This is a genomic window from Sulfitobacter sp. M39 (assembly GCF_021735935.1).
Classification (GTDB): Bacteria; Pseudomonadota; Alphaproteobacteria; order Rhodobacterales; family Rhodobacteraceae; genus Sulfitobacter.
Map to the genome: position 1 here is coordinate 852,670 of NZ_WMDZ01000001.1, position 56,161 is coordinate 908,830.

The following is a 56,161-nucleotide window of genomic DNA, read 5'->3' on the forward strand; positions in this document are numbered from 1 at the left end:
ATTGCCTATACCGCCCTGATGCCAATTGTGCGCCACTATGGCGGGATCGCGATGCCGCGCCCCGCGGGGCTGTGGCGCGATCTGATGCCCGTGTTGTCTATCGCGGTGCCCGCCATTCTGACGCAGGTCGCCACGCCGGTGGGGCAGGCCTACGTGACCCGTGCAATGGCGGCCTATGGAGAGGATGCTGTCGCAGGCATGGCGATTGTCAGCCGCATGATGCCCGTCGCCTTTGCCGTGATCTTTGCCCTGTCGGGGGCGGTGGGGCCGATCATCGGGCAAAACTTTGGCGCGGGCGATCTGGGGCGGGTCAAGCGGACCTATGCCGCGGGGGTCAGCTTTGCCGCTTTGGTGATCGTTGTCATCTCGGCCGCGCTGTTTGCGTTCCGCGCGCCGCTGGCTGCGATGTTTGATGCGCAGGGGATCACCTTGACGTTGATCTATCTGTTCTGCGGGCCGCTGTCCTTGGCGTTCTTTTTCAACGGTGTGTTGTTCGTGTCGAATGCGGCGTTCAACAATATGGGACACCCCTATTATTCGACCGTGACCAACTGGGGCCGCAACACGCTGGGGATGATCCCGCTGGTCTGGGTTGGCAGCCTGCTGTTCGGGGCCCCCGGTGTACTGATCGGGCAGGCGGCTGCGGGGGTGCTGTTCGGGGCGCTGGCCTGGGTGCTCGCGCGGCGGATGATCGCGCAAGGCGGGCAGCGCAAACGCGCCAAGCCCGAGGTTTTCGCCCGCGACGGGCGGTTGATGTCGCTACTGCACCTGCGCCGATAGGCGGGTCAGATGCTGGTCGACCAGCGCGGTTTCCTGCGCGGTAAGCTCTTGCGCGCGCGGGTATTTCGGCGCGGCGCGGTCGTTCAGGATCGGCGTATCCCAGCCCCGCGTCGTGTCAAAGAAGCGCTGCACCCCGTCGATGCCATATTCGCGCAGGAACCCCTGCACCACCACATCAAGATAGCTGAGCAAGATGGTATGGTCGCCCGATGTCACATGGGTGTCTGTGGGCACGGAATAATGCGCCATATCGGGGGCCGGGATGATGTCATGCACCACTGCCCCGTTCGACCCGATCCGATCATAGTTGGTTTCGCGCGTATCCAGCGCCACCCAATCGGCACCGGGGACCGCCGCGATCAACCCGTCGATCACGGTGCCCTCTTCGGGCAGGACGCTCAGGAACACATGCGATGCCCCTTCAATACGCACCCAAAGCCGGTGCCAGCCGCGAAGCTGCGCCGGACGGGCGTCTGGATAGGCGTGGGTATTGCGGTTTACGAGGCTGCCGTAGCCGAAAAAATATGGTGTCATGCGGGTGTTTTGGCGCCGCTTCGCGATGATGTCCACATCTTGCACGCGCAGCACCCGAGGCACTGCCCAATATCGCGGCACCGGAGGAAAGTTTTCGCGCCGTCCTGTCAACTTGGCTTGACGCAGCGCCGCGTTCCGGCATAGCACTTGCCCACACCGTTACGGGAGAACCGGCGCAAGCCGGTGCCGAAGGAGCAACCGCCCCGGAAACTCTCAGGCCAAAGGACCGCAACGGGACCTAACAACTCTGGAGAGTGACGCGACAGCGTCCGCCGAAGGGATAACGATCTCAGGCGAAAGGACAGAGGGGGCATTTGACAGGCTGCATTCCTGCGGTCTGCTGGGTGCCAGTATGGTCGATGGCCTTCTGGATAGGGAAAGGCCGCGTGACCATGAGCGATTTGCAACAGACACCGCTATACGATCTTCATCTGGAACTGGGTGGCAAGATGGTGCCCTTTGCGGGTTATTCCATGCCCGTGCAATATCCGATGGGCGTGATGAAAGAGCACCTGCATACCCGCGCTGCAGCGGGCGTCTTTGACGTCAGCCACATGGGGCAGGTGATGGTGACCGGCCCGTCGTGGGACGCCGTGGCGCTGGCGTTCGAGACATTGGTGCCGATGAATGTGTTGGGGTTGGAAGACGGGCGTCAGCGCTATGGGTTTTTCACCAATGACGCCGGCGGGATCGAGGATGACCTGATGTTCGCGCGCCGTGGCGATGACCTTTTCGTCGTGGTCAATGCCGCCTGCAAGGATGCAGATATCGCACGCATGAAGGCGGCGTTGGAGCCCGAGATCACCGTGACCCCGATCACCGACCGCGCGCTGGTCGCTGTGCAGGGCCCTGCGGCGGGGGCGGCTGTGGCGTCGCTTGATGCCGCTGCGGACGGAATGCGGTTCATGGATTTCGGCACGTTGACGTTGGACGGGGTAGAGGTCTGGGCCTCGCGGTCTGGCTATACCGGCGAGGATGGCTTCGAGATTTCGGTGCCAGAGTCGCAGGCCGAAGCGCTGGTCCGCCGGTTGCTGGAGATCGAGGGTGTGGAGCCCATTGGTCTGGGCGCGCGGGATTCGCTGCGGCTTGAGGCGGGCTTGTGTCTTTATGGCAATGACATCGACTCGGGCACCAATCCGGTAGAGGCCAGCCTGACCTGGGCGATCCAGAAAGCGCGCCGCGCCGGTGGTGAACGCGCGGGCGGCTACCCCGGAGCCGATGTCGTTCAGGCGGCGTTCGACGATGGTGTCGGCCGCAAGCGTGTCGGTCTGGCCCCCGAAGGCCGTGCGCCGATGCGCGACGGGACACCGCTGTTTGACGCGGCGACAGGGGGCGCGCAGGTGGGCGAGGTCACCTCGGGCAGTTTCGGGCCGACGGTAGGCGGGCCTGTCGCAATGGGCTATGTCAGTGAGGCGCAGGCGGGTATTGATACGATGCTGTGGGGCGAAGTCCGTGGCAAGCGTCTGCCGGTGACCGTGGCCAAGCTGCCCTTTGTTGCGGCGAATTTTAAAAGATAATCTAGCGAAGGATGAAAGAATGAAGTTTACCGAAGAGCACGAATGGCTGCGGGTTGAAGGCGACGAGATCGTCGTTGGCATCACCATTCACGCCGCCGAACAACTGGGTGACGTGGTGTTTGTCGAGCTGCCCGACGAAGGCACGACCGTCAGCAAGGATGACGAGGTCGTCGTGATCGAATCCGTAAAGGCGGCGTCTGATATTCTGGCACCGATCGATGGCGAGATCATCGAGGTCAACAGCACCCTGACCGACAACCCCGCGATGGTGAACGATGATCCGCAGGGCGATGCATGGTTCTTCAAGATGAAGGCGTCCGATCCAAGCCAGATGGACGAGTTCATGGATGAAGCCGCCTATCAGAAGTTCATCGGGTAAATCCCGCTGCCCCCGCCGGAGCCTCCGGCGGGGATTTTTATACCATTTGGAAGAGGGGCCCCGCGCCATGGTTTTCAAACCGACCGAATATTTGCCGTATGATTTTGCCAACCGCAGACATATCGGGCCGTCCCCGGCAGAGATGTCGGACATGTTGAAAACCGTCGGCGCGCAGAGCCTTGGCGCGTTGATTGATGACACGATGCCCGCGCAGATCCGCCAGAAAGAGCCACTGGATTTCGGCAAGCCCATGTCAGAGCGCGAAGTGCTGGAATACATGCGCGTGGTGGCGGGCAAGAACAAGGTGCTCACCTCGTTGATCGGGCAGGGCTATCACGGGACGGTGACGCCGCCTGCGATCCAGCGCAATATCTTTGAAAACCCCGCATGGTACACAGCCTACACCCCCTATCAGCCCGAGATCAGCCAGGGGCGTCTTGAGGCGTTGTTGAACTTCCAGACGATGATCAGCGATCTGACCGGGCTTGAGGTCGCCAATGCGTCGTTGCTGGACGAGGCGACCGCTTGTGCCGAGGCGATGACCATGGCGTTGCGTCTGTCGAAATCGAAGGCCAAGGCATTCTTTGTCGACCGCGATTGCCACCCCCAGAACATCGCCGTGATCCAGACCCGCGCAGCCCCGCTGGATATCGAGGTGATCATCGGCGACCCTGACAAGATGGACGCGAGCGCTGTCTTCGGGGCGCTGTTCCAGTACCCCGGCACCTACGGCCATGTGCGCGACTTTACCGACCATATGGCCGCGCTGCATGAGGCCGGTGCCTTGGGTGTTGTCTCGGCCGATCCTATGGCGCTGACGCTGTTGAAAGAGCCCGGTGCCATGGGGGCCGACATCGCTGTTGGCTCCACCCAGCGGTTTGGCGTGCCCGAGGGCTATGGCGGTCCGCATGCGGCCTATATGGCATGCAAGGACGCTTATAAACGCGCGATGCCGGGGCGGATTGTGGGTGTGTCGATCGATGCGCACGGTAACCGCGCCTACCGTCTGTCCCTGCAGACCCGCGAGCAGCATATCCGCCGCGAAAAGGCGACCTCTAACGTTTGCACGGCGCAGGCTTTGCTGGCGGTGATGGCGTCGATGTATGCGGTGTTCCACGGGCCCGAGGGGCTGAAGGCCATCGCGCAGCGCATCCATCGCAAGGCGGTGCGTCTGGCGAACGGGCTGGAGGAGGCCGGCTTTAAGGTCGATCCCAAATCCTTCTTCGACACGGTGACGGTTGATGTCGGCCCCTTGCAGGCCGCGGTCATGAAATCCGCAGTGGATGAAGGCATCAACCTGCGCCGCGTCGGTGAAACACGTGTCGGTATCACGCTGGACGAACGTACAGTGCCCGAGACGATCGAAGCTGTCTGGCGCGCCTTCGGCATCCGCCGCAGCGACGAGAAATTCGAGGCGCAGTATCGGTTCCCCGATGATATGCTACGTGAAAGCGCCTATCTCACTCATCCGATCTTCCACATGAACCGCGCCGAGACCGAGATGATGCGCTACATGCGCCGTCTGGCCGACCGTGATCTGGCGCTGGACCGCGCGATGATCCCGCTGGGGTCTTGCACGATGAAGCTGAACTCGGCTGCGGAGATGATGCCCGTTAGCTGGCGCGAGTTCTCGATGATCCACCCGTTTGTGCCGCAGGATCAGGCGCTTGGCTATAAGCATATGATCGACGACCTGTCGGCCAAGCTGTGTGATATCACCGGGTATGACGCGATTTCCATGCAGCCGAATTCCGGCGCGCAGGGGGAATATGCGGGTCTGCTGGCGATTGCGTCCTATCACCGTGCCAACGGCCAGGGGCATCGCAACATCTGCCTGATCCCCATGTCGGCTCATGGCACCAACCCCGCCAGCGCCAATATGGTCGGCTGGAAGGTAGTCGTGATCAAGACGGCGGCCAATGGTGACATCGATCTGGATGACTTCCGCGCCAAGGCGGAAAAGCACAGCGAGAACCTTGCCGGTTGCATGATCACCTATCCCTCGACTCACGGCGTGTTCGAGGAAACCGTGACCGAAGTGACCAAGATCACCCATGACCACGGCGGTCAGGTCTATATCGACGGGGCGAATATGAACGCGATGGTCGGTCTGGCGCGTCCGGGCGATGTGGGCGGTGATGTAAGCCACCTGAACCTGCACAAGACCTTCTGCATCCCGCATGGGGGCGGTGGCCCCGGCATGGGTCCGATTGGCGTGAAATCACACCTCATCGCGCATGTGCCCGGCCATCCCAACGGCGGTGAAGGCGCTGTTTCGGCGGCACCCTACGGGTCGCCATCGTTGCTGCCGATCTCGTGGTCGTATTGCTTGATGATGGGCGGTGACGGGCTGACGCAGGCGACGCGGGTGGCGATCCTGAACGCCAACTACATTGCCAAGCGGCTCGAAGGGGCGTTCGAGGTTCTGTACAAGGGGCCGACGGGACGTGTCGCGCATGAATGTATCTTCGATGTGCGCCCGTTCGAGGACAGCGCAGGCGTCACTGTCGATGACATCGCCAAACGTCTGATCGATGCGGGCTTCCACGCGCCCACGATGAGCTTCCCTGTCGCGGGCACCTTGATGGTGGAACCGACCGAGTCGGAAACCAAGGCAGAGCTGGACCGTTTCTGCGACGCGATGCTGGCGATCCGTGACGAGATCCGCGCAATCGAGAACGGCGATATGCCGCGCGAGAACAACGCGCTGAAAAACGCGCCGCACACGGTCGAGGATCTGGTCGGTGACTGGGATCGTCCCTACACGCGCGAACAGGGCTGCTTCCCCCCCGGTGCGTTCCGCGTCGACAAATACTGGCCTCCGGTCAACCGTGTCGACAACGTGCATGGTGACCGTAACCTGATCTGCACCTGCCCCCCGATGGAGGAATACGCAGAGGCGGCTGAGTAAGCTGACCCTATGTGAGTGATCGAACGGGTGCGGGGGAAACCTCGCGCCCGTTTTGCATTGGGGGCTCAATCGTCGGCGAGGAAGGCAAAGACCTTGCGCAGGCGGTTCCATGTCGTTTTGTCCGGTGCCACCAGAATATGCCCTGTGCGCAGCGTCGCGTCATAGGGGCCGCCCGACAGCATCTCGACATGGGCACCGGCTTGGGCGCAGATCAACGCGCCGGCTGCGTGGTCCCAAGGGTGCAGCGTCCCGCTGAGCACGAAATCGGCGTGCCCTTGGGCGACAGTACGGTATTCATGCGCCGAGCAACGAAGCGAGTTCACCTTGGCAAAGCTGGGCAGGGTGGCCGCGACTTTGACCCGCAGCTCTTTGCTGAAGTTCCCCAGCGGGACGAAGCCGCTCAGATCCTCGATCTGTTTGCCCATGTTGACCCGCAGCGGGCGCGACTGCCCAAGGGCGCGTTCAAAGCGCGGGGTGCTGGTGTCGTCGCTGATCACCCAGTCGTCATTGACCGGGTCATAGATGACGCCGAAGGCCGGTTTGCCAAAGCGCGTGACCGCCAGGATCATGCCGAAGGTGGACAGCCCGTGGGTGAAGTTCGACGTGCCGTCGATGGGATCAAGGATAAAGGCCAGCGGGGCTTCGGCGATCTTGTCGAGTAATCCGGGGTCTGCCGATACCGCCTCTTCGCCGATGATCAGCGCATCTGGATATGCCGTGGCGAGGGCGCGGGTGATCATTGCTTCGGCCGCCAGATCGGCAGCGGTGACCAGATCATGGGGGCCGGATTTGGTGTCGATGTCAGCGGGGGCGAGGTTGCGGAAACGCGGCAGCACCTCGGCCCGTGCGGCACGGCGGAGGACATTCACCACATGCGTTTGCTGGGCTGCCGTCAGAACGGGTGGCAGGGGGGCGGGCAGTGTCTGGGTGGTCTGCGTCATTGTTGTATCCCTCTTTCGGTCTATCGGTTCCATCTATTCGCGGGCGCGCAGCACTTGTGCGGGTCTGGCGTTCAATGCTTTGATCGCAAAGCCAAGCGAGGCAAGGATCGACGCCAGCGCTCCGCCGGTGATGATCAACAGTGCCGAGGGCCAAACCACGGTAAAGTTGGTGTCCATCACAAAGCGGCTGACGGCCCATCCGCCCAAAATACCTGCCAGCAGCGCGACGGTCCCTGCGAACAGCCCCAACATGGCGGCGCGCATCAGAAAGCTGGTGGCGATGCTGCGGCGCGAGGCCCCCAGGGTTTTCAGCAAGGCGGCTTCATAGCGGCGGGCGTCCGCCCCTGCGGCGGCTGCCCCGATCAATACCAGAAAGCCGGTCAGAAGAGTAGCCGCCGCGCCGTAGGATGTCGCCGCAGCCAACCCGCTAAGCACCGCCGCCACGCGGTCGATCGCATCGCGCACGCGGATCGCGGTGATGTTGGGATAAGCGGTGGCCAGATCGCGCAGGATCGGTGCCTCGGCCTCTGCATCGGCGTAGACGGTCGAGATATAGGTGTGCGGCGCGCCGGTCAGGGCGGCGGGGTTCATGGTCAGGATAAACCCGATCCCCGCGGTCGAGAAGTCGACCTCTTGGAAGCTGGCAATGGTGCCGGTGATGTCGCGCCCCAGCACGTTGATGGTCAGCGTATCGCCAAGCTCTAACCCGATCTCCTCGGCCTCTTCGGCGGCAAAGCTAATGAGCGGCGGGCCGTCATAGTCAGGTGCCCACCATTCGCCCGCGGTGATCACCGTGTCGTCATCGGGGGCCTCGGCATAGGTTAGCCCGCGGTCGCCGCGCACCACCCAGTGATCGCCCGCGACCTCTTTGGCGGGCCTGCCGTTGATCTGGGTCACGACGCCGCGCAGCATCGGCGCGCTGTCGATGCGCCGCACAGCTGGGTCATCGGTTAGCCGTTTGGTATAGCCCTCGATCTGGTCTTTCTGGATGTCGACAAAGAAATACGATGGGGCCACATCGGGCAGGTTGCCCGAGATCGCCTGCCGCAGGTTGCCGTCGATCTGCCCCACGGCGGCCAGCACCGACAGGCCGAGCCCCAGCGAGAGCACCACGGCCCCGGCACCTTCGCCACTGCCGCCAATCGCGGCGAGGGCCCAACGCAGCCGCGGTCGCCCGCGTGCCAGAACCGCAGCGCGCTGTGCGAGGAACCGCACCAGCAGCGCCGCCAGCGTGAGTATCCCGAGCGCGCCTGCGATGCCGCCCAATGTCCAGAGCGTCAGCCACCAGCTGCCGTTGAACCACCCCGCCAGCGCGACCAGCAGCGCCACGGTCATCACGATAATCGCCACATAGCGCGGTGCCGGAAAACGCGCGGCCCCGTCCCATGCATCGCGAAACAGGGTCGCTGCGCGGATATTCTCGCTGCGGGCCAGCGGCCAGAGGGTGAAGGCAAAGGCAGTCAGCAGCCCGTAAATCGCCGCCTCGGCCAGTGGTGCGGGATAGATGGCAAAGGCCGCAGGGATCGGCAGTCGCGCGGAAATAAGCGGCGCGAAGACCAGCGGGGCCACAGCCCCAAGCACCACGCCGATGGCGACGCCCAGAAGCGACAGGGCACCGATCTGCATGAAATATGTCTGGAAGATCGTCGCGCGGTCTGCCCCTAACGCGCGGAGCACGGCGATGACTTCGGTCTTGCCGGTGAGGTAAGATCGCACCGCAGCCGATACGCCCACACCGCCCACAGCCAGACCGGATAGGCCCACAAGGATCAGAAACGCCGTCAACCGTTCGACAAAGCGCGACACCCCCGGTGCCCCGTTGCGCGCATCGGTCCAGCGCATCCCGCTGTTTTCAAACCGCGCACGGGCGGCAGAGCGCAGTTGATCAAGGTCGGTATCGGCAGGCAGCAGCATCCGGTATTTGGAGTTGAATAGCGTCCCTTCCGCCAGCAGGCCGGCACCCTCCAACGCATCGGTTCGCAGCAGGGTACGGGGGCCAAGGGCAAAGCCGCTGGCGGCGCTGTCGGGTTCGCGGACGATCAGGGCGGAGAGGCGGAATTCCTTGACGCCAAGTTTGAAGGTATCGCCGGGGGATAGGCCCAGACGGTCGGACAAGGCGCGCTCCATCACGGCACCCGACAGGCCGTTTTCCAGCCCAAGCGCCTGTTCCAGCGGCATCGCCGGTTCCAGCAGCATCTCGCCCACCAGCGGATAAAGATCATCAACCGCCTTCACCTGCGTCAGCGCACGGTCAGCGGCGGCCCCGTCACCAGCGACAGCCATGGACCGGAACTCGACAACCTCTGAGACGGCGCTGGCTTGGCTCTCGATCCAGTCGCGTTCGTCATTGGTGGCGAAACGATAGGTGAAATCAATCTCTGCCGCGCCACCAAGCAGGGCCGCACCTTCGCGCTGCAAACCGCCCTCGATCGCAGAGCGGACAGAGCCGACGGCAGCGATTGCCGCGACGCCAAGGGCGAGGCAGGCCAGAAACAGACGGAAACCCCGAAGCCCCCCGCGCATCTCGCGGCGGGCAAAGCGGCCGGCCAGACGCAGGCTCATGCGCCCGTCCCGCTGACGATCCGCCCGTCGGTCAGGGTGACGACCCGATCACAGCGCGCGGCCAATTCATCAGCGTGGGTCACCAACACCAAGGTCGCCCCATGCTTTTCGCGCAGATCGAACAACAGCTCCATGATTGCGGCACCATTGGTACTGTCGAGGTTCCCTGTCGGCTCATCCGCCAAAAGGATCGCCGGACGCGGGGCAGAGGCGCGGGCCAGTGCAACCCGCTGCTGTTCGCCACCCGACATCTGCGCGGGATAGTGGTTCAGGCGGTGCCCCAGACCCACCGCGTGCAATTCCGCCTCGGCCCGGTCAAAGGCGTCCGCGACGCCGTTCAGTTCCAGCGGGGTGGCGACGTTTTCCAGCGCGGTCATGGTGGGGATGAGGTGGAAGGACTGAAACACGATGCCCATCCGCCCGCGGCGAAACTTGGCCAGCCCGTCTTCGGACAGCGTGCTCAGGTCTTCGCCCAAGGCGCGCACCGATCCGCCGGTCGCACGCTCCAGCCCGCCCATGACCATCAGCAACGAAGACTTGCCCGACCCCGACGGGCCGGTAAAGGCGACCGTCTCTCCTTGTGCGACGTCCAAGGTGATCCCATGTAGGATATCGACCTTTCCGGCGTTGCCATTCAGTTTCAGGGATGCATCTTGAAGCTGGAACACCGGGTCGGTCATAGGGCTGCCTTTTGAAATACGGTCCCTGTTGGATATGGAGGTTCGACCATGATGCGCAAGGTTACGACGGCACTTGTTCTGGTATTATCAGGCCCCGCACTGGCGGAACCGCTTGTTATTGCGGCATTGGGCGACAGTCTGACGCAGGGTTACGGCCTGCCCGCCGAGGACGGGTTCGTGCCGCAGTTGCAAAACTGGCTGGATCAGAACGGTGCAGATGTGACGGTGATCAACGCAGGCGTGTCGGGTGATACGACCGCTGGCGGCTTGGCGCGGGTCGCCTGGACCATGACGCCCGAGGTCGATGGCATGATCGTGACCCTGGGCGGGAATGACCTGTTGCGCGGGATCGACCCCGCGGTCAGCCGCGCCAATCTGGACGGTATCATGAAGGCCGCCCAAGACGCCGAGGTCGAGGTGCTGCTGGTCGGCATGACCGCGCCGGGCAACTTTGGCCCCGACTATAAAACCGCCTTTGACAGCATCTATCCCGATCTTGCCGCGCAATATGACGCGAGCCTGATGGGCAGCTTCTTCGACGGCCTGTCCGACAATGGCGAGACACCAGATCTGGTGCAGGCACGCGGGTTTTTCCAGGCCGACGGGGTGCATCCGAACGCGCAAGGCGTCACGAGAATCGTCGACGCTTTGGGCCCGAAAGTGCTGACGCTGATCGATCAGATCAACAACAGCAAGTAGTTTTGCACAAAAAACGGGCACCGAAGCGCCCGTCGTCAAAAAATATCATGATCCGGCTTCGGCCCGGTCAGGCCAGTGCAATATTCGCGGCGCTTTCGCGGCCATCACGGCCCGCTTCTACGTCGAATGTCACCTTCTGATTGTCGGCAAGCCCGGTCAGGCCAGCGCGTTCAACCGCCGAGATGTGAACAAAGATATCTTTGCCGCCACCATCCGGCGCGATAAAGCCGTATCCCTTTGTGGTATTGAACCATTTTACGGTGCCAGTCGCCATGCCCCGTTTCTCCTCGTGTTTGTCCTGCCCACATTATGCGGCAGCGTGGCTCGGTCAGAACTTGATCGCACCAGCGCCAAAGGGCTGAGGGGTCGAAAGTCTTTCGCGTCGCACCTCTGACTTTGGCGCCAAAAAGGACAAAATCAAGAGTTTTTGCCCCAAAACGCGCAACCGGCGGGCATTTGCGCATGAAATTTCACAACTTTGAAATAATTTTACCAGTTGATAAAAAAATCATTCCGTGGGAGCGTTTCAGCATAAATAGTGACAGCAGGGATAAAAAAATGTCGCAGAAAATCTTTGAACCGGGGGTGGCTGCCGGACGGCTGGACGCCGACGCCTATGCCGCGCAGTTTTCCGATTTGCACCCGCCACTGGATGTGCACGAGGCGCTTGTCGCGGCGGACCGATGCTACTTCTGTCACGACGCGCCGTGCATCACGGCCTGCCCGACGGATATCGATATTCCGCTGTTCATCCGGCAGATCGCCACGGGCACACCGGATGCCGCCGCCAAAACGATCCTGAGCCAGAATATCATGGGCGGTATGTGCGCCCGCGTTTGTCCGACCGAACAGCTGTGTGAACAGGCCTGTGTGCGCGAAGTGGCCGAGGGCAAGCCGGTCAAAATCGGCGAGCTTCAGCGCTATGCCACCGACCATCTGCAAGCACAGGGCGCACATCCGTTTGAACGCGCGGCCTCGACGGGCAAGCGCGTGGCCGTGGTTGGCGCAGGTCCGGCGGGGCTGTCCTGTGCGCACCGTGCGGCGATGATGGGGCATGATGTCACCGTCTTTGACGCGCGGCCCAAGCCCGGCGGTCTGAATGAATACGGGATCGCCACCTACAAGACGCCCGACGGCTTCGCGCAGGCAGAGGTGGACTGGCTGCTCAAGATCGGCGGCATCACCGTGCAGAACAATGCAGCCCTTGGGGCGGCAATGACGCTGGACAGCTTGCGGGCTGAATACGACGCCGTTTTCCTTGGTATGGGCCTTGGCGGTGTGAACGCCTTGGGGGCCGAGGGCGAGGATAAGACCGGCGTGCTGGATGCCGTCGATTTCATCTCTAACCTGCGTCAAGCGAGCGATGTGGCTGCGGTCCCGATCGGCCGTGACGTGGTGGTGATCGGCGGCGGGATGACCGCGATCGATGCCGCCATTCAGGCGAAACTGCTGGGCGCGCTCAATGTGACGCTGGTATATCGTCGCGGGCGCGACCGGATGAATGCCAGCGTGTTCGAACAGGATCTCGCGGCCTCCAAGGGCGTGCGGATCGTGACCCATGCCACGCCGGTCGCCGTGATCGGCAACGGTGCGGTGCGCGAGATCGAATTCGAATATGTCGACGACCAGATGAACGGCACGGGCCAAACCCTGCGTCTGCCCGCCGATCAGGTGTTCAAGGCCATCGGCCAGACCCTTCAAGGCGACGCGCTGCCCACGCTAGAGGCGCGCAAGATCAAGGTGGATGGCACCGGACGCACCAGCGTCGACGGGGTCTGGGCCGGTGGCGATTGTGCCAGCGGCGGCGATGACCTGACCGTGACCGCTGTCGCCGAAGGGCGCGACGCGGCGATGGACATTCACATGGTATTGATGGGCTAAGCCCCTACAGGAGAACGCAAATGGCTGATCTAAGAAGCGACTTCGTGGGCATCAAAAGCCCCAACCCGTTCTGGCTGGCATCCGCGCCACCCACGGATAAGGAATACAACGTCCGCCGCGCCTACGAGGCAGGCTGGGGCGGTGTCGTGTGGAAGACCCTCGGGATGGAGGGCCCGCCCGTCGTCAACGTCAACGGCCCGCGCTATGGCGCGATCTACGGCGCGGACCGGCGGCTGCTGGGGCTCAATAACATCGAGCTGATCACCGACCGCCCGCTTGAGGTGAACCTGCGCGAGATGAAGGCGGTGAAACGTGATTACCCTGACCGCGCTCTGATCGCGTCGATCATGGTCCCGTGCGAGGAGGAAGCGTGGAAAGCGATCCTGCCGCATGTGGAGGAAACCGGTGCCGACGGGATCGAGCTCAACTTCGGCTGCCCGCACGGCATGGCGGAACGCGGCATGGGATCGGCCGTGGGGCAGGTGCCGGAATACATTGAAATGGTCACCCGCTGGTGCAAGCAATACACGCGCATGCCGGTGATCGTGAAGCTGACGCCGAACATCACGAATGTGCTCTACCCCGCCGAGGCCGCGAAACGTGGCGGCGCCGATGCGGTGAGCCTGATCAACACGATCAACTCCATCACCTCGGTCGATCTGGACCTCTTTTCGCCCGAACCGATGATCGACGGCAAGGGCACGCATGGCGGCTATTGCGGGCCGGCGGTAAAGCCGATTGCGTTGAACATGGTGGCGGAAATCGCGCGCAACCCTGAGACGGCGGATATGCCCATCAGCGGCATCGGCGGCGTGACCACATGGCGCGACGCGGCAGAGTTTCTGGCCCTTGGCGCAGGCAATGTGCAGGTGTGCACGGCGGCGATGACCTATGGCTTCAAGGTTGTGCAAGAGATGATCTCGGGCCTGTCGGAATATATGGACGACAAGGGGATGACCTCGGTCGATCAACTGGTGCGCCGCGCGGTGCCGAATGTGACCGACTGGAACCAGCTGAACCTGAACTATGTCGCCAAGGCCAAGATCGATCAGGATCTGTGTATCTCGTGCGGGCGCTGCTTTGCCGCCTGCGAAGACACGTCGCATCAGGCGATTGCCATGTCCGAAGACCGCACCTTCAGCGTGATCGACGACGAATGTGTCGCCTGTAATCTCTGCGTCAATGTCTGCCCGGTCGAGGATTGTATCTCGATGGTGGAGCTGGCCCCCGGCACCACGGACCCGCGCACGGGCAAGCCCGTCGATCCGAATTACGCCAACTGGACGACGCACCCCAACAACCCCTCCGCCACTGCGGCCGAGTGACCCTTGCCCCCGCCGCTACTTTTGAGGCGCGGCGGGGGTCAACAACGTCGAGAACATCAGTCGCAGATGGTCCGACGCCTGCTGGTGCTGATCGGCATCGCCGTCCAGCAGCAGCGCGACTTGCGGCGCGAAATCGGCATAGTGTTGCGTGGTCGACCAGATCGAGAAAATCAGATGGCGCGGGTCCATCCGCGCGATCTTTCCCGCCGCCATCCAATCGGAAATAACGGCGCATTTCTCGTCGACCAGCGGTTTCAGATCGCTTTGCAAACGCGGCTCCATATGGGGCGCACCGCGTAAAATTTCACCAGCAAACAAGCGGCTTTCACGGGGCAGATCCCGCGCCATATCCAGTTTGCGCTGCACATAATCCAACAGCTCTGTGTGCGGGTCACCATCGGCGTCCAGCTCGACCAGCGGGTCGAGCCATGTCTCCATCAGCTGGCTCAGCAAGGTCGTGTGGATTTCTTCCTTCCCGCTGAAATAATACAATATATTCGGTTTGCTCAGCCCCGCCTCGCTGGCGATCTGATCCAGCGTGGCCCCGCGAAACCCGTAGGTCGAAAACACATCAAGCGCCGCATCCAGGATCACACGGCGGTTGCGCCTTTGGATTCGGCTGGGCTTTTTCTTGGCGGTTGTCTCGGGCATGGCGCGGTCCCTTTCGGTCTAATTGCCTGAAAATGCGGCACCCCACTTCGGACGGGTGGTCCTATGGGAAAGCATTTCTTGACAGACTTAACCCTAGCCGCAATCGTGGATTTACCAAATGGTAAAAATTTACGCCTTGCACAAGGTAGAAAACGCAAAGGAAACCGCTATGGCCGCGCCCGGTGAAAACCTGAAGATCAACCCGGATCGTTTGTGGGACAGTCTGATGGACATGGCCAAGATCGGCCCCGGTGTGGCAGGCGGCAACAATCGCCAGACGCTGACCGACGAAGACGCCGAAGGTCGCGCCCTGTTCCAGAAATGGTGCGAGGAGGCGGGCTGCACCATGGGCCTTGATACGATGGGTAACATGTTCGCGCAGCGCGATGGCACCGACCCCGATGCGCTGCCGGTCTATGTCGGGTCGCATCTGGATACGCAGCCTACGGGCGGGAAATATGACGGCGTATTAGGCGTGCTTGGCGGGTTGGAATTGCTGCGCACGATGAACGATCTGGGGATCAAGACAAAGCACCCCGTGGTCGTGACCAATTGGACCAACGAAGAAGGCACCCGCTATGCCCCCGCCATGCTGTCGTCCGGTGTCTTTGCCGGCATCCACACGCAAGAATGGGCCTATGCCAAGACCGACGCCGAAGGCCTGAGCTTTGGTGATGAGCTCAAGCGGATCGGCTGGCAAGGCGACGAAGAGGTCGGCGCCCGCAAGATGCACGCCTTTTTCGAGCTGCACATTGAACAGGGCCCGATCCTTGAGACCGAAGGTAAGGATATCGGTGTCGTCACCCACGGGCAGGGGCTGTCGTGGACCCAAGTCACCGTCACCGGCAAGGATGCACACACCGGATCAACCCCGATGCCCATGCGCAAGAACGCAGGGCTTGGCATGGCGCGCATTCTTGAAGCGGTGGACCAGATCGCATGGTCCCACGCGCCCCACGCGGTTGGTGCCGCAGGACATTTCGAGGTCTACCCGAATTCGCGCAATGTCATTCCGGGCCAAGTGATCTTTACCGTCGATTTCCGGTCGCCTGATTTGAGCGTGATCGAAGATATGGAAAAGCGTCTGCGCGTCGAAGGCCAGAAGATCGCCGATGACATGGGGCTTGAGGTTGCCTTTGAAAAGGTCGGTGGCTTTGATCCCGTGACCTTTGACGCGGGCTGCGTCTCTGCGATCCGGTCTGCAGCAGAGCGGTTGGGGTATAGTCATATGGATGTCATCTCGGGGGCCGGTCACGATGCCTGCTGGATCAACGGGGTGGCCCCGACCGCGATGGTCATGTGCCCCTGCGTCGATGGGCTAAGCCATAACGAGGCCGAAGAGATCACCAAAGACTGGGCCAAAGCGGGTGCCGATGTTTTGCTGCATGCGGTGCTGGAAACGGCAGAGATTGTGGGCTGAACCGCAAGGGGGGCGCAGCGATTGCGCAGTGGGGGCCAGCCCCCACACCCCCGGGATTTGGGCCAATTGGAAGACAGATAGGGGAGAGGACAGATGAGCAAGGTTATCAAGGGCGGCATGGTCTGCACGGCGGATCGGACCTGGAAAGCGGATGTGCTGATCGAGGGCGAGATCATCAAGCAGATCGGCGAGGATCTGGTGGGCGACGAATATATCGACGCCGAAGGGGCCTATGTCATTCCCGGCGGTATTGATCCGCACACCCACCTCGAGATGCCTTTTATGGGCACCACAGCGGCCGAAACCTTCGAGACGGGGACTTGGGCCGCGGCTGTGGGCGGGACCACGATGATCGTTGATTTCTGTCTGCCCGGTGCGGATGGGTCGATCAAGAACGCGATCAATGAATGGCACCGCAAATCCGCGCCGCAGATCTGTTCGGATGTCGGCTATCACATGGCGATCACCGGTTGGAACGAGAATGTCTTTGACGAGATGAAAGACGCCGTCGACATGGGGGTGAATTCGTTCAAACACTTCATGGCCTATAAAGGGGCCTTGATGGTCGAGGATGACGAGATGTTCGCGTCCTTCCAGCGCTGTGCCGAACTGGGGGCGCTGCCGATGGTCCATGCCGAGAACGGCGATCTGGTCGCGGCCTTGCAGGAAAAGTACTTCAATCAGGGGATCACGGGGCCAGAGGGTCACGCCTATTCCCGCCCGCCCGAGCTGGAAGGCGAGGCCGCCAACCGCGCGATCACCATTGCCGATGCCGCCGGCGTGCCGCTTTATATCGTGCATGTCTCTTGTGAGCAGACCCACGAGGCGATCCGCCGTGCGCGGCAAAAGGGGATGCGGGTCTACGGCGAGCCGCTGATCCAGTTCCTGACCCTGGACGAGAGTGAGTATTTCAACAAAGATTGGGACCACGCCGCACGCCGTGTCATGTCGCCGCCTTTCCGGTCCAAGGACCATCAGGACAGCCTTTGGGCGGGCTTGCAGTCGGGGTCGTTGCAGGTGGTTGCCACGGACCACGCGGCGTTTTCAACCGAACAGAAACGTGCGGGAAAGGATGACTTCCGCATCATCCCCAACGGGTCTAACGGGTTGGAGGAACGTCTGGCGGTGCTCTGGACCGAAGGGGTGGAGACGGGCCGTCTGACGCCGAATGAATTCGTCGCTGCCAGCTCGACCAATGTGGCGAAGATCCTGAATATCTATCCGCGCAAGGGCGCGATTGTCGAAGGGGCCGATGCGGATATCGTGGTGTGGGACCCCAAGATCAGCAAGACGATCTCGACGGCGAACCACCACTCCATTCTGGATTACAACGTCTTTGAAGGCTTCGAGGTCAAGGCACAGGCGCGCTATACCTTAAGCCGTGGCGAGGTCATCTGGGCCTGGGGGCAGAACTCGCAGCCCAACCCCGGACGCGGGCGCTTTGTGCCGCGGCCTGCTTTCCCGTCGGCCAACCTTGCGCTGAGCAAGTGGAAAGAGTTGACTGCGCCGAAACTGATCAAACGCGATCCGCTGAACATCCCTGCGGGGATCTGAACGCGGCACAATCAACGCAGCGCGGCGGTTGCGCCGCGCTGCCCTGAAGAAGAAAGAGGCCAGCATAGATGCGAGCACGTTGTACGGCAGAAGAGGGACGCAGCTTATGAGCAGCGCGCCCGTGATCTCGGCCCAGAACCTATCCCTGACATTTGAAACCAACGATGGCCCTGTGCACGCGCTGAAAGACGTCTCGCTTGATATCGAGAAAGGCGATTTCGTCAGCTTTATCGGGCCGTCGGGCTGCGGCAAGACGACGTTCCTGCGCTGTATGGCGGACCTTGAGCAGCCCACGGGGGGCGAGATCACCGTGAATGGCGTGAGTGCTGCCGAGGCACGACGGGCGCGGGCCTATGGCTATGTGTTTCAGGCGGCGGGGCTGTATCCCTGGCGGACGATCGGCGGCAATATCCGGCTGCCGCTTGAAATCATGGGGTATTCCAAGGCGGATCAGGCAGCGCGGGTTAGCCAAGTGTTGGAGCTGGTCGAGCTGGCAGGGTTCGAGCGCAAGTTCCCTTGGCAGCTGTCGGGCGGGATGCAGCAACGGGCATCTATCGCGCGGGCGCTGGCGTTTGATGCGGATATCTTGCTGATGGATGAACCCTTTGGCGCGCTGGACGAGATCGTGCGCGACCATTTGAATGAACAGCTGTTACGCCTGTGGGCGCGCACACAAAAGACGATTGCCTTTGTCACCCACTCGATCCCGGAGGCGGTGTATCTGAGCACCAAGATCGTGGTGATGAGCCCGCGTCCCGGACGGATTGCAGATGTCATCGACAGCCCTTTGCCGAAAGAGCGCCCCCTGGACATTCGCGAAACGCCCGAGTTTTTGGAGATCGCGCATCGGGTGCGTGATGGATTGCGGGCAGGGCATGCGGATGATTGATCGCGCGCCTGCTGCAGCCCGGCCCTTCGGGGAGGATTTTCGGACCATCTGGAAGCAGGGGGGCGCGCGATGAAGTCGAGCTTCTTGCCTGTCCTGACTGTAGTCGGGGTCTTGTTTGCGCTGTGGTATGCGGCGGCGGTCTGGCTGAATGCGGACTGGACCTATGACAAGGCCACACGGTCGGGAGAGACGGTGACCGCCACGTCACTGGTCGCGGATACCTGGGCGCAGAAAAAGCCCAAACTGCCCGCGCCGCATCAGGTCGCGTCAGAGATCTGGGACACGACGGTGATGAAGAAAGTCACGTCGAAGCGGTCCTTGGTCTATCATTCCTGGATCACGCTCAGCGCGACCCTGCTGGGCTTTGGCATGGGGACTTTGCTGGGGGTGTTGTTGGCGGTGGGGATCGTGTTCAACCGTGTGATGGATATGTCGGTGATGCCTTGGGTGATCGCCAGCCAGACCATTCCCATTCTGGCGATTGCGCCGATGATCATTGTGGTGCTGAACGCCGTGGGCGTGTCGGGGCTGCTGCCGAAAGCGATGATCAGCATGTATCTGTCCTTCTTCCCCGTCGTTGTCGGCATGGTCAAAGGGCTGCGCAGCCCTGACCAGATGCAGCTGGACCAGATGCGCACCTGGCATGCGAGCGCGGGTCAGACCTTCTGGAAACTGCGGTTGCCTGCGTCGATGCCGTATTTCTTTACCTCGCTTAAGATCGCGATGGCGGCGTCGCTGGTGGGGGCCATCATTGGTGAGCTGCCAACGGGTGCCGTTGCGGGTCTGGGGGCGCGGTTGTTGGCTGGCAGTTACTATGGCCAGACGATCCAGATCTGGAGCGCGTTGATCATGGCGGCAGCTCTGGCAGCGTTGCTGGTGGGGATCATTGGCTTGATCCAGCGTGTGACGTTGAAACGGATGGGGATGGCGCGATGATCTGGCTGGTTTTTGCCGCAGTGGCCTGGGCCTTTGGCATGTGGGTCAACATCCGGTTGGCGCGGTTGCGGCCGGCCCGCTGGGTGTCCCTTGCAGCGCCCTTGGTTTTTGGCGCGACGCTGATCGCTGTCTGGGAGGGCATTGTTCGCGGGCTCGAGATTTCGCAGGTCTTGCTGCCTGCACCGTCGCTGATTGCCCTGCGGCTGGTGTCATCGCTTGATATCCTTTGGGTGGATTTCGTGCAGACCGTGCTGAAGGGCGCGTTGTCGGGCTATGTGCTGGGCTGTGGTGCGGCCTTTTTGATCGCCGTTGCGATTGACCGTTTCCCCTTCTTGCAACGGGGGCTTTTGCCGGTAGGGAACTTTGTGGCCGCGTTGCCCGTGATCGGGATGGCCCCGATTCTGGTGATGTGGTTCGGCTTTGACTGGCAGTCCAAGGCCGCCGTGGTCGTGGTGATGGTGTTCTTTCCGATGCTGGTGAACACGGTGCAGGGCTTGCAAGCTACCGACGCCATGCAGCGCGATCTGATGCGGACCTATGCGGCCAGCTATTGGGCGACGCTGTTCAAGCTGCGCTTGCCTGCCGCGATGCCTTTCGTATTCAATGGGCTTAAGATCGGCACGACCCTTGCCCTGATCGGGGCGATTGTTGCTGAATTTTTCGGCTCTCCTGTGCGGGGGATGGGGTTTCGCATCTCTACCTCGGTCGGTCAGCTTGCGCTTGATCTGGTCTGGGCCGAGATTGTTGTCGCGGCGATTGCCGGGTCCGCATTCTACGGCGCGATGTCATTGTTTGAACGGCGGGTGACCTTTTGGCACCCGAGCCAGCGGAACTAACGCGGAACTAACCAAGACGACCAACCAACCAAGAGGGAGATATAAAAATGAAAAAACTATCAACATATGTCGCCGGGGCCGCTGTGGGCCTGATGGGGACCATGGCCCAAGCGGCGGATGATGTGACGCTTCAGCTGAAGTGGGTCACGCAGGCGCAGTTCGCGGGCTATTATGTGGCGCAGGATAAAGGGTTCTATGACGCAGAAGATCTGAACGTCACGATCAAGCCGGGCGGTCCGGATATTGCGCCGACACAGGTGCTGGCCGGTGGTGGTGCCGATGTCGCCGTTGAATGGATGCCTGCCGCTTTGGCCGCGCGCGAGAAGGGCCTGCCGATGGTGAACATCGCGCAGCCGTTCAAATCCTCGGGCATGATGCTGACCTGCCGCAAGGATGCCGGGATCGAGACCACGGATGACTTCAAGGGCAAGACGTTGGGCGTCTGGTTCTTTGGCAATGAATTCCCCTTTCTCAGCTGGATGAGCAAACTTGAGCTGCCCACCGAAGGCGGTGAGGATGGTGTGACCGTGCTGAAACAGGGCTTTAACGTGGATCCGCTGCTGCAAAATCAGGCCGCCTGCGTGTCGACCATGACCTATAATGAATACTGGCAGGTGATCGACGCAGGTCTGACGCCGGATGATCTGAACGTGTTCAAATACGAAGAGCAGGGTGTTGCCACATTGGAAGACGGGCTTTACGCGCTGGAAGAGAACCTTGCCGATTCGGCGTTCGAGGACAAGATGGTGCGCTTTGTGCGGGCCTCTATGAAGGGCTGGAAATACGCCGAGGAAAACCCCGATGAAGCGGCGGAAATCGTGTTGGACAACGATGCCTCCGGTGCGCAAACCGAAGAGCATCAGAAACGCATGATGGGCGAAGTGGCCAAGCTGACCGCAGGCAGCAACGGCGCGCTGGACGAGGCGGATTACGAGCGGACCGTGCAATCGCTGCTGTCCGGTGGGTCGGACCCCGTCATCACGGTAGAGCCGTCGGGCGCATGGACCCATGCAATCACCGACAAAGCCTTGAACTAAGGCGCGCTGAACTAAGGGGACACGTCCCCGACACAGCGCAGAAATGCGAAGGGGCTGGCAGCGATGCCAGCCCCTTTTGCGTGGTGGATAACCTCAGCGGCGCTAAAGCACTGTGACCTTGGTGCCGATGGGCACACGTTGATACAGGTCTTTGACGTGTGCGTTCAGCATGCGGATACACCCGTTCGAGACAGAGCGCCCGATGCTGCTGGGTTGGGTGGTGCCGTGGATGCGGAAGAATGTATCCCGGCCGTTCTGGAACAGATAGAGCGCGCGCGCCCCCAGCGGATTGGACGGGCCACCGGGTTGCGCATCGGTATTGCCGATGAACCGCGCATAGGTCTTGGGCTCCCGTTCGATCATCTCGTCCGTGGGGCGCCAGGTGGGCCATTCCTTTTTGACGTCGATTGTCGCGGTGCCGGTGAATTCCAGACCCGCTTTGCCGACGCCCACGCCGTATCGCATGGCCTGACCGGGGGCGGTCACCAGATACAGGTAATGGCTGCGGGGCAGGATCAGCAATTCGCCTACGGCATATTGCGGTTTGATCGACACCATTTGCGGCGTGGGATCATAGGCGGCACCAGCGGCGAACAGCGCGTGCGGAAAGGCGAGGGCGGCCAAAGAACCTGCGATAAACTGACGGCGGCGCATGGGGGGCTCCTTTAGGATGTGATGGCGGTATTTTGCCCCTTGGGTTGTGTTTGGCAACCCTGAGGACATAAAAAAACCGGCTGTCCCCAAAGGGTCAGCCGGCAAATTCATGGTGCGGGCCTAAGGCCCTGCATGGCTTATGCCAGTGCGATGTTCGACGCGGATTCGCGGCCGTCACGGCCAGCTTCGATGTCGAATGTCACTTTCTGGTTGTCGGCCAGACCGGTCAGGCCTGCGCGCTCAACAGCGGAGATGTGTACGAATACATCTTTGCTGCCGCCATCGGGTGCGATAAAGCCGAAGCCTTTTGTTGTGTTGAACCATTTTACGGTGCCAGTGGCCATATCCGTAGTCTCCTCTAGTATGCCATCCGCGTCGTGCGATGGCTTGGCGTTGTCGGTCTGGATCGAAGTCTGAACGCCGTATGAGGGAGACAGTTGGTCGAAAAAGAATAACGTTAGCCATTTGGATATGGCAGGTCGTGGGGATTCGCGCAAGGGGCTGTCAATGGGCCTTAAAAAACAGGCCGATCCTTGCTGATTCCGACACATTTGCGCCTTATTCTTCGGAGGGGCAAGACGAAACCCTAACGCGCATTGGCAGAGACCGCGGGGCAAAGCGTTAGCGGATTGGCCGAATTTGCCCAACTGCTGCCAGATTCATCTGCGATTTTGCTCCGAGCCTTAAGAGAATTTAACCAGTCCCCCTTCTGCCGACACGACAACGAGTGAGCCACCGTATGAAAATCCTAGCCGTAGATGACGATCCCACCATTCTTGACCTGTTGCGCGACTGTCTAACGTCGTCGCTGGGGTTCGATCTGGTCTGTGCAGACTCGGCCGAGGATGGGTTGGCCAAGATCGACGAACACGGGGCAAGCTTTGACTGCTTCTTGCTGGATATCATGCTGCCCGGCGTTGACGGGATCACCCTATGTGACGACATCCGCAATATGCAGGCCTATAAAAGTGCGCCGATCATCATGATTACCGGCAGCCGGAAACATGACCTGATGGACACCGCCTTCCGCGCCGGGGCGACGGATTTCATCTTCAAGCCCTTGAACGGGATCGAGTTGGGCGCGCGTATCAACATGGCGGGCATGCTTAGCGACAGCCTGCGGCGTGAACGCGAGGCCGCGCATACGCTGGCAGAGCTGTCGGGCCTAATGAAGGTACGGGTCGAGGAAAGCTTTGATCTGAACGTTGTCGGCGTCGACGATCTGCACGGGTTCGAAAACCACATGCTGCGTCTGCCCGAAGGCTGCTATGCCATGAGCCTTTTTGCGGTCAAACTGCCACAGATCCGCAATATCTTCGAGGCCGCAAGCCCGGCTGAATTCTGTCGCCAGATGGGCTTGGTCGCGCAGGCCACGGTCGCGGCGTTGGCCCATGAGAAATGCTTTATGGGCTATGCGGGCGAGGGGATCATCGTGGGCACCGTGATGGGCCGCCACCGGATCAAGCCCGAAGAGATACAGAAAGACATCGAAGACATCCTGTCCCATGATGGCACCGCCGCACGTATCGGCGGGGATTTCAGCGCCGATGTCACGGTCAAGCTGGTGTCGAACCAGCGGCTGTGGTCGGGGCTGTCTGCCTGCAACACGTTGCGCGATTTTCTGGGCCGTGAAACCGTGCCCGACAGTACCAGCACCGACCGCACTGATGGCTATGCCGAGCTAGCCGACGGGCTGTAACGGCAAACCCGTGCCGCGTCGCTGCGGCGCGTGACCACCACATAAAAAGGCCCCCGCAGTTTCCTGCGGGGGCCTTTTTAATAGAGCTTTCGCCTAGATCAGCGCGAGAATTTCTTGTGCTTCATGCGCTTGGGCTCCATGGCATCTTCGCCCAGACGACGCTTCTTGTCCTCTTCGTAGTCAGAGAAGCCGCCCTCGAACCATTCAACATGCGCGTCGCCTTCAAAGGCGAGGATGTGCGTACAAATCCGGTCAAGGAAGAAACGGTCGTGCGAGATGACCACGGCGCAGCCCGCGAAATCGACCAGCGCGTCTTCGAGTGCGCGCAGTGTTTCAACGTCCAGATCGTTGGTAGGTTCATCGAGCAGCAGCACGTTGCCACCCTCTTTCAGCAGACGTGCCATATGCACACGGTTGCGTTCACCGCCCGACAGCAGGCCGACTTTCTTCTGCTGGTCACCGCCCTTGAAGTTGAAGGCACCGCAATAGGCGCGGGAGTTCACTTCGGCGTCGCCAAGCTTGATGATCTCGGCCCCGCCCGAAATGGCCTGCCAGACGTTGTCGTCAGGGTTCAGGTCATCGCGCGACTGGTCAACATAGGACAGATCAACGGTATTCCCGAGTTCGATCGTGCCGGTATCGGGTTGTTCGTGGCCGGTGATCATCTTGAACAGCGTGGATTTACCCGCGCCGTTGGGGCCGATCACGCCGACGATCCCGCCTGGTGGCAGAGAGAAGCCCAGCTTTTCGATCAACAGCTTGTCGCCCATGGCTTTGGACAGACCCTCGACCTCAAGCACCTTGTTGCCCAGACGGGGACCGTTGGGGATAACGATCTGGGCGCGGGTCAGACGCTCGCGCTCTGAGCTGTCGGCCATTTCGTTATAGGCGTTAATACGTGCTTTGGATTTTGCCTGACGGGCCTTGGCCCCCTGACGCATCCATTCCAATTCGCGCGACAGTGTCTTTTGCTTGGATTTATCTTCGCGGGCTTCCTGCTCAAGCCGTTTGGCTTTCTGGTCGATCCAGTTGGAATAGTTCCCCTCGTAGGGGATGCCATTGCCGCGGTCGAGCTCGAGGATCCAGCTGGTGATGTTATCAAGGAAGTACCGGTCGTGGGTAACGATCAGGATCGTGCCCTTATAGTCGATCAGGTGCTGTTGCAGCCATGCGATGGTTTCCGCGTCCAGGTGGTTGGTCGGTTCGTCAAGCAGCAGCATTTCAGGCGCTTCAAGCAGCAGCTTGCACAGCGCCACGCGGCGGGCTTCACCACCGGACAGTTTGGTCACATCGGCATCGTCTGGCGGGCAGCGCAGAGCTTCCATCGAGACGTCGATCTGGCTGTCGAGATCCCAAAGGTTTTCCGCGTCGATCTGATCCTGCAAGGCGGCCATTTCGTCGGCTGTCTCGTCGGAATAGTTCATCGCCAGTTCGTTATAGCGGTCCAGAATGTCTTTCTTGGCTTTTACGCCCAGCATGACATTTTCGCGCACGGTCAGGGCAGGGTCCAGATAGGGTTCCTGTTCCAGGTAGCCGACCTTGGCCCCTTCAGCGACCCATGCTTCGCCCGAGTAATCCTTGTCCTTACCGGCCATGATCTTCATCAGCGTGGATTTACCCGCGCCGTTGACACCGACCACACCGATTTTCACACCGGGCAGGAAGTTCAGGTTAATGTTGTCGAAACACTTTTTGCCGCCCGGGTAGGTCTTTGAGACACCGGACATGTGATAGACATATTGATAGGCGGCCATTGAGAATCCTCGGATAAGCTGAATACGGTTTGGAACGTGCAATATCGCCACAGGCGGGCAAGAGCAAACATTCAATATATAAGGCCTGTGCCGCGGTTTTGAAGCCCGTGTGTTACCGGGCGATTCACAGGGCGCAAGGGCGCGACGCACAAGGCGCCTATCGCGCGGGCGGCAAAGGCTGTTTCCCCGATAACTATCCCTTTTTACCGTTTTAGAGCGGTGAACTGGGGACGAATGACCGAATTTTACGTGAAATTCAGTCGAAAAAAAATTTGGACCTCGTTTATATTCACCTAATCCGGGTGCGTTCAGCGCCCCGGTACAACGCGGCCGCAAAAAGACCGCGTCTTACACAAAGGGACAAATACATGACAGCATCCACTATTGTTGTTGGACTGGACGGGGGGGAAGCCGGGGCGCGCGCTTTGGATTTCGCAACGAAACAGGCCAAATTGATTGGCGATTGCGAGCTCAAGCTCGTTTACGTGATTGAATGGTCTCCGTTCAGCTTTCAGACCTCGGAAGAGAATGACCAGCGCCACAAGCGGCGCGAAGAGGAACTGGCGCTGGCCCGCGAACGTATCGTCGATCCGGCGGTCAAGAAGGTCAGCGAAGAGGGGGTCACCGTTCAGGGCATCGTGAAACACGGCGATGTGGCCGATATTCTGGACGATCTGGCCAAAAAGCACGGCGCACAGCAGATCGTGGTGGGCCGTGTCGGTCTGCGCGGCCTGAAAGAGCGTATGTTCGGCGGCGTAACGGGCCGCTTGGCTGTGGCGTCCCGCGTGCCTCTGACGATCATTCCTTGAAAGGTCATATCATGAAAAAATTTCTGACAACGGGTGCGGGGGCTGCTGCTGTCTCTGCCTCGCCCATGATTGCCGCGGCACAAGAAACCGTCGGCATGGATCAACGCATCAATGATATCTTCGCAGGTTCGACGGGCTGGTTCGTCAATCTGATCTTCATGTCGCTGCCCGGGACCAACTTCCCGTGGATCGTGCTGTGGCTGGTGGTCGCGGCGTCGGTGTTTACGCTGTATTTCGGCTTCATTCAGGTCAAGGCGTTCTGGCATGCGATCTCGCTGGTCAAAGGCGATTATTCCGATCCCGATGACGCGGGCGAGGTGAGCCACTTTCAGGCGCTGGCAACGGCGCTGTCGGGGACTGTCGGTCTGGGCAACATCGCGGGCGTCGCGGTGGCCGTCGGCATCGGCGGGCCGGGGGCGACCTTCTGGATGATCCTGGCCGGTTTGCTGGGCATGGCGTCCAAGTTCACCGAATGTACCCTGGGTGTGAAATACCGCAATGAATACGCCGATGGCACCGTTTCCGGTGGTCCGATGTACTATATGACAAAGGGCTTCAAGGAACGCGGCCTGCCTTTGGGCGGGGTGCTGGCGGTGATCTTTTCGATCTTTACCATCGGTGGTGCCTTGGGCGGCGGGAACATGTTCCAGGCCAACCAAGCACATGCGCAGCTGTCCGGTATCATCGGGGAGTATCCGGGCTGGATCACGGGCATCGTCTTTGCCGCAGTGGTCTTTGCGGTCATCGTTGGCGGGATTAAATCCATCGCCAATGTCACCGAGAAAATCGTGCCGCTGATGGGCGTGATCTATGTTGGTGCCGCACTGATCATCCTGATCGTTGAATACGACAAGATCGGTTGGGCCTTTGGTCAGATCTTTGAAGGCGCGTTCAGCGGTCTGGGTGTTGCGGGCGGTCTGGTTGGTGCGCTGATCCAGGGCTTTAAACGGGCGGCGTTCTCGAACGAGGCGGGTGTCGGCTCGGCGGCGATCGCACACTCTGCCGTGCGCACCAAAGAGCCGGTGACCGAAGGCGTCGTTTCCCTGTTGGAGCCCTTCATCGATACCGTTGTCATCTGCACGATGACCGCGCTGGTGATCACCATCTCTGGCGTGCTGGTGATGGACCCCGAAACGGGCCGCTTCATCCTGAATGACGCTGGCACCGCGATCCAGACCATCGACGGGTCAAGCGGCGTTCAGCTGACATCGGCTGCCTTTGCGACCGGGTTCAGCTGGTTCCCCTATGTGCTGGCGCTGGCGGTGATCTTGTTCGCCTTCTCCACCATGATCAGCTGGTCCTACTACGGGCTGAAGGCGTGGACCTATCTGTTCGGTGAAGGCAAAACCAAAGAGATCGTGTTCAAGCTGATCTTCTGCCTGTTCATCATCGTGGGGGCGGCGGCCAATCTGGGCGCGGTTATCGACTTCTCTGATGCGATGATCTTTGCGATGGCGGTTGTGAACATCACGGCGCTGTACTTCCTGATGCCGATCGTGAAGCGCGAGATGAAGAGCTATTTCGCGCGGTTGAAATCCGGCGAGATCAAGAAGTTCGTCGATTAACGCACGGATAACGCGATTGACAAAGGGGCGTTGCTGCCCTTCTTTCGGCCCCTGATGTATATCGGGGGCCGTTTTCGTTGGGTTATCCATTTCCATATGCGCCCCCGGGGCAGGTGATCGGGCTGCTTGGCGGGTCGTTTGATCCGGCGCACGAGGGGCACGCCCATATCACCCGCGAGGCGATCAAGCGTTTCGGGCTGGATCGGGTGTGGTGGATGGTCAGCCCGGGCAATCCGCTCAAGGCGCATGGGCCGGCCCCGATGGCATCCCGTCTGGCCCGCGCGCGCGAGGTGATGCAGCACCCGCGGGTCGAGGTCACCGATATCGAGGCCCATCTTGGCACCCGCTACACCGCGCAAACTCTTGCCGCGCTGCGGGCCCGCTATCCCGGTGTGCGCTTCGTCTGGCTGATGGGGGCGGATAATCTGGCGCAGTTCCACCTGTGGCAGGACTGGCGGCAGATCATGGAGACAGTGCCCCTAGGGGTGCTTGCACGGCCCGGCCAGCGCATATCAGCACGGATGAGCCACGCCGCGACGCTTTATGCACCCTACCGGATTTCGGGGCGGCAAAGCCAGCTCTTGGGGCAGACACCGGCCCCCGCGTGGTGTTTCGTGAACGTCCCGATGGTCGATGTCAGCTCAAGCGCGATCCGGGCCGCGGGCAAATGGTCAGCGCAATCTGGCAGAGGCGATACCCGCCCCTAGGATTATCGCCATGCCGGCCCATGTCAGTGCGTCGGGCCATGCGCCAAACACCAGCCAACCCAGCCCCACGGCGGATAGCAGTTGCAGATAGACCAGCGGCGCGACCTTGGTCGCAGGGGCCATGCGATAGGCGTATAACATCAGCAGGTTGCCCAGCATCGAACAAAGCGCGCTTGCGAGGCTCAGCCCCAGAACAGGGCCGGTCAGCGGCGGGAAATAGGCCAGCCCCAGCGGCAAAAGCAGTAGCCCGCTGATCACCAGCTGGCTGAAGGTCAGCGCAAGGGGCGGGGCCAAATGCGATAGCCAGCGCGACATCGTGAGGAACACGCCATAAAGCGTCCCCGCGGTCAGCGCCCAAAGCAGCCCCGCACTGGGTTCAAGCCCCGGTCGGACCACGACCAGCACCCCCAGAAACCCCGCCACGATCAACGCGCTGCGTTGAAGCGATATCGTCTCGCGCAGGAAGAGCGCGGCCAGCACATAGCTGAGCAGCGGACCGATAAAGAAGGCGGCAAAGACATTGGCCACGTCCTCGGTCACCAGTGCTGTCTGGATGCAGGTGATGCTGCCGCACAAGATGGCGGCACGGACCCAGATGCGCCAGTTGCCGAACAGGGCGCGCGTTTGCGGCGGGGCGAAGGGCACCAGCAGCAGCGCCCCTATGGCAAACCGCGACCACGCCACAAAAACGGGGGCCACGCCAAGCTGTGAGGTCAGGATCTTGCCCGCGCTGTCGCCTGCGGGAATCAGTGACATGGCGACAAACATGATCAAAATAACGCGTTGCATGTCTTGTCAGTTAGCATGGGCCCCCGCCCATGAAAATGTGATTTGCAAGCGCTTGTGTCGCTCTGTCCTGTCAGGTTTAAGTCGCCCCATGAAAACTGTTTTATCCCGTCGTTTGTTTCTGAGTACCGCTGCGGCGGCTGTTGTGGCTCCGGCGGCCTTTGCGGCCCCGCCAACTGAATCGCTGCGCCCCGTCTTGCGCGGGGATGATCTGTTCCGGCAGGCGATCCCCTCGGCGCAAGAACTGATCGACAAGGCGCGGTTGAACGGTGCCGTGACCTTTAGTCTGGCGGATGCGGAAACCGGTGCGGTGCTGGAACAGAACGGCCCGCTTGACGGGATGCCCCCGGCGAGCGTGACCAAGGCGATTACCGCGCTTTACGCGCTGGATACCTTGGGCGCGGCGCATCAATTCCAGACGCGCATCATGGCGACCGGCGGCATTGTGGACGGCGAAGTGCAGGGCGATCTGATCCTTGTGGGCGGGGGCGATCCGACGCTGGATACTGACGGGCTGGCCAAAATGGCCGATGACCTCAAGGCGGCGGGCATTGTCGGCGTCAAAGGCGGGTTGAAGATTTACGAGCGCAGCCTGCCGGTCTTCCCGTTGATTGATGCGGATCAGCCGGATCATGTGGGCTATAACCCCGCTGTGTCGGGGCTGGCGCTGAACTTTAACCGCGTCCACTTTGAATGGAAGCGCGAGAACGGCAGCTATTCGGTGCTGATGGACGGGCGGTCGGGGTCTTATCGCCCTGATGTAGCGATGGCCGCGATGGAGATCAGCGACCGCAGTGCGCCGGTGTTTGCCTATCGTGACGCAGGCACCCGCGATGACTGGAGCGTCGCGAAAAGTGCCTTGGGCAATGGTGGGTCGCGCTGGCTGCCGGTGCGCAAGCCGGGGCTATATGCGGGCGACATCTTTAAGACATTGGCGGGGGCACAGGGCATCCGTCTGCGAGACATGGCGTTGATCACCAGCCTGCCCGAGGGCGAGGTGCTGGTGACCCGTTCCAGCGCGCCGCTGCGCGATATCCTGCGCGATATGTTGAAGTATTCCAACAACTTGATCGCAGAGATGGCGGGGCTGTCCGCCACGGTTTACCGCACGGGCACGCCCGCGTCACTGCGCGCGTCTGCGGCAGAGATGAACGTTTGGGCCAAGGCCAATCTGGGCATGGATGCACCCGCGCTGGTGGACCATTCTGGGCTGGGCGAAGACAGCCGCGTGACCGCGCAGGATATGGTGACGGCGCTGGTGCGGGTCTATGGATCGGGTACGTTGAAACCGTTGCTCAAGTCGATTTCCCTGCGCGATTCCAAGGGGCGGCCCGTGCAGGATCACCCGATCAAAGTGGAGGCGAAGACCGGCACGTTGAACTTTGTCTCGGCACTGGCGGGGTACCTGACGGCACCGGACGGGCGGGTGATGGCCTTTGCCGTGTTCACCGCCGATATGCCACGTCGCGACACCCTGACCCGCGCACAACGCGAACGCCCCGAGGGGGGGCGAGCGTGGAACGGGCGCTCCAAACGGTTGCAGCAAGGGCTGATCGAACGCTGGGGGGCGTTCCATGTGGCTGCGGATTCGGCGTCCCTTTGATCGCGGTGACGCGGCCTATTTGACGTGACGGGCTCGGGCACCGCGTTCGATTGCGGCGGCGTGCAAGCGGTCGAGGTCAAGCTCGTAGCGGATTTCTTCCAGCAGACGCAGTTCGGCTTCGTCCAGCGTGCCGTCGGCGGCGGCCACATCGCAGGCCAGCGCATAGGCTGTTTCATTCAGCCGGTCGGGCAGCGCGCCCTTGATCAGGCCGAACAGGGCATCCAGCCCGTCTTCCTGTTCGAAGAGATCGAATACCATCGAGCTGACAGAACTGATGCGGTCCACATCATAGCCCGAAAAGACGGGCAGCATGTTCACAGCCGTCTGGATCTTGAGCAATTCGGTGGTGCGGATGTCCTCGTCTGATGCGGAAACCGCGATCATCACGGCGACAAGGCAATCCTGCGCGCTGAGGGTGAGGGAGGTGTCGTCATTCATGCGCATTTCCGTTCGGTCATTCCGTTGTTCTGCAGATTATTGACGGGCCTACGGGGACGCAATAGGTACGGGCTGCCTGCGCGCATTGGGTGCGGGGTGAAAATGATGGAATTGATGACATGTCGCAGATGCGTGAAGCAGCCCTAACCAGTAAAGCGTGGCCGTTCGAGGAAGCACGTCGGGTGTTGAAACGCTATGCAAACAAGGCCCCCGAGAAGGGATACGTCTTGTTCGAGACCGGCTACGGCCCGTCGGGTCTGCCACATATCGGTACCTTCGGCGAAGTTGCGCGCACGACGATGATCCGCCGCGCATTTGAGCAGATCAGCGACATTCCGACGCGGCTGGTGTGCTTTTCGGACGATCTGGATGGCATGCGCAAGGTGCCGGGTAACGTGCCCGACCCCGAAGCCTTGGCCGAACATCTGCAGCGCCCGCTGACATCGGTGCCCGATCCTTTCGGCAAATTCGACAGCTTTGGCGCGCATAACAATGCGATGCTGCGGCGTTTTCTGGATACTTTCGGGTTCGAGTATGAGTTTATCTCGGCCACGGAATTCTACGGCTCCGGCAAGTTCGACGAGGTGCTTTTGCGCGCCGCCGAGAAGTATGACGAGATCATGGAAGTGATGCTCAAGTCGCTGCGCGAAGAGCGTCGGCAGACCTATTCGATCTTCCTGCCGATCCACCCTGAAACAGGGCGGGTGATGTATGTGCCGATGAAAGCGGTCAACGCCAAGGAAGGCACGATCACTTTCGACGATGAAGACGGCACCGAGATGACTCTGCCGCTGACCGGTGGCAACGTGAAATTGCAGTGGAAGCCCGACTTCGGTGCCCGTTGGGCCGCCCTTGATGTCGACTTTGAGATGTACGGCAAGGATCACAGCACCAACACGCCGATCTATGACAAGATCTGCCGTATTCTGGGCAACCGTCCGCCCGAGCATTTCACCTATGAGCTGTTCCTTGATCAGGACGGGCACAAGATTTCCAAATCGTCGGGCAATGGTCTGACCATCGACGAATGGCTGACCTATGCCAGCGCGGAATCGCTGTCGTATTTCATGTACCTCAAGCCCAAGACGGCCAAGCGCATGTATTTTGACGTGATCCCCAAGGCGGTCGACGAATACCACCAGCAGCTGCGCGCCTATGAGACGCAGGACGACAAGGGCAAGCTGAACAACCCCGTTTGGCATATCCACGGGGGCGATGTACCCAAGTCGGATATGGTTGTGCCGTTCTCGATGTTGCTGAACCTCGCGTCGGTCTCCTCGGCCGAGGACAAGTCGCAACTGTGGGGCTTTATCCAGCGGTATGCGCCGGATGCGACGCCCGAAGGCAACCCCGGTATGGATGCGGCGGCCGAGCATGCGGTGCGCTATTACAATGATTTCGTGAAGCCTGCCAAAGTGTTCCGCGCCCCGTCAGATCTGGAGCGGGAAGCCTTGGAAGACCTGCGGGACCAGCTGAAAACATGGGACGGCGGGTTGGATGCCGAGGCATTGCAGACGATGGTTTTCGCCGTCGGGAAAGAGCGTTTCGACCCGCTGCGCGACTGGTTCACCGCGCTTTACGAAGTGTTGCTGGGCGCCAGCCAAGGCCCACGTTTCGGTGGGTTCATCGCGCTGTATGGCGTGGATGAAACGGTCGCCCTGATCGATGACGCGCTGGCGGGCAAGCTGACCACGGCGTGAAACTATTGCCCTATGGTGTGCGTGGCTTAGGTTAAGTTCAACACATCATAGGGAGCATTCTCATGCGTGGCGCGGTTCTTTCGGCCCTTTTCGGGATGGTTTTGACCTTTGCGACGGCGCTTGGTGCCGTGGCGCAGCAGGCGGATATCGAAAGCACGATCAGCGGCCAGTTCGACGCTTTCAAGGCAGATGATTTCGAGGGTGCCTTCGCATATGCGAGCCCCAATCTGCAGATGATGTTTCAGTCTCCTGAGAATTTTAAACGTATGGTGACCACGGGCTATCCAATGGTCTGGAAACACGCCGAGGTGCGGTTTCTGGATCTGCGCGAGATCGCCGGTGCGCAGTGGCAGAAGGTGCAGGTGACGGACCTGAAAGGCTTCACCTATTTGCTGGATTATCAGATGGTTGAGACGCCCGAGGGCTGGCGTATTGCCGCCGTTCAACTGCTGGATGCGCCAAGCGTTTCAGCCTGACAGGCGCGACATCTTTGGCACGCTCATGTGACTGCCTGCGGCGTACGCTGCGGTTAGGCGTGGTTAACCCTTTGTGCATAAATCTTTCCCCCTGCCGGCCAAGCGCCGGAGTTTTGCAATTCATGGGGGGCGACATCGCAACCCGACGAAGGGGATGACGATGAACAAGGCAATCACGGACGGTCTGCTGCTGACACCTGCGGCTTTTGCGCAAGGCTTGGATGTGTATTCAAGCGGGGATGGCACGGCGGGGTCTGATACCTATGCCAATGCCATAAATGCGGCGTTTATCCCTGCGGATCAGGACTTTGGCGGGGCGCTTGAGCTGATAAAGACGCAATCCACGCAAAAGCTGCGATACATGGGGCAGACGCCACTCTTGCCGGGGTGCTATCTGCGGATCACGGCGCGGGTGAAGGCGATCAGTGGGAATTTACCGTCGGTGCGGATCGCGGGGTATCCGGCGCTTGGCAATGGCAGCCGCGCGGGCGGGCTGGTGGAGGCCGGTCCGGCGGTGACGCTGACCAGCTATGGCGAGGTGGTCGAGGTCAGCGCGATTGTCGGGTCGGGGCTGCGCGGCGGGGTCGATATGGTCTGGGGCAACGCGCCGGTCTATGGGCATTTCGGGCTGGACCTGGCGGGGCAGAATGGCGGGGTCGTTCGCATTGATGACTTGCAAATCGAGGATGTGACAGGCGTCTTTCTGCGGGACATGCTGGCACAGGTAGATGTGCGGGACTATGGCGCGGTGGGGGATGGCAGCACCGATGATACGGCGGCCTTTGTGGCGGCGAATGCGGGTGCGCAGGGGCGTAGCGTGTTGATCCCGCGCGGGACGTATCTGCTGAACGGAGACGTGACCTTTGACGCGCCGACGCGGTTTGAAGGGACGGTGATTATGCCCGCCAGCGCGATCCTGCTGCTGCGCCGCAACTTTGATCTGCCAAACTATATCGAGGCGTTCGGGAATGAAGAGATCGCCTTTCGCAAAGCGTTTCAGGCGTTGCTGAACAATGCGGATCATGAATCGCTGGATCTGGGCGGGCGCAAGGTCAACGTGACTGGTCCGATTGATATGCAGGCCGCGACGCCCGAACGCAGCAGCTATGCCACGCGGCGGGTGATCCGCAACGGCCAGTTTGAAGCGGCCACGAATGGCGATTGGGATACGGTCACGGTGACCTCGCAGGCCAGCTATTCGCCCTCGGATGCGCGCAAGCTGACAAATGTGGTGAATGTGGCGAATGTGCCTGTGGGGGCGTTGATCACGGGCAATGGGGTGGGGCGTGAGATTTATGTGCGCGCCAAGAACGTCGCCACGCAAGAGATTACCCTGAACGCGCCTTTGTATGATGCGGCGGGGACGCAGAATTTTACCTTTACGCGGTTCCAGTATCTGCTGGATTTCAGCAACTACAGCCAGCTGAGCAAATTCGTTCTGGATGACATCGAATTCCAGTGCAACAACGTGGCCAGCGCCATCAACCTTGCGCCATCGGGGACGATTTTCCATGTGCGGGACTGCTTTATCTCGCGCCCAAAGGATCGGGGGATCACGTCGATTGGTGGCGGCTGTCAGGGAATGTTCGTGGACCGTTGCCAGTTCCTGTCCGCCGAGGATGCGCTGGACGTGCCGGACCGGACCACGATCGCGATCAACTGCAACGCCAATGACGTCAAGATTCGCGACAACCGTGCCACGCGCTTTCGCCATTTTGCACTGCTGGCGGGGCAGAATAATATCGTCACGGGGAACCACTTCTTTCAGGGGGATACGGTCAAGAACGGCGTCCGCTCTGCTGGGTTGATCCTTGCGGCGCAGCACACGGCGAGCGTGGTCAGCGGGAATTATATCGACAATTGTTTTGTCGAATGGACCAATGAACAAGACCCGGCGCCGGACTACAGCAGCGAGTATTCTTTCAGCTCCCTGTCGATCAGCGGTAATATCTTTCTGTCGGGCGAGGTGGCCCCGTGGTTCAGCTATATTGTGATCAAGCCCCATGGGGCGGGCCATGTGATCAATGGGCTGACGATCAACGACAACCGCTTCCGCAGCATCAACGGGTTCATTGATCGGGTCGAACGGATCGATACGAGCTTTGCCGATATGGATTTCTCGCGTATGCGCAATATCGAGATGACGGGCAATTCGTTCCACGGCATCCACAATCCGGTGTCGAACCCTGTGCAGGTTGAACATACCGAAGCCAGTCTGGCCAAGACCTGGGTGGTGGATATTGCCGACCGCTTTCCGTTCGGCGGGTGGGCGATTGCGGTGGATAGCATCACGATGGACGGGCCAGTGCGCAACGGATCGAATGTGGCGCAATACAGCGTGCCCTATGTGCTGACGGATCAGGGTGCGGATCGTGATCTACTGCATTTGGTCTGGAGCACCAGCGTCAAAGGGTCGATCTTTATGCAGACGCGCATGGATAAACGCTAGAACTCGCGCCAGATAGAGAGTTTTAGCGCGGGGTTAGACGTGTCGTTGATCAACGTCTCTGCCCCGATCTGGAAGCGGATATCGGGGCGGCTTTTCAGTGGGCGCATGACGATAGAGGGCGCGACGGAGGTGGCGCTGGCGGCAGAGGTCGAGGCATAGTAGATTTGCAGCATTCCCGAAAACCGGTCGCCGAAGTTGATGCCTATGGTGCTGTCGACTTTGGCGAGATGCTCTTGCAGGTAGATGTCCCACGCGAGCGAGCTGTCGATGGTCACCCAGCCGTGTTTCTGACCCAGCGTATAGCCGCGGCCCCAAGACAGCCCCGCTTTGACATTGGGATAGACCGCTTCCCCCACCCATGCCGCGCCGAACCCCAGCTCTGCCGACCAGACGTTTGGGCGGTCGCGGCGGCCTAAGGGGCGGCGCAGGAAGACTGAGGCAAACCCAGATTGCAGGCCGATGGAACTGGCGAGAAAGCCGACCTCTGCCCCTAGGGTCAGATCGTCGCGCACGCCATATTCCATGAAGGTGCTTTCCGAAATGTCGTAGCTGCGCGTGACGTTAACCGTGGTGGACGTAAATCCCGTGCCCTTTTCGCGCAGCCACGCGCCGCCCTGTGCAGGGGTGGGAAGCTGCAGTAAGCCAAGCAGAAGGATCGGCCAGTAGCGCATGGGATACCCTTTCGGCGGGTAGCTTGGCGCGTCATGCTTAACAAATTACTTACAGACCTTTGGGGCGGCATGCGAAAAGGCCCGCAGCAATGCTACGGGCCTTTGTCGTCAAATCGTGTGTGCGTCGCTTAGACGTTGACGCTGCCGCCGCGTGGGCCAGCGATCAGCCATACGATAAAGCCGACGACGGGGAAGATCAGGACGCCGAGAATCCAGAGGATTTTCGCAAGCCCCGAAGCGCCGGAGGTGAAGATTTGATAGATCGCGTAGATGTCTGCGATCAGGATAATGAGTCCGAGAAGGCCGAATTCCATTGTAAAGCTCCTGGGTTGTAATCTGCATTACTGTCTGGGTTCACAACTTCCCGTGCGGCCCAGATGTTCCCGAAAATGTTACTGGAACCATTTCCCGCTTCGCCGAGTTGCCCTTGCATCGCCTAGAACGGCAAGTGAATTTGGAAGGAAGAACCATGAAGACCTCTACAGCAGTAATCGCAGGCCTTGCCGCAATTCTGGTCATCGCATTCGCGATCTTTTTCATCGATATCGATCAGACTGAAGAAGGCGCGCTGCCGGATGTTGATGTGTCCGTCGAGGGCGGCAACCTGCCCGAGTTTGACGCACAGACCGGTTCGGTTTCCGTGACTGAAGAAGAGGTCGACGTTGAAGTTCCTGACGTTAAAGTGACCACCGAAGAAAAAACGATCACCGTCCCTGGTGTTGAGGTTACTCCGCCCGCAGACGACTGATATCGTTTGATAGTTTGAACGCAGAAAGCGCCCTCTGATTTGGTCAGGGGGCGCTTTTGTTATGGGATAAGGCTCAGTTGCGGGTCAGTTTGGTTGCGGGTTTCGCACCGTTGTCGCCGTCGGAGGCGAAGGTCAGCGTGACTTTATCGCCGGCCATCAGGTCGGACGGGACAAGGGTTTTGGCATCCAGCGTCCAAGATGATTTGTCTTGCAGGACGATGATATTGGCGAGCCGGTCATAGGCAAGGATCGTGCCGGTTGTCTCATCGGCAAAGGCGGGGGCAGAGAGGGCGGTCAGGCCCAGTGTAGCAAGGGCGATCAGGCGCATTTTGGATCCTCCGGATAAAGCGCAGAATCCGAATGTGGGGTGGGTGCGGGTGCAAAGCAATCACCTTGCAACGGGCGCATGAAAATAATTATGCGCCAACCCGCTGCGGGGGAACTGCGGGCGGGGCGACGGGTTGTGCCGCTACATCCAACTGAGAGGAGACAACGATGAAAGCCCAATCGAAAGCCCAACAACGCGCCGCCGGTGCAGCCCTGTCTGCCAAGCGGGGCGAGACCAAGGTCAAGGATCTGCAAGGCGCATCGAAAGATATGTACGACAGCATGTCAGAGGACGAGCTGGAGGAGATGGCCTCGACCGACCATGACGGGTTGCCGGACGAGGTGGACGACTAGGCGCGCCGCCTAGCGTTTCTTGCCGCCATAGCGGGACTTGCCGCCGCGCATCCCGCCGCGACCGCCGGTTGATCGGCCCGACGCCTTTTGCGCGTCGTCGACGGCTTTTTCGACAGCGTACTGACGCGCCATCGGATCGTCGGCGATGGCCAGATCGACAGATTCGAGCCGCTTGACCTCGTCGCGTAGGCGCGCGGCTTCTTCGAACTCAAGGTTCTCGGCCGCTTTGCGCATGTCGGTGCGCAGCCCATCGAGCACGGTTTGCAGGTTGCCGCCTGCGAGCGGGTTGTCGATCTTGGCAGTGACGCGGCTCATGTCCACATCGCCTTTGTAGAGACCGGCGAGGATATCATCGACGTTCTTCTTGACCGTGGTCGGCGTGATCCCGTGTTCTTCGTTATAGGCGACCTGCTTGGCGCGGCGACGGTCGGTTTCGCCCATGGCCCGTTCCATCGAGCCGGTGATGCGGTCGGCGTACATGATCACGCGGCCTTCGGCGTTCCGCGCGGCCCGACCGATGGTCTGGATCAGCGAGGTTTCCGAGCGCAGAAACCCTTCTTTATCCGCATCGAGAATCGCCACTAGCCCACATTCGGGAATGTCCAAGCCTTCGCGCAAAAGGTTGATCCCAATCAGCACGTCAAAAGCGCCAAGCCGCAGGTCGCGCAGGATTTCGATCCGTTCGATCGTGTCGATATCGCTGTGCATATAGCGAACGCGGATGCCCTGTTCGTGCATGTATTCGGTCAGGTCTTCGGCCATGCGTTTGGTCAGCACGGTACATAGCGTGCGATAGCCGTCGGCGGCGACCTTGCGGACCTCGTCCAGCAGATCGTCGACCTGCATCTCGACAGGGCGGATTTCGATCTTGGGGTCGATCAGGCCGGTGGGGCGAATGATCTGTTCGGTAAAGACACCGCCGGATTGTTCGATTTCCCACGCAGCGGGGGTGGCCGAGACAAAGACCGACTGCGGGCGCATGGCATCCCATTCCTCGAACTTGAGCGGGCGGTTGTCCATGCAAGAGGGCAGGCGGAACCCGTGTTCGGCCAGCGTGAATTTGCGTCGGTAGTCGCCTTTGTACATCCCGCCGATCTGCGGCACGGAGACGTGGCTTTCGTCCGCAAAGACAATCGCGTTGTCGGGGATGAATTCGAACAGTGTGGGGGGCGGTTCGCCCGGGGCGCGGCCCGTGAGATAGCGCGAGTAGTTCTCGATCCCGTTGCAGACGCCAGTGGCTTCAAGCATCTCGATGTCGAAGTTGCAGCGCTGCTCAAGCCGTTGCGCTTCCAGCAGTTTTCCTTCGGCGACAAGCTGGTCCAGCCGCATCCGCAGCTCTTTCTTGATGCCGATCACCGCCTGGTTCATCGTTGGTTTCGGCGTCACATAGTGGCTGTTCGCATAGACGCGGATCTGGTCGAAGGTGCCGGTTTTTTCGCCGGTGAGCGGGTCGAATTCGGTGATGCTTTCCAGCTCTTCGCCAAAGAAGGACAGACGCCATGCGCGGTCCTCAAGGTGGGCCGGGAAGATTTCAAGGCTGTCGCCACGCACGCGGAAGGTGCCGCGCTGAAAGGCGGCGTCATTGCGTTTATACGCCTGCGCGATCAGGTCCGCGATCACTTGGCGTTGGTCATAGTTGTTGCCGGTCTTGAGGTCCTGCGTCATCGCCCCATAGGTCTCGACCGAGCCGATACCGTAGATGCAGGACACCGACGCGATAATGATCACATCATCGCGTTCCAGCAGCGCCCGCGTGGCAGAGTGGCGCATCCGGTCGATCTGTTCGTTGATCTGGCTTTCCTTCTCGATGAAGGTGTCGGACCGCGCGACATAGGCTTCGGGCTGGTAGTAGTCATAGTAGCTGACGAAATATTCCACCGCGTTGTCGGGGAAGAACCCTTTGAATTCGCCATACAACTGCGCCGCCAGCGTCTTGTTCGGCGCGAGGATGATCGCGGGGCGCTGCGTTTCCTCGATCACCTTGGCCATCGTGAACGTCTTGCCCGTCCCCGTGGCCCCCAAAAGCACCTGATCGCGTTCGCCTGACCGCACCCCTTCGGACAGTTCCTTGATCGCCGTGGGCTGGTCGCCTGCGGGTTCGAATTCGGTCGCCAGTTTGAACTTCTTGCCGCCCTCAAGCTTGGGGCGCTCGCGCACGTTGGGCGCGGGGTTGGCAAGATAGGCGTCTTTGCGCTCGGGCAAACTATCAGAGTGGGCGTAGGCCATAACATCGTCCTTTGGGGGTGTTCCCTAAGGTGTCATGTTTTTGCGTAGGTTCAAGGGGCGGAGCCTTGCGCGACTTGCATATGTCGCTTTCGTCGCAGGCTTATTTGGTCAGCCGCTTGCGGTTGGCGCTTACCTTTTTACTGACCGGGACCATCGCGGCCGAGAAAATCTGGTCGGGCGTGCCCCCGGCAAAGGCGGCTTTGGTGGCCGCCTGATAGGCTTTGGCCATGGCGGGGCCTTTTTCATTCACCATGCGGGCGTTCTCTCCGCGGGTCTGGGGAAGGGCGCCGGCCATTCCCAAAAGCCTAAGCGTCATAACGGCTTGGGTGTCGATCATCAGCTTGGCGAGGTTGGCATTGAGCGTCATCAGGGTCAGGGGGTTCATGAGAGGTGCTCCGATTGCATAAGCTCAGTCTATGCTGCGCCGCAGCATATGTAACGCGAATTCGGCACAAATCACTGTGATGCCTTGATCCTTGGCCGTATTTGGCTGATAAACCGCCTGATCACAGCGGAGATTCAGCTATGCGCGCGCGTATTTATCAGCCTTCCCGAACTGCCATGTCCTCTGGCACGGCCAAAACCCGTGTCTGGTTGCTGGAATTCGACCCAGAGCACGCGCGCGAGATTGACCCGTTGATGGGCTGGACGTCGTCGAAGGACACGCAAACGCAGGTGCGTTTGCAATTCGCCACCAAGGAAGAAGCGGTGGAATACGCCCGCGACCACAATATCGATGCGATGGTGCAAGACCCCAACAAACGCCGCGCAAATGTCCGCGCCGGCGGCTATGGCGAAAATTTCGCCACAGGACGCCGCGGGGCCTGGACTCATTAACTCTTGCGACAGGGATGATTGCGGGCATGCCGCCCGCAATCACCCTAGGCTTTGATCCCTGCGCTGTCGAACGACTGGTTCAGGGGGCTTTGGCGCTTTGACGAAAGGATCGTCAAAGCGTTGATTTAAGATAGTCGAAATGCCTTTGCGCCATGCCGCGATAGGATTTCCAGCCTTCCGCAGTGGCTTTTGCGACATCATCGCTGAGTACCGCCAAGGGCTTACCCGATGAAAGCGCAAGTATCTGCGTTTGGGCCGCTTTCTCAAAAAAATAAAGATCTTCGAATGCGTCGGCGACGGTGGGGCCTGTTACCGTGATGCCGTGGTTGCGCATGACCAGAACGGTGTTGACCCCCATCGCTTGCGCAAGGTGGGCCCCCTCTGCCGCGCTGTCAGAAATTCCGCCGAATTCTAGATCATATCCGACCCGACCCCAAAACCGTGCGGTGTTGTTATCGATCGGTAGCAGGGTGGGGTCCTCTAGGCTGGCCAAAGCCGTCGCATAGGGCGAATGGCAATGCAGGATCACGCGCGCGGCAGGGATTTCGCGGTGCAACGTTCCATGCACGGCCCAGGCCGAGGGGTCCGGTGCATTGTCGCCCAGCATCGTCTGGTCATCATCCACATCCAGCAACAGCAAATCGTCAGGGTCAATCGTCGCGAAATGCTGCCAGCATGGGTTCAGTAGAAACTGACGCCCGTCGTCTGACACGGCGGCGCTGAAGTGGTTGCCGACGGATTCGCTCCACCCGAATTGGTGGCACAGTCGAAACGCAGCGGCGAGGTCAGCCCGCAGGGTCGCTGTGGTATCAACGTCTGCATGTACATTCATGACTTGAACCGCCCTTCGGAGACCAGCGACCGATATGTTGATCGCATTTCCGCCCTGTCTGTATAAGTGCCGCGCAGATAACGTTCACCGCTTGTCGCTGAATATGCGGCGCGGCCATGCACGATGCGGTGGTTGTCAAAAACGATACACTCCGTCGCTTGGAGCGTAAACTTCATGATATATTTATCATCCTGCAACAGTTTCCCGAACCGGCAGAAAGCCGGGTAGTAGGTATCCAGCACCTCTTGCGGCAGGTCGATCAGATCCAGCATGTGCTGGCTGATTGTCAGGCCGGACACCGCGCCGTTCTGGTCAAGTTCAATCACGCGCTGATAGCTGCGCATGTCGTAATTGTCGTGTTCGCAGTAAAACGGCACGTCGATTTCCGACAGCAGCTTAAAGCCTTCGGGGTCGATATCGCGAAAGTCATTGGCCGCGGCAACGCCGTCCCCGAACAGGTTGAGACCACCCTTTACGCTGTTGGCGCGCATGTGCAGGTATTGAATGCCGGGCGCGGCCTCTTCTGCGGGGACATCGGTGTGCAGTTCAAGGGCGGCAGCGGTGTAGGCGCTGTTGGTAGGTTTGATATGCGTCCGCACATCGAAATAATCACCGAAAAAGGTGGGGCGCACGGTTCCGGCCAAGTTCGCAAGGTCAGTAAGCGCGGCATCTGTGTCGGGCATCTGGGTCACGATCGAAATGCCTTCGACGATCATCGCCTCAAGCCAAGCCGTGCGCTTGGTGCGGTCTGTCTTTAGCTCTTCAAGGGTGAAGCGCGTCACATCCGCGAAGTGATCCCCGAACCACGGCGTGCGTGGCAGGTCGGCGGGATCGGGCCGTGCCGCGCCATTTGCATATGCCTCAAGCGTTGCCAGCGGCATGCGCGTGACGTGGTCTTCGTCCGCCCATGTGATCACCAAATTATCGTCTTCGACCTGCGCCGCGCTGGCCCGAGGAGGGAGGCTGAGATGAAAGATATCAAACGTGCGTTCACGTGTGACGGTATTGAAGGATGTAGGGCAGTTGTCGCGCAGCCAATAGTAGTTGAAATAGGCCATTTCCGCGTTTGCAAGCGCGATGCGAAGGCCGTTTTCTTCTAGTGAAATATGAGTTGCGGGGGTGGTTTGAATGTTCATGGCATGATCCATCAGGAGGGGGAGGTGTTTCCTAATGCCTATCAAAATAAATCTTTTGAAAAAGCCGCAAAAATTGGAATATAAGTTAACCAAAGGGTTAACTTATGGCTGATCGATCTTTTTTCCATGCGCTTGAAACGCTTGAGCTGGTGTGCCGCTTGGGGTCTATGCACAAGGCTGCGGCGCGGTTGAATGTTTCGCCTCCGGCAATCACGCGGGCCATTCGTTTGTTGGAAAACGACGTCGGTGCCGCCCTCATGGATCGCAGCACAAAACCCGCGCGACCCACCGAAGCGGGCGAAAGGCTGGCGCGCGCCACGCGTAATGGCTTGGCCTTGATTGAAGACACCATTGCCGACATCCGCGCCGAAAACAGCAGTAACGACAACCACGTGACCTTGGCCTGTACCATCGGCATGGCGACCTATTGGCTGATGCCGCGCCTGCCGGATTTCTATGCCAAACACCCGTCGATCACGGTCAATGTTCAGGCTCCGCCGCTTGACCGTCCGGTGCTGTCGCGCGGCATCGATATTGCGCTGCGCTATGGCACCGGGGATTTGCACGACGGCGAGACCATCAAACTTTTTGACGAACGGATTTGTCCGGTAGGGCGGCCGGATGTGATTGAACGTGCGCTGAAGCAGGGCGGGTTGTCGCACGCGTGGCTGATTGATGTGCGATCAACAACGCAGCACTGGCTGGGGTGGTCGGAATACCTGAGGACGTCGGGCGAAACGTTCAAGCCGGTGGGAGAGGTGTTCGACAACTACATTCAGGCCGTGCAGGCGACGCTGGATGGGCGCGGGTTAATGCTGGGATGGAAGTCCATCACATCAGAGCAGGTGAGTGACGGCACATTCGGGTCGTGGCCCGACGGCGACACAGATATCGGGACGGCATATTTTATTTCGTCGTCCGAAACGGGGGGCAGGAAAGCGGCGGCTCAATCGTTTGTTGAATGGGCCGTTGAGGTGGCGCGGGACCAATAGCCCCGCGCGGTCCGGTGGAAACCCGGATGCGACGCTCTTAGCGCCCTTTCCAGACCGGATCCCGCTTTTCAGCAAAGGCGCGCGCACCTTCGGCGTTATCCTCGGACCCGTAAAGCACATCGACAGTCTTTAGTTGGCGTTTGGTGATCCGGTTCATCGCGTCCTGAAAATTGCTATCCTCGGCATCGCGCACGATTTCCTTGATCGCGGCATAGACCAGCGGGGGGCCAGACGCCAAAAGGCGTGCCATATCCCACGCCTGTGTCATCAGATCATCCGCCGCGTGGACGTGGTTCACAAACCCCCAGCGGTGGGCTTCTTCGGCGTCTAGCCAGCGTCCTGTGAACAGCATCTCCATCGCGATGTGGTAGGGGATGCGCTTTGGCAATTTGATGGATGCTGCATCGGCCACCGTGCCGGACGTGATTTCGGGCAGTGCGAAACTTGCATGATCCGCCGCTAGGATAACGTCTGCAGACAGCGCCAGTTCAAGCCCGCCGCCACAGCAAATACCGTTCACCGCAGCGATCACCGGTTTGTTCATGTCGCGCAATTCTTGCAGGCCGCCAAAGCCGCCTACGCCATAATCACCATCCACCTCGTCGCCATCCGCGGCGGCTTTCAGATCCCAACCGGGGCAGAAGAATTTCGACCCTTCGCCTGTGATAATCGCAACGCGCAAATCAGGGTCATCGCGAAAGGCGGCAAAGGTATCGCCCAAAATACGGCTGGTTTGCAGATCAATGGCATTGGCCTTTGGGCGATCCAGAGTGATTTCAAGTACGGCACCTTCGCGGCGCGTTTTAACGGGGCTTGTCATGTTGTTCCTTTCACCAAAAGCGTATCGGCGATGATCGCGCGGTCTTTTGTACAGATGAGGGGATTGATTTCGATTTCGGCAATCTCGTCGGCGTGGTCGCTGACGAAGTCTTGCAGCTTTAGGACCGCGTCAACAATGGCGTCTATGTTCGCTGCCTCGCCACCGCGATAGCCGCTCAGCAGGGGGTTTATTCTTAACTGCCGCAAGGCGTGTCGAATGTCAGCGTCCGTGGTTGGCAACAGCAAGGATTGTCCGTCCTCCAGAATTTCCGTCAGGGTGCCGCCCGCGGCCAACGTCAGGACAAACCCGTGAGCGGGGTCCGCGACGACGCCCAGCAAAAGTTCGGCGACGGTGCCGGTGATCATTTCTTCGACAAGGAAGGTTCCGGCCTGCATCGCCTGCGCCGCCGCGCCGACTTGCTCGGCGTCTGTCAGGTTCAGCTTTACCGCGCCGGCTTCGGTTTTATGGGCGACCCCTTCACCCTTCAGGACCACGGGAAAACCGATCTTTTCGGCGCAAGCGATCACATCTGCAAAGGCGATGCCTGCACGGCTTTTGGGGATATCCAAGCCGTATGCCGCAAGGGCCAGTTTGGCATCGCCTTCGGTGGCCGTGGTGGTGGTTGCGAAGCTGGGGGCAGGTAGCAGGGGCTGGTGATTTTGGGGTGTCGGCATGCGAACTGCGCTGATCGCTTCACAGGCCGTGCCAAAGTCGCACAGCGGCACGATCCCCGCGCCAAGCAGGCGTTTTGCAATCGCTTCGGGCAGGTTTTCCACGATTGACCCAACCACGCCAAAGGGACGGCCCGTTTGACGGGCTGCGTCTTCTATCGCCTCGATTGCGATCATCCAATCATCGGCGGTGCAGCTGTCTAGGCGCGGGAAATCAAGCACCACGAGCGTCAGGTCGATATCATCGCCCGTCATGGCCGCAAACACCGCTGTCATGGCCGCCTTATCGCGCCAGATTTGCGTGTGGTAATCCAAAGGGTTCGCCAGATGGACCAGCGTGCTTAGGTGCTGCGCAAGTGTATCTGCTTGGCCAGATGTCACGGGCGGGAAGGTCAGGCCATATTGCGCCGCGGTATCCGCCATGACGCTCGCCTCGCCGCCCGAGCAGCTTAGCGATGCAATTCGGGTTCCGGACAGGCGGCCATGGCAGTGAAACAGCTTTAACGTTTCAAGCAGCGCGGCGGGGGAGCCGACCCGCGCAATGCCAAGGCGTGCCAGTACCGCATCCGAACCAGCGCTGCTTCCGGCGAGCGAGGCCGTGTGCGAAATGGTCGCCAGTTGCGATTCCTGCGAACGGCCCACTTTCAACGCCACGATCGGTTTGCCTAGCGCGCGCGAAAGCCGCGCCAGTTCTTCGAAGGCCGCGATGTCGCCAAAGCTTTCGATGTAAAGGCCAAGTGCCGTCACGCGGTCGTCGCGGATGACCGTTTGAGCAATGCTGGCGAGCCCTTGTTGGGCCTGATTTCCCGCGGTGATGGTATAGGCAATGGGCAATCCGCGTTGTTGCATCGTGAGGTTGATCGCGATGTTGGACGACTGCGCCAAGATCGCCACGCCGCGTTCAACGGGCACCAGCCCATGTTGATCCGGCCAAAGCGCCACCTGATCCACGGCATTTAGAACCCCGTAGCAATTCGGCCCGAGAATGGGCATTCCCCCTGCTGCGGCCAGCAATTGGTCATTCAAAACGGCGCCGTCGGCGGTTTCTTTGAACCCGCTGGCAAAACACACGGCACCACCTGCTCCCATCTGGTTCAGCTCGCCCACCAGATCGATGGTTGCGCTGCGGTTTACACCGATGAACGTCGCATCCGGCGCGTTTGGCAAATCGGCAAGCGTCTTGAAGGCTGGCAACCCGCCAACACTGTCTTTTTTAGGATGCACGGGCCAGATATCACCCTTGAACCCGATCTTTTGGTTCTGCTCGATCACGGAGTCGCACCACGCCCCACCGCCGACAACGGCAATGGAGCGGGGGCGCAAGAGACGCTCAAGATCACTCATGTCTTGGTCCTAGGCGCCAAGGGGGCGCAATAGATCGCGGCTTATGATGTGGCGTTGGATTTCAGATGTCCCGTCCCAGATCCGTTCGACCCGCGCATCGCGCCAGAACCGTTCAATGGGGAAGTCATCCATCAAGCCCATGCCGCCAAAGATTTGCAGGGTAGCATCCGTCACCCGCGCCAGCATTTCCGACGCGTAGAGCTTGGCACTTGCGATTTCGCGGTTTGCGGGCAGGCCTTGATCCAGCCGCCACGCCGCCGCCAATGTAAGGTGATCCGCCGCATCTATTTCGGTGATCATGTCGGCCAGCTGAAAGCTGATGCCCTGATACTTGCCGATCTGCTGACCAAACTGTTTGCGTTCAGCCGCGTAATTCAACGCCATGTCAAAACAACGGCGTGCTCGCCCTACAGACATCGTGGCGACCGTGATCCGCGTGGCATAAAGCCATTCGTTCATCACCGCAAAGCCACCATCAACCTCGCCAAGAACCTGAGCATCCGGCAGGCGGCAGTTGTCAAATTCGAGGATCATGTTCTTGTAGCCGCGGTGCGAGACGGATTTGTAGCCGTCGCGGATGGTGAAACCGGGGGTGCCGCGGTCGACCAGGAAGGTCGTGATGCGTTTTTTGGGGCCGTGCGGCGTGTCGTCTTCGCCGGTTGCCACAAAGACGATCAAGAAATCCGCATGATCCGCGCCAGAGATGAAATGCTTGGTTCCGTTCAGAACCCAGTCACCGCCATCGCGTTTGGCTGTACATTTCATGCCGCGGACATCGGACCCTGCATCGGGTTCGGTCATGGCCAGCGCATCCATCTTTTCGCCGCGAATGGCGGGGGTAAGATAGCGTTCAATCTGATCGTCCTTGCAGGCCATCAAGATATTCTGCGGCCGCCCGAAAAAATGGTTCAACGCCATAGAGCCGCGGCCCAGTTCGCGTTCAACCAGCGCAAATTCAAGATGCGAGAGGCCAGCCCCGCCAACGCTTTCGGGGAAGTTGCAGGCATAAAACCCCAGATCCAGCGTCTTTTGCTTGATTGCCTGCGCGACGTCATCGGGGACTTCGCCAGTGCGCTCTACCTCGGCCTCGTGGGGGTAGATCTCGTTTTCCACGAAGGACCGCACGGTGGAAACGATCATTTCTTGTTCTTCGGTCAATCCAAAATGCATCAGGTCAACTCCGGCTTGGGCAGGGCGGCTTGGTCCGCGATGATGGATGCGAGCTTGTCGCCGACATGCGCCGCAGGGTCGCAGGATTTGCGGGTTTCCAGACTGACGTGCAGCAGGAACTGGTTGCAGGTTGCCACCACATCACCAGCGGCGTTTTTCAATTCGTGGAACAGCCGCAGCTTTTTGCCCGCACCCTCAAGAATGGTCGTGACGACGGTAACGTTGTCGCCGGCATGACATTCATTGCGGAACTTGGTGTGGGTATCGGCGGTAAAGTAGCTGAAGCCCGATTTGATATAGGCGTCATCGGCCCCGATCATGCGCATAAGTGCATCGGCGGCATCCGACCACAGCTGCCCATAACGGCTTTCGTTCATGTGGCCGTTGTAATCCGTCCAATCGATTGGAATGGCGCGGGCGACACTGATGATGGGTTTGGTGAAGTCAGGGTCGGCTTTGCCGTATAGACGGGCGTCATGCGCGTTCAGCAACGCCCCTGCACCCCAGTCACGTCCCTTCAGGGACCGCATCATGGACACCAGATTGTCGTCGCGAATGCGTTCAAGCTCGCGGATCGTATGGGCACCGGATTGCGCGTCCGATTGGCTGGCGATCCTCTGTACCAAATCATCGGTCAGCTCGGGCACGTCCATCAATTTGGTCCAAGGCCATTGCAGGCAGGGCCCGAACTGTTCGATGAAATGGGCCATCCCGGCCTCGCCGCCCGCCACGCGGTAGGTTTCAAACAAGCCCATCTGACCCCAACGCAAGCCAAAGCCGAACCGGATCGCGTCGTCAATTTCTTCGGTCGTGGCGATGCCGTCTTTGATCAGCCAAAGCGCCTCGCGCCAGACCGCTTCGAGAAAGCGATCGGCCACATGCGCGTCGATTTCTTTTCGTACTTTCAGGGGCTTCATGCCGATCTCAGTAAGCACCGCCTGCGCGCGTGTGGTCGTGGCATCGTCACCGACCAGTTCGATAAGCGGCAGCAGATAGACCGGGTTGAACGGGTGCGCGACGAAAATCTGGCTGGGCTGCGTCGCCCCTTGCTGCAGTTCGGACGGTTTGAACCCCGACGTGGAGGACCCGATCAGCGCGTCTTTGCGGCAATGGGACTGAATCTCGGCGAAGATTTTGTGCTTCATCTCAAGCCGTTCCGGCGCGCTTTCCTGAATCCAGTCGGCGTCTGCGACGGCTTCGGCCAATGTGGGGACGATTTTTACCTGACCTTCGGGCGGCAACGCCACGTCGGACAAGGCAGGCAGGGACCGCCGTGCGTTCGCCATGACTTCACTGATTTTGCGTTCGGCTTCGGGATCGGGGTCAAAAATGGTGACGTTCCATCCCGACAATGCAAAGCGTGCGACCCAGCCGCCGCCAATAACACCACCGCCGATGATTGCTGCTGTTTTGGTCATCGTGGTGCCTGCTTTGTTAGGTTCAGTTTTTGGCGTACGGCATCAGGGCCCATGACGGTTGCCCCCATGCTTTCGATGATGGTGACGGCACGCGAGACAAGCGCTTCGTTCGTGGCAAGCTCGCCTTTGCTGAGCCACAGGTTGTCCTCCAGCCCGACACGCACGTTCCCGCCTGCCAGAACCGACGCGGCCACATAGGGCATCTCGTCACGGCCGATTGAAAAGGCGGACCAGTTCCAGTCGTCAGGCACATTGTTAACCATCGCCATAAAGGTGTTCAGGTCATTAGGCGCGCCCCATGGGATGCCCATGCACAGCTGGACCAGCGCTGGCGAAGACAAGACGCCGTCTTTAACCAGTTGTTTTGCATACCAAAGGTGGCCTGTATCAAAGGCTTCGATCTCTGGCTTCACGCCAAGCGCTTCCATCCGCGCGCCCATCGTTGTCAGCATGCCGGGTGTGTTGGTCATCACATAGTCGGCTTCGGCAAAGTTCATCGTGCCGCAATCAAGGGTGCAAATTTCGGGCAGGCAGTCTTCGATATGCGCCAGCCGTTCTTCGGCGCTGACCATATCGGTGGCGTCGTTCAGCGGCAGCGGCGCGGAAGGCGGGCCAAAGACCATGTCGCCGCCCATGCCTGCGGTCAGGTTCAGGACCACATCGACTTCGGCATCGCGGATGCGTTCTGTCACTTCGCGGTAGAGTTTCGGATCGCGTGAGGGCACGCCGGTTTCAGGATCGCGCACGTGGCAATGCACAATCGCAGCACCCGCTTTGGCGGCGGCGATGGCCGAATTGGCGATCTGTTCAGGGCTGCGGGGAACATGGGGCGACCGATCTTGGCTTCCGCCGGATCCGGTAACAGCGCAGGTAATAAAGACATCACGGGTCATGTGCAGGGGCATCGTAGTCTCCTTTAGGATTTGCCCGCACGGTACATGGATTGTTCGACAAGGGTGTGCAGTGTAAGACATAAACATGCAGGAAAAGACAAAATCACCGACCGAGACTGTAAAAATCGATCTTCTGCTCTTCGACGGGTTTTCGAACCATTGTCTGGCCAACACGCTAGAGCCGTTTCGCGCCGCAAACACCATCACCGGCCAGTTGCCCTATCAATGGCGTTTGCTTTCGCTTGAGGGTGGCCTTGTGCGGTCTTCAAGCGGGATGTTGGTGCAAACCGAAAAGGCCACAGCGACAAAGCCAGCGTGTGATTACCTTATGGTGACCGCCAGCTACGGTCACCTTGCATTGTGTCGCGGTCAGGTCCTGTCCGCGCTGCGGGTCCTTTGCGCCAACGCTAAATGTTTGGTGGGGCTTGATATGGGATCTTGGCTGCTCGCGGCTGCAGGGCTGTTGGACGACAGGCCCGCCACCATCCACGCACATCTTTTTGAAAGCTTTTCTGAGACATTTACGCAGGTAGACACCCGGCAAGAGCGGTTTGTGATAGATGGCAACCGGATCACCTGTGGGGGTGCCATGGCGTCCTTTGATCTGGTCCTGACGTTAATCGGGGAGCACTGCGGCGAGATCACTCGCCTTGATGTCGCGTCGCTTTTTCTGCACCAAGGCGATCAGCCGTTTGGAGATGCCGACAATATATCCGTGCGTTCGCAACTGGTTTCCCGGGCGCTTGTCCTTATGGACGAGAATATCGAAGCACCGGTGCCGATCCCCACGATTGCGCGTCGCCTTGGGTGTTCGTTGAAAAGCCTGCAAAGACGGTTCGCACGCAGTTTGAATGCGACGCCGGCCCAAGTCTATCGCCACAGACGCCTGATCGCCGCCAAAAGCTTGGCCGAAAGCACCGATCTGTCCATCGCAGAGATCGCCGCCCGGTGCGGGTATGAGAACGCAAGTTCTATGACGCGCGCATTCAAGAGCCAGTTCGGCGCGACGCCAATGGACACGCGAACAGATTGATCGGCATTTTTTGCCCTTCTTTCAGATGGGCGTGAAGCCCAGCCAACCGCTGGTGCCGCGATAAAGCGATGCCGAAGGGGTGTGCGGGGCGGTAATCCGTTCTGCCGCGTCCATTGGCTGTCCTTGTACCGCGGAGGTGCTCGCCATTTGGTGCCGCCGAAAATATTGCCTTGAAATCGGGGCCGTATTCCGCAATTATCCAAGTGTATAATTACGGAATACGGAAGCGCCCTTTGTCGGATCACACGCCCAAGTTCAAACGAGAGCCAGCAGCCCACCGCAGGGAGGCGTTGATAAAGGCCACCTTGTTGGTGATCGCCGAAAAAGGCGTTCAGGCTGCGACGGTCCGGACGATCGCTAGCCGTGCGGATGTGTCACAAGGTATGATTCGGCATCACTTTTCGTCGAAAGAAGAGCTGATTGTCGCCGCCTATGAACATCACATGGACCGGCTCACTGATCTGACATCTGCCTTTGTGGATGCCGACAGTGACGCGCCAGCAGCGCGGTTGGCGGCGTTCGTCGTCGGCAGCCTGACGCCGCCGGTTGTCGACGCCGGTTCGGTCAGTCTTTGGGCGGGGTTCCTGACCAAGGTCCATGACGACGCGCAGATGCGCGAAAGTCACGAACGGACCTACTACAAATATCGCAATCGCCTTGAGGCGTTGATTGCGGCCGTATTGAACGAAACAGATCAGCCACGCTCGGCGCCAGAACTGCGGCATCTGGCGATTGCTTGCAACGCCGTGATCGACGGTCTGTGGATGGAAGGTGGTGTTCTTCCAAGCGCTTTCGCAGCGGACGAGCTTTCAGAAATCGGAATTAGATCCGTCGGAGCAATCCTTGGGATAGACCTCGCAAACGTAAGGCAACAGACATGAGACAGACAGATATAACGCAACGGCTGGCGGGGCTTGGCGGCGCGAAATGGGAAGTTCACCTGAAGGCCCGCGAGCTTGCCGCACAGGGCCGTGATATTATTGAACTGACCATCGGCGAGCCGGATGTGCCCACACCCGACGCGCTTGTGGACATCGCGGCTGATGCAATGCGCCGTGGCCGTACCGGCTATTCTGACGGACGAGGCGAAATAGGGCTGCGCACCGCATTGGCCGAGCGCTATTCGCGCAGCGCGGGCCGCCGCATCACGCCGGACCAAGCTATGTGTTTTCCCGGCACGCAGACAGCACTTTATGCGGTGCTGTTGGGCGTGGCCGAGGCCGGACAGCAGGTTTTGGTCGGTGATCCCATGTATGCCACTTACGAAGGCGTTATCCGTTCCAGCGGTGCCGAGATCGTGCCAGTCCCGTTGCGGCCGGAAAACGCCTTTCGCATTCATGCCGATGACATCGCTGCAAGGATCACCCCGCAGACCACGGCAATTCTGCTGACCACGCCGCATAATCCCACGGGTTCGGTCCTGACCCGCGCGGATATTGATGCTGTGGGTGAACTGGCAATTGCCCATGATCTGTGGATTATCTCTGATGAGGTCTACGAAGATCTCACCTTTGACGGCTCTGAATTTTGCTCGCCTCTGGGGAATCCGAAGCTGGCTGACCGCACCATCGTCGTCTCTTCGATCTCAAAATCCCACGCCGCACCGGGCTTTCGCAGCGGTTGGTGCATCGGACCGGAAGCCTTTACCGAGGCCCTCTTGCCGCTGTCGGAGACCATGCTTTTTGGCAACCAGCCCTTCATCGCTGACATGACCGAAAAAGCAGTGCGCGAAGGGTCGCCCGTGGCCGAAGGGATGAAGCAGCGCTTTGCCGCCCGCGCCGAGCGTCTGCATCGCCGCCTGTCGCAAGAGAGCCCGTTGAAAGTTCACCAACCGGAAGCGGGTATGTTCGCCATGATCGACGTTTCCGCCACCGGAATGAACGGCACCGACTATGCCATGCACCTGCTTGAACACGCCGGCGTTGCGGTCATGCCCGGTGCGTCATTTGGTGAAACGCTTGATGCTTGGGTGCGAGTGGCGCTGACCACCGGCGACGCGGCCTTTGATACAGCCTGTGACCGGATCATCCGGCACGCGGCACAACTGGAATTGGAAATAGCATGAGCAGTATTGGCGAGGCGCTGGTCGCCCAACTTTCAGATCGCGGTGTCGACTGTGTTTTTGGCATCCCCGGCGTACACACGATCGAGCTTTACCGTGGCTTGGCGGCCTCGGGTATTCGTCACGTGACACCCCGACACGAACAGGGCGCGGGCTTTATGGCGGATGGCTATGCACGGGTTTCGGGCAAGCCCGGTGTTGCCTTTGTCATCACAGGGCCGGGGCTGACCAATACGCTGACCGCAATGGGCCAAGCCCGCGCGGATTCTGTGCCGATGCTGGTGGTCTCTGGCGTCAACACGCTGACCAGCCTTGGCAAAGGCATGGGTCATCTGCACGAGCTGCCGAATCAACGGGCAACGACACGGACCGTCGCGCTGGTCTCGGAACGTGTTGAAAGCGCCGATGACCTGGCCCCCATGCTCGACCAAGTCTTTGACCCGTTCCAGTCCGGCCGACCGGGACCCACACATCTTGAGATACCGCTGGACGTGGCCGGCGCGCCCTATGCCGCCGAAGCGCCCACCCAGTCTATCGCCGCTGTGCCTGCGCTGTCTGGCGAACAGATATCAGAAGCAGCAGCGATATTGGCGCAGAGTAAGGCACCCTTGATCCTTGCCGGTGGCGGGGCCCGAAAAGCGGGGGATGCCCTGCGCGCCCTAGCCGAAAAGCTAGGCGCGCCGGTGGTGCAGACGGTGAATGCACGCGGCGTTATGTTTGATCATCCCTTAGGCGTACCAGCGAGCCCCAGCCTGCAAGCCGTGCGCGGGCTGATCGCGCAATCGGACGTCGTGCTGGCTTTGGGCACCGAATTGGGCCCGACCGATTATGATATGTACGCCTCCGGCACCATGCCCGAGATACAGAGGCTTATTCGCGTCGATATATGCGCTGAACAGCTTTCCCGCCATGCGGCAGAACTGTCGATTGTCGGCGATGCGGCTTCTGCAATTGACGCGCTGAATGCTGCAGTCGACGGGGATGCGGCACCAGACGGGGCCGCGCGGGCCGCCAAGGCCCGCGAGGGGGCCTTCGAAGAAATCGGTCCGGAGATGCGCGCGCTTTGTGATACCCTTGCTGAGGTGCGCGGCGCCGTTCCGGGGGCGATCATGGTCGGCGATTCCGCCCAGCCGATCTATGCAGGCAATCTATACTATGATCATGACCGCCCCGGCGGCTGGTTCAACGCCGCCACCGGATTTGGCGCGCTTGGCTATGGCATCCCTGCTGCAATCGGGGCGGCACTGGCGGCGCCGGACACGCCTGTTATCTGCATCGCCGGCGATGGCGGCGCGCAGTTCAGCCTGCCTGAAATGATGTGCGCGGTGCAAGAAAACCTGCCGATTTGCTTCATCATCTGGAACAACCACGGCTATCAGGAAATCGCTACCTCGATGGTGGATGCGGGCGTAAGCGTTGTCGGATGTGATCCGACCCCGCCGGAGTTTGCCGCCGTTGCACAAGCTTGCGGCTTGCCCTTCTGGCGCTGTGATACGAAGCCGGGTGCCATCGCCGAAGCGCTACGCGCGGCCACGGCGGCAGGCGGTCCAACTTTGATTGAAGTTCAGGCACAGCCATCCCCCCGCCCGTGACCGAAAGTGCATGACATGACAGCCCCCAGCTATGAGCCCACGCGCGCCATCACGCGTCGCGCATAGTATACGGTTCAATTCATGATTGCTCGGCCCCCCTCTTTTGCGCACTGCCAAAGGGGGGCAGGGCGGATCGGCCTTTTAGATGCTCGTATTCTGTGGTTTATCGAGCTGCGTTCTTGCGTTGAGAAAAACTTGGTGTAGTTTTACGAATTCTTTCTACTTTTCTTATACGACGCCCGTGACGGGCGGTGTGAGCGACACATATTCACAGGGCGGCCCCTCGCACGGTCGCCCGTTTTCATTTCGACCTGCTGAACAGACGCGCAAAGGTACACATTCATGACGATCACCCAACTCGTGACCCACTCCGGCGGTTTTCATGCGGATGAACTCCTATCCTCTGTCATCCTGACGCGGCTGTTTCCAGACGCCACGGTACTGCGCAGCCGCGACAAGGCGCTGATCACACCGGCCGAGGGGCGCATCATCTACGACGTGGGCGGTGACTTTGATGCCGAGGCAGGGATTTTCGATCACCACCAGCGTTCCAATCCGCTGCGTGAAGACGGGCAGCCCTATAGCTCTTTCGGGCTGATCTGGGCGCATTACGGGCATGATTATCTGCGCGCGCTCGACGTGCCCGAGGCGGATGTGAATGCGATCCACGACAGTTTCGATCGCGGGTTTGTTCTGCCGATCGACCTGCTGGACAATGGTGCCGTCAACGCGTCAGAGGCGGGGCCGCTGTTTGCCGGTCTGACCTTGCCCGCGCTGTTGGAAAGCCTGAAACCCGTCTTTGATGACCGCGAGGAAGGCGTGGATGACCGCGCCTTTGCCGCCGCCTTGCCCATTGCGCGCGC

53 protein-coding genes and 1 riboswitch (2 of these 54 running past the window's edge) are annotated in these 56,161 nt (G+C 60.2%); of the genes, 30 read left to right on the forward strand and 23 right to left on the reverse strand.

The window, feature by feature from the left end:
• A protein-coding gene (locus GLP43_RS04120) for an MATE family efflux transporter (protein ID WP_237278306.1) crosses the window boundary here: on the forward strand, positions 1-780 show its 3' portion. 618 nt of this gene lie to the left of the window's left edge; the window shows 780 of its 1,398 coding nt (coding positions 619-1,398); its start codon lies beyond the left edge, outside the window; it ends in the stop codon at positions 778-780.
• Here GLP43_RS04120 and GLP43_RS04125 read toward each other — a convergent pair.
• On the reverse strand, positions 760-1,314 hold the full coding sequence (locus GLP43_RS04125) for a gamma-glutamylcyclotransferase family protein (RefSeq protein WP_237278307.1): 555 nt from the start codon (positions 1,312-1,314) through the stop codon (positions 760-762). The genes GLP43_RS04120 and GLP43_RS04125 overlap by 21 nt on opposite strands.
• Positions 1,315-1,466: 152 nt before the next feature.
• A riboswitch (glycine riboswitch) is annotated at positions 1,467-1,553 on the forward strand.
• Between the two features lie 153 nt (positions 1,554-1,706).
• Here GLP43_RS04125 and gcvT point away from each other — a divergent pair.
• The 3 genes from gcvT to gcvP all read left to right on the forward strand — a co-directional run bounded on the left by gcvT (position 1,707) and on the right by gcvP (position 6,121).
• Positions 1,707-2,831, forward strand: a complete 1,125-nt coding sequence (gene gcvT, locus GLP43_RS04130; RefSeq protein ID WP_237278308.1) for a glycine cleavage system aminomethyltransferase GcvT — start codon at positions 1,707-1,709, stop codon at positions 2,829-2,831.
• 19 nt (positions 2,832-2,850) lie between these two features.
• The gene (gene gcvH / locus GLP43_RS04135; protein WP_237278309.1) at positions 2,851-3,210 is read left to right on the forward strand and encodes a glycine cleavage system protein GcvH; all 360 of its coding nucleotides are present in this window, start codon (positions 2,851-2,853) and stop codon (positions 3,208-3,210) included.
• Positions 3,211-3,277: 67 nt separating this feature from the next.
• On the forward strand, positions 3,278-6,121 hold the full coding sequence (gcvP, locus tag GLP43_RS04140; RefSeq protein ID WP_237278310.1) for an aminomethyl-transferring glycine dehydrogenase: 2,844 nt from the start codon (positions 3,278-3,280) through the stop codon (positions 6,119-6,121).
• Between the two features lie 65 nt (positions 6,122-6,186).
• Here gcvP and GLP43_RS04145 read toward each other — a convergent pair whose 3' ends face one another.
• Genes GLP43_RS04145 through GLP43_RS04155 form a run of 3 tightly spaced genes read right to left on the reverse strand, consistent with a single transcriptional unit; the run spans position 6,187 to position 10,304 of the window.
• Entirely contained in the window at positions 6,187-7,062 is an 876-nt protein-coding gene (locus GLP43_RS04145) for an inositol monophosphatase family protein (protein WP_237278311.1), read from the reverse strand.
• A 33-nt stretch (positions 7,063-7,095) separates the two neighbouring features.
• Positions 7,096-9,624: an ABC transporter permease gene (locus GLP43_RS04150; protein ID WP_237278312.1), complete on the reverse strand. Its 2,529-nt coding sequence runs from the start codon at positions 9,622-9,624 to the stop codon at positions 7,096-7,098.
• A complete protein-coding gene (locus GLP43_RS04155) occupies positions 9,621-10,304 on the reverse strand; it encodes an ABC transporter ATP-binding protein (RefSeq protein ID WP_074635997.1) in 684 nt (227 codons plus the stop codon). Before GLP43_RS04155 ends, GLP43_RS04150 begins: the two co-directional genes overlap by 4 nt.
• Positions 10,305-10,352: 48 nt before the next feature.
• Here GLP43_RS04155 and GLP43_RS04160 point away from each other — a divergent pair, with 48 nt between their 5' ends.
• Positions 10,353-11,003 carry an arylesterase gene (locus GLP43_RS04160; RefSeq protein WP_237278313.1) on the forward strand — a complete coding sequence of 217 codons (651 nt, stop codon included), beginning with the start codon at positions 10,353-10,355 and terminating at the stop codon, positions 11,001-11,003.
• A 67-nt stretch (positions 11,004-11,070) separates the two neighbouring features.
• Here the strand turns inward: GLP43_RS04160 and GLP43_RS04165 are convergent, their stop codons facing one another.
• Positions 11,071-11,277 (reverse strand): cold-shock protein, encoded by a 207-nt coding sequence (locus GLP43_RS04165; RefSeq protein ID WP_005851368.1) that lies wholly within the window; start codon positions 11,275-11,277, stop codon positions 11,071-11,073.
• A 284-nt stretch (positions 11,278-11,561) separates the two neighbouring features.
• Here GLP43_RS04165 and GLP43_RS04170 point away from each other — a divergent pair, with 284 nt between their 5' ends.
• Positions 11,562-12,884: an NAD(P)-dependent oxidoreductase gene (locus tag GLP43_RS04170; protein WP_237278314.1), complete on the forward strand. Its 1,323-nt coding sequence runs from the start codon at positions 11,562-11,564 to the stop codon at positions 12,882-12,884.
• Positions 12,885-12,904: 20 nt separating this feature from the next.
• On the forward strand, positions 12,905-14,209 hold the full coding sequence (preA, locus tag GLP43_RS04175) for an NAD-dependent dihydropyrimidine dehydrogenase subunit PreA (RefSeq protein ID WP_237278315.1): 1,305 nt from the start codon (positions 12,905-12,907) through the stop codon (positions 14,207-14,209).
• Positions 14,210-14,224: 15 nt separating this feature from the next.
• Here preA and GLP43_RS04180 read toward each other — a convergent pair whose 3' ends face one another.
• Complete coding sequence (locus GLP43_RS04180; protein ID WP_237278316.1) at positions 14,225-14,860, reverse strand: TetR family transcriptional regulator C-terminal domain-containing protein; 636 nt, start codon at positions 14,858-14,860, stop codon at positions 14,225-14,227.
• Positions 14,861-15,029: 169 nt separating this feature from the next.
• Here GLP43_RS04180 and GLP43_RS04185 point away from each other — a divergent pair, with 169 nt between their 5' ends.
• The 6 genes from GLP43_RS04185 to GLP43_RS04210 all read left to right on the forward strand — a co-directional run bounded on the left by GLP43_RS04185 (position 15,030) and on the right by GLP43_RS04210 (position 21,532).
• The gene (locus tag GLP43_RS04185) at positions 15,030-16,280 is read left to right on the forward strand and encodes a Zn-dependent hydrolase (protein ID WP_237278317.1); all 1,251 of its coding nucleotides are present in this window, start codon (positions 15,030-15,032) and stop codon (positions 16,278-16,280) included.
• 93 nt (positions 16,281-16,373) lie between these two features.
• Positions 16,374-17,834, forward strand: coding sequence for a dihydropyrimidinase (gene hydA / locus GLP43_RS04190; protein ID WP_237278318.1), 1,461 nt, complete (start codon positions 16,374-16,376; stop codon positions 17,832-17,834).
• Positions 17,835-17,940: 106 nt separating this feature from the next.
• Positions 17,941-18,723: an ABC transporter ATP-binding protein gene (locus GLP43_RS04195; protein ID WP_237278319.1), complete on the forward strand. Its 783-nt coding sequence runs from the start codon at positions 17,941-17,943 to the stop codon at positions 18,721-18,723.
• Positions 18,724-18,792: 69 nt separating this feature from the next.
• The gene (locus GLP43_RS04200; protein ID WP_184583230.1) at positions 18,793-19,659 is read left to right on the forward strand and encodes an ABC transporter permease; all 867 of its coding nucleotides are present in this window, start codon (positions 18,793-18,795) and stop codon (positions 19,657-19,659) included.
• Positions 19,656-20,495 carry an ABC transporter permease gene (locus tag GLP43_RS04205; protein WP_037943197.1) on the forward strand — a complete coding sequence of 280 codons (840 nt, stop codon included), beginning with the start codon at positions 19,656-19,658 and terminating at the stop codon, positions 20,493-20,495. Before GLP43_RS04200 ends, GLP43_RS04205 begins: the two co-directional genes overlap by 4 nt.
• A gap of 47 nt (positions 20,496-20,542) precedes the next feature.
• The gene (locus GLP43_RS04210; RefSeq protein ID WP_237278320.1) at positions 20,543-21,532 is read left to right on the forward strand and encodes an ABC transporter substrate-binding protein; all 990 of its coding nucleotides are present in this window, start codon (positions 20,543-20,545) and stop codon (positions 21,530-21,532) included.
• A gap of 102 nt (positions 21,533-21,634) precedes the next feature.
• Here the strand turns inward: GLP43_RS04210 and GLP43_RS04215 are convergent, their stop codons facing one another.
• Together GLP43_RS04215 and GLP43_RS04220 are read right to left on the reverse strand one after the other, a co-directional pair.
• A complete protein-coding gene (locus tag GLP43_RS04215) occupies positions 21,635-22,186 on the reverse strand; it encodes a L,D-transpeptidase (RefSeq protein WP_237278321.1) in 552 nt (183 codons plus the stop codon).
• Between the two features lie 137 nt (positions 22,187-22,323).
• Positions 22,324-22,530: a cold-shock protein gene (locus tag GLP43_RS04220; protein WP_005851393.1), complete on the reverse strand. Its 207-nt coding sequence runs from the start codon at positions 22,528-22,530 to the stop codon at positions 22,324-22,326.
• Positions 22,531-22,925: 395 nt separating this feature from the next.
• Between GLP43_RS04220 and GLP43_RS04225 the strand changes: the two genes are divergently transcribed.
• Complete coding sequence (locus tag GLP43_RS04225; protein WP_237278322.1) at positions 22,926-23,885, forward strand: response regulator; 960 nt, start codon at positions 22,926-22,928, stop codon at positions 23,883-23,885.
• Positions 23,886-23,983: 98 nt separating this feature from the next.
• On the opposite strand, the gene ettA is transcribed toward GLP43_RS04225, so the two are convergent.
• Positions 23,984-25,639 carry an energy-dependent translational throttle protein EttA gene (gene ettA, locus GLP43_RS04230; protein WP_237278323.1) on the reverse strand — a complete coding sequence of 552 codons (1,656 nt, stop codon included), beginning with the start codon at positions 25,637-25,639 and terminating at the stop codon, positions 23,984-23,986.
• A gap of 368 nt (positions 25,640-26,007) precedes the next feature.
• Here ettA and GLP43_RS04235 point away from each other — a divergent pair, with 368 nt between their 5' ends.
• The 3 genes from GLP43_RS04235 (at position 26,008) to GLP43_RS04245 (ending at position 28,720) form a co-directional block, all read left to right on the forward strand.
• Complete coding sequence (locus tag GLP43_RS04235; protein WP_237278324.1) at positions 26,008-26,448, forward strand: universal stress protein; 441 nt, start codon at positions 26,008-26,010, stop codon at positions 26,446-26,448.
• Between the two features lie 11 nt (positions 26,449-26,459).
• Positions 26,460-28,013, forward strand: coding sequence for an alanine/glycine:cation symporter family protein (locus tag GLP43_RS04240; protein WP_237278325.1), 1,554 nt, complete (start codon positions 26,460-26,462; stop codon positions 28,011-28,013).
• 77 nt (positions 28,014-28,090) lie between these two features.
• Positions 28,091-28,720: a nicotinate-nucleotide adenylyltransferase gene (locus tag GLP43_RS04245; RefSeq protein WP_081858767.1), complete on the forward strand. Its 630-nt coding sequence runs from the start codon at positions 28,091-28,093 to the stop codon at positions 28,718-28,720.
• Here the strand turns inward: GLP43_RS04245 and GLP43_RS04250 are convergent.
• Positions 28,685-29,509, reverse strand: coding sequence for a DMT family transporter (locus GLP43_RS04250; protein ID WP_237278326.1), 825 nt, complete (start codon positions 29,507-29,509; stop codon positions 28,685-28,687). The genes GLP43_RS04245 and GLP43_RS04250 overlap by 36 nt on opposite strands.
• Before the next feature lie 88 nt (positions 29,510-29,597).
• Here GLP43_RS04250 and GLP43_RS04255 point away from each other — a divergent pair, with 88 nt between their 5' ends.
• Positions 29,598-31,109, forward strand: a complete 1,512-nt coding sequence (locus GLP43_RS04255; protein ID WP_237278327.1) for a D-alanyl-D-alanine carboxypeptidase/D-alanyl-D-alanine-endopeptidase — start codon at positions 29,598-29,600, stop codon at positions 31,107-31,109.
• Positions 31,110-31,124: 15 nt separating this feature from the next.
• On the opposite strand, the gene GLP43_RS04260 is transcribed toward GLP43_RS04255, so the two are convergent.
• Positions 31,125-31,547 carry a tellurite resistance TerB family protein gene (locus GLP43_RS04260; RefSeq protein ID WP_037944901.1) on the reverse strand — a complete coding sequence of 141 codons (423 nt, stop codon included), beginning with the start codon at positions 31,545-31,547 and terminating at the stop codon, positions 31,125-31,127.
• A gap of 119 nt (positions 31,548-31,666) precedes the next feature.
• Here GLP43_RS04260 and GLP43_RS04265 point away from each other — a divergent pair, with 119 nt between their 5' ends.
• The 3 genes from GLP43_RS04265 (at position 31,667) to GLP43_RS04275 (ending at position 36,172) form a co-directional block, all read left to right on the forward strand.
• Positions 31,667-33,247 (forward strand): lysine--tRNA ligase, encoded by a 1,581-nt coding sequence (locus tag GLP43_RS04265; protein WP_237278328.1) that lies wholly within the window; start codon positions 31,667-31,669, stop codon positions 33,245-33,247.
• Positions 33,248-33,309: 62 nt separating this feature from the next.
• On the forward strand, positions 33,310-33,723 hold the full coding sequence (locus GLP43_RS04270; RefSeq protein WP_237278329.1) for a DUF4864 domain-containing protein: 414 nt from the start codon (positions 33,310-33,312) through the stop codon (positions 33,721-33,723).
• A gap of 160 nt (positions 33,724-33,883) precedes the next feature.
• Positions 33,884-36,172, forward strand: coding sequence for a glycoside hydrolase family 55 protein (locus GLP43_RS04275; protein WP_237278330.1), 2,289 nt, complete (start codon positions 33,884-33,886; stop codon positions 36,170-36,172).
• Here GLP43_RS04275 and GLP43_RS04280 read toward each other — a convergent pair.
• Complete coding sequence (locus GLP43_RS04280; protein WP_237278331.1) at positions 36,169-36,843, reverse strand: hypothetical protein; 675 nt, start codon at positions 36,841-36,843, stop codon at positions 36,169-36,171. The two genes, GLP43_RS04275 and GLP43_RS04280, sit on opposite strands and share 4 nt — an antisense overlap.
• A 128-nt stretch (positions 36,844-36,971) precedes the next feature.
• Entirely contained in the window at positions 36,972-37,157 is a 186-nt protein-coding gene (locus GLP43_RS04285; RefSeq protein ID WP_005851419.1) for a PLDc N-terminal domain-containing protein, read from the reverse strand.
• A gap of 155 nt (positions 37,158-37,312) precedes the next feature.
• On the opposite strand from GLP43_RS04285, the gene GLP43_RS04290 reads away from it, so the two are divergent.
• Positions 37,313-37,591: a hypothetical protein gene (locus GLP43_RS04290; RefSeq protein WP_237278332.1), complete on the forward strand. Its 279-nt coding sequence runs from the start codon at positions 37,313-37,315 to the stop codon at positions 37,589-37,591.
• A gap of 73 nt (positions 37,592-37,664) precedes the next feature.
• Here GLP43_RS04290 and GLP43_RS04295 read toward each other — a convergent pair whose 3' ends face one another.
• On the reverse strand, positions 37,665-37,919 hold the full coding sequence (locus GLP43_RS04295) for a hypothetical protein (RefSeq protein ID WP_005851424.1): 255 nt from the start codon (positions 37,917-37,919) through the stop codon (positions 37,665-37,667).
• Positions 37,920-38,086: 167 nt separating this feature from the next.
• Here GLP43_RS04295 and GLP43_RS04300 point away from each other — a divergent pair, with 167 nt between their 5' ends.
• Entirely contained in the window at positions 38,087-38,272 is a 186-nt protein-coding gene (locus GLP43_RS04300) for a DUF3008 family protein (protein ID WP_005851426.1), read from the forward strand.
• Positions 38,273-38,281: 9 nt separating this feature from the next.
• Here the strand turns inward: GLP43_RS04300 and uvrB are convergent, their stop codons facing one another.
• Together uvrB and GLP43_RS04310 are read right to left on the reverse strand one after the other, a co-directional pair.
• Positions 38,282-40,498: an excinuclease ABC subunit UvrB gene (uvrB, locus tag GLP43_RS04305; RefSeq protein ID WP_237278333.1), complete on the reverse strand. Its 2,217-nt coding sequence runs from the start codon at positions 40,496-40,498 to the stop codon at positions 38,282-38,284.
• A gap of 100 nt (positions 40,499-40,598) precedes the next feature.
• Positions 40,599-40,883, reverse strand: a complete 285-nt coding sequence (locus GLP43_RS04310; RefSeq protein WP_037964940.1) for a hypothetical protein — start codon at positions 40,881-40,883, stop codon at positions 40,599-40,601.
• A gap of 140 nt (positions 40,884-41,023) precedes the next feature.
• Between GLP43_RS04310 and GLP43_RS04315 the strand changes: the two genes are divergently transcribed.
• Positions 41,024-41,335 carry an ETC complex I subunit gene (locus tag GLP43_RS04315; protein WP_237278334.1) on the forward strand — a complete coding sequence of 104 codons (312 nt, stop codon included), beginning with the start codon at positions 41,024-41,026 and terminating at the stop codon, positions 41,333-41,335.
• Positions 41,336-41,447: 112 nt separating this feature from the next.
• On the opposite strand, the gene GLP43_RS04320 is transcribed toward GLP43_RS04315, so the two are convergent.
• Together GLP43_RS04320 and GLP43_RS04325 are read right to left on the reverse strand one after the other, a co-directional pair.
• Complete coding sequence (locus GLP43_RS04320; RefSeq protein ID WP_237278335.1) at positions 41,448-42,167, reverse strand: class II aldolase/adducin family protein; 720 nt, start codon at positions 42,165-42,167, stop codon at positions 41,448-41,450.
• Entirely contained in the window at positions 42,164-43,303 is a 1,140-nt protein-coding gene (locus GLP43_RS04325) for a TauD/TfdA family dioxygenase (RefSeq protein WP_237278336.1), read from the reverse strand. Before GLP43_RS04325 ends, GLP43_RS04320 begins: the two co-directional genes overlap by 4 nt.
• A gap of 104 nt (positions 43,304-43,407) precedes the next feature.
• On the opposite strand from GLP43_RS04325, the gene GLP43_RS04330 reads away from it, so the two are divergent.
• Positions 43,408-44,295, forward strand: coding sequence for a LysR family transcriptional regulator (locus tag GLP43_RS04330; RefSeq protein WP_237278337.1), 888 nt, complete (start codon positions 43,408-43,410; stop codon positions 44,293-44,295).
• Between the two features lie 37 nt (positions 44,296-44,332).
• Here the strand turns inward: GLP43_RS04330 and GLP43_RS04335 are convergent, their stop codons facing one another.
• From GLP43_RS04335 to GLP43_RS04355, 5 genes are read right to left on the reverse strand one after another with little or no spacing between them, the layout of a single operon-like run.
• Complete coding sequence (locus GLP43_RS04335) at positions 44,333-45,115, reverse strand: carnitinyl-CoA dehydratase (protein WP_237278338.1); 783 nt, start codon at positions 45,113-45,115, stop codon at positions 44,333-44,335.
• Complete coding sequence (locus GLP43_RS04340; protein WP_237278339.1) at positions 45,112-47,130, reverse strand: acetate--CoA ligase family protein; 2,019 nt, start codon at positions 47,128-47,130, stop codon at positions 45,112-45,114. The genes GLP43_RS04335 and GLP43_RS04340 overlap by 4 nt, the downstream gene beginning before the upstream one ends.
• Before the next feature lie 9 nt (positions 47,131-47,139).
• Positions 47,140-48,300, reverse strand: a complete 1,161-nt coding sequence (locus GLP43_RS04345; RefSeq protein WP_237278340.1) for an acyl-CoA dehydrogenase family protein — start codon at positions 48,298-48,300, stop codon at positions 47,140-47,142.
• Entirely contained in the window at positions 48,300-49,718 is a 1,419-nt protein-coding gene (locus GLP43_RS04350) for a carnitine 3-dehydrogenase (RefSeq protein WP_237278341.1), read from the reverse strand. Before GLP43_RS04350 ends, GLP43_RS04345 begins: the two co-directional genes overlap by 1 nt.
• Entirely contained in the window at positions 49,715-50,623 is a 909-nt protein-coding gene (locus GLP43_RS04355; protein WP_237278342.1) for a 3-keto-5-aminohexanoate cleavage protein, read from the reverse strand. Before GLP43_RS04355 ends, GLP43_RS04350 begins: the two co-directional genes overlap by 4 nt.
• Before the next feature lie 73 nt (positions 50,624-50,696).
• On the opposite strand from GLP43_RS04355, the gene GLP43_RS04360 reads away from it, so the two are divergent.
• From GLP43_RS04360 to GLP43_RS04380, 5 genes are all read left to right on the forward strand, one after another.
• The gene (locus GLP43_RS04360; protein ID WP_237278343.1) at positions 50,697-51,644 is read left to right on the forward strand and encodes a GlxA family transcriptional regulator; all 948 of its coding nucleotides are present in this window, start codon (positions 50,697-50,699) and stop codon (positions 51,642-51,644) included.
• Positions 51,645-51,877: 233 nt separating this feature from the next.
• Positions 51,878-52,525, forward strand: coding sequence for a TetR/AcrR family transcriptional regulator (locus GLP43_RS04365; protein ID WP_237278344.1), 648 nt, complete (start codon positions 51,878-51,880; stop codon positions 52,523-52,525).
• A complete protein-coding gene (locus tag GLP43_RS04370) occupies positions 52,522-53,709 on the forward strand; it encodes a pyridoxal phosphate-dependent aminotransferase (protein ID WP_237278345.1) in 1,188 nt (395 codons plus the stop codon). The genes GLP43_RS04365 and GLP43_RS04370 overlap by 4 nt, the downstream gene beginning before the upstream one ends.
• Entirely contained in the window at positions 53,706-55,298 is a 1,593-nt protein-coding gene (locus GLP43_RS04375; protein ID WP_237278346.1) for a 5-guanidino-2-oxopentanoate decarboxylase, read from the forward strand. Before GLP43_RS04370 ends, GLP43_RS04375 begins: the two co-directional genes overlap by 4 nt.
• Positions 55,299-55,640: 342 nt before the next feature.
• Positions 55,641-56,161 carry the 5' portion of an MYG1 family protein gene (locus GLP43_RS04380; protein ID WP_237278347.1) on the forward strand. It continues 406 nt past the right edge of the window, so 521 of the gene's 927 nt are visible here — the first part of the coding sequence; its start codon is at positions 55,641-55,643; its stop codon lies off the right edge, out of view.

Bases quoted from the DNA above. Each gene is read 5' to 3' on its own strand.
- GLP43_RS04250 (WP_237278326.1), bottom strand. From the start codon at position 29,509: ATGCAACGCGTTATTTTGATCATGTTTGTCGCCATGTCACTGATTCCC.
- hydA (WP_237278318.1), top strand. From the start codon at position 16,374: ATGAGCAAGGTTATCAAGGGCGGCATGGTCTGCACGGCGGATCGGACC.
- GLP43_RS04260 (WP_037944901.1), bottom strand. From the start codon at position 31,547: ATGAATGACGACACCTCCCTCACCCTCAGCGCGCAGGATTGCCTTGTC.
- GLP43_RS04330 (WP_237278337.1), top strand. From the start codon at position 43,408: ATGGCTGATCGATCTTTTTTCCATGCGCTTGAAACGCTTGAGCTGGTG.
- GLP43_RS04210 (WP_237278320.1), top strand. From the start codon at position 20,543: ATGAAAAAACTATCAACATATGTCGCCGGGGCCGCTGTGGGCCTGATG.
- GLP43_RS04275 (WP_237278330.1), top strand. From the start codon at position 33,884: ATGAACAAGGCAATCACGGACGGTCTGCTGCTGACACCTGCGGCTTTT.
- GLP43_RS04160 (WP_237278313.1), top strand. From the start codon at position 10,353: ATGATGCGCAAGGTTACGACGGCACTTGTTCTGGTATTATCAGGCCCC.
- GLP43_RS04310 (WP_037964940.1), bottom strand. From the start codon at position 40,883: ATGAACCCCCTGACCCTGATGACGCTCAATGCCAACCTCGCCAAGCTG.
- GLP43_RS04340 (WP_237278339.1), bottom strand. From the start codon at position 47,130: ATGAGTGATCTTGAGCGTCTCTTGCGCCCCCGCTCCATTGCCGTTGTC.
- GLP43_RS04355 (WP_237278342.1), bottom strand. From the start codon at position 50,623: ATGCCCCTGCACATGACCCGTGATGTCTTTATTACCTGCGCTGTTACC.
- gcvP (WP_237278310.1), top strand. From the start codon at position 3,278: ATGGTTTTCAAACCGACCGAATATTTGCCGTATGATTTTGCCAACCGC.
- GLP43_RS04285 (WP_005851419.1), bottom strand. From the start codon at position 37,157: ATGGAATTCGGCCTTCTCGGACTCATTATCCTGATCGCAGACATCTAC.
- GLP43_RS04375 (WP_237278346.1), top strand. From the start codon at position 53,706: ATGAGCAGTATTGGCGAGGCGCTGGTCGCCCAACTTTCAGATCGCGGT.
- gcvH (WP_237278309.1), top strand. From the start codon at position 2,851: ATGAAGTTTACCGAAGAGCACGAATGGCTGCGGGTTGAAGGCGACGAG.
- GLP43_RS04360 (WP_237278343.1), top strand. From the start codon at position 50,697: ATGCAGGAAAAGACAAAATCACCGACCGAGACTGTAAAAATCGATCTT.
- GLP43_RS04370 (WP_237278345.1), top strand. From the start codon at position 52,522: ATGAGACAGACAGATATAACGCAACGGCTGGCGGGGCTTGGCGGCGCG.
- GLP43_RS04155 (WP_074635997.1), bottom strand. From the start codon at position 10,304: ATGACCGACCCGGTGTTCCAGCTTCAAGATGCATCCCTGAAACTGAAT.
- GLP43_RS04280 (WP_237278331.1), bottom strand. From the start codon at position 36,843: ATGCGCTACTGGCCGATCCTTCTGCTTGGCTTACTGCAGCTTCCCACC.
- GLP43_RS04180 (WP_237278316.1), bottom strand. From the start codon at position 14,860: ATGCCCGAGACAACCGCCAAGAAAAAGCCCAGCCGAATCCAAAGGCGC.
- GLP43_RS04315 (WP_237278334.1), top strand. From the start codon at position 41,024: ATGCGCGCGCGTATTTATCAGCCTTCCCGAACTGCCATGTCCTCTGGC.
- GLP43_RS04320 (WP_237278335.1), bottom strand. From the start codon at position 42,167: ATGAATGTACATGCAGACGTTGATACCACAGCGACCCTGCGGGCTGAC.
- ettA (WP_237278323.1), bottom strand. From the start codon at position 25,639: ATGGCCGCCTATCAATATGTCTATCACATGTCCGGTGTCTCAAAGACC.
- GLP43_RS04240 (WP_237278325.1), top strand. From the start codon at position 26,460: ATGAAAAAATTTCTGACAACGGGTGCGGGGGCTGCTGCTGTCTCTGCC.
- GLP43_RS04125 (WP_237278307.1), bottom strand. From the start codon at position 1,314: ATGACACCATATTTTTTCGGCTACGGCAGCCTCGTAAACCGCAATACC.
- GLP43_RS04165 (WP_005851368.1), bottom strand. From the start codon at position 11,277: ATGGCGACTGGCACCGTAAAATGGTTCAATACCACAAAGGGATACGGC.
- GLP43_RS04220 (WP_005851393.1), bottom strand. From the start codon at position 22,530: ATGGCCACTGGCACCGTAAAATGGTTCAACACAACAAAAGGCTTCGGC.
- GLP43_RS04270 (WP_237278329.1), top strand. From the start codon at position 33,310: ATGCGTGGCGCGGTTCTTTCGGCCCTTTTCGGGATGGTTTTGACCTTT.
- GLP43_RS04235 (WP_237278324.1), top strand. From the start codon at position 26,008: ATGACAGCATCCACTATTGTTGTTGGACTGGACGGGGGGGAAGCCGGG.
- uvrB (WP_237278333.1), bottom strand. From the start codon at position 40,498: ATGGCCTACGCCCACTCTGATAGTTTGCCCGAGCGCAAAGACGCCTAT.
- GLP43_RS04225 (WP_237278322.1), top strand. From the start codon at position 22,926: ATGAAAATCCTAGCCGTAGATGACGATCCCACCATTCTTGACCTGTTG.
- gcvT (WP_237278308.1), top strand. From the start codon at position 1,707: ATGAGCGATTTGCAACAGACACCGCTATACGATCTTCATCTGGAACTG.
- GLP43_RS04345 (WP_237278340.1), bottom strand. From the start codon at position 48,300: ATGCATTTTGGATTGACCGAAGAACAAGAAATGATCGTTTCCACCGTG.
- GLP43_RS04300 (WP_005851426.1), top strand. From the start codon at position 38,087: ATGAAAGCCCAATCGAAAGCCCAACAACGCGCCGCCGGTGCAGCCCTG.
- GLP43_RS04265 (WP_237278328.1), top strand. From the start codon at position 31,667: ATGTCGCAGATGCGTGAAGCAGCCCTAACCAGTAAAGCGTGGCCGTTC.
- GLP43_RS04200 (WP_184583230.1), top strand. From the start codon at position 18,793: ATGAAGTCGAGCTTCTTGCCTGTCCTGACTGTAGTCGGGGTCTTGTTT.
- GLP43_RS04150 (WP_237278312.1), bottom strand. From the start codon at position 9,624: ATGAGCCTGCGTCTGGCCGGCCGCTTTGCCCGCCGCGAGATGCGCGGG.
- GLP43_RS04325 (WP_237278336.1), bottom strand. From the start codon at position 43,303: ATGAACATTCAAACCACCCCCGCAACTCATATTTCACTAGAAGAAAAC.
- GLP43_RS04145 (WP_237278311.1), bottom strand. From the start codon at position 7,062: ATGACGCAGACCACCCAGACACTGCCCGCCCCCCTGCCACCCGTTCTG.
- GLP43_RS04185 (WP_237278317.1), top strand. From the start codon at position 15,030: ATGGCCGCGCCCGGTGAAAACCTGAAGATCAACCCGGATCGTTTGTGG.
- GLP43_RS04335 (WP_237278338.1), bottom strand. From the start codon at position 45,115: ATGACAAGCCCCGTTAAAACGCGCCGCGAAGGTGCCGTACTTGAAATC.
- GLP43_RS04255 (WP_237278327.1), top strand. From the start codon at position 29,598: ATGAAAACTGTTTTATCCCGTCGTTTGTTTCTGAGTACCGCTGCGGCG.
- GLP43_RS04170 (WP_237278314.1), top strand. From the start codon at position 11,562: ATGTCGCAGAAAATCTTTGAACCGGGGGTGGCTGCCGGACGGCTGGAC.
- preA (WP_237278315.1), top strand. From the start codon at position 12,905: ATGGCTGATCTAAGAAGCGACTTCGTGGGCATCAAAAGCCCCAACCCG.
- GLP43_RS04350 (WP_237278341.1), bottom strand. From the start codon at position 49,718: ATGACCAAAACAGCAGCAATCATCGGCGGTGGTGTTATTGGCGGCGGC.
- GLP43_RS04215 (WP_237278321.1), bottom strand. From the start codon at position 22,186: ATGCGCCGCCGTCAGTTTATCGCAGGTTCTTTGGCCGCCCTCGCCTTT.
- GLP43_RS04295 (WP_005851424.1), bottom strand. From the start codon at position 37,919: ATGCGCCTGATCGCCCTTGCTACACTGGGCCTGACCGCCCTCTCTGCC.
- GLP43_RS04195 (WP_237278319.1), top strand. From the start codon at position 17,941: ATGAGCAGCGCGCCCGTGATCTCGGCCCAGAACCTATCCCTGACATTT.
- GLP43_RS04205 (WP_037943197.1), top strand. From the start codon at position 19,656: ATGATCTGGCTGGTTTTTGCCGCAGTGGCCTGGGCCTTTGGCATGTGG.
- GLP43_RS04290 (WP_237278332.1), top strand. From the start codon at position 37,313: ATGAAGACCTCTACAGCAGTAATCGCAGGCCTTGCCGCAATTCTGGTC.